Origin of the sequence: Rhizobium leguminosarum, assembly GCF_019798305.1 — a bacterium.
Classification (GTDB): Bacteria; Pseudomonadota; Alphaproteobacteria; order Rhizobiales; family Rhizobiaceae; genus Rhizobium; species Rhizobium leguminosarum_U.
Window position 1 is genome coordinate 646,531 of the sequence record NZ_JAAXDD010000001.1, and the last position, 56,602, is coordinate 703,132.

Genomic DNA, 56,602 nt, shown 5'->3' on the forward strand with positions numbered 1-56,602 from the left:
CTTTTGCAGGCTCCCGGCTTGGGCCAAAGCGGTAGACCAGTGTAACGGCCACCGCAACCACGAGCAGAAGCAGCGGCCACCTAAGAAGAAGAGCCATGTGCTCCTTGAATTGATCGAGCCAAAGATAGGAGAGCACGACTGGCATCACGCCAACGAGGGCCACCATGACGACCGCAAAAGCCATTGAACATAGGGTGAAGCAGAGACCCGTCAGATTCAGTCGCACGAGGCTTCGTTTCTCCTTTTCCTCATAGGCCACGTTCATGGCGTCGAATATCGCCAGCGTTCCATTATGCGTGCTCCATAGCGCGATCGCGAGGCCTACGAAAAAGGCGATGCCGAGTGTGCTGTCGCGCCGTTCGACGAGCGCCTTGATCTGATCGGCAAGAAGATCGAATGCGCCAGGTGGCATGAGGACGGCTAGTTCGCGAAGGTGTTCGGATATGGTAGCGGGATCGGCAACCAGCCCATAGAGAGAGACCAGGGCCGCGAGGGCAGGAAATATCGCCAGCAAGAGATAGAAGGTCACGCCCGCCGCGATGAGAGTGACCCTGTCATCTAGAATTTCATGGAAAACGCGCCAGAATACGTCGCGAAGGCCGCTGAAAGGGATCGCCTCGGGCGTGCTGGCGCTGCGGCCATGATCGTCAACTGCGTGGCCAGGTTCCGCAGACGGGGCGGCCGACCTGCGCTCGATTGCCTGCATGTAAACAAGCGCGCCGACCGCTGCGGCCATCATTGCAGCGGCGGCGGAGAATCTCTTACGTTGAAGCACATCGCGCATGTGGATGGTCTCCGATCTAGTGCGGAGATAACGCGGCGTGCCGCTAAAGGATGCAGGCCGTTGCTCTGCTGCGGACATTTAATGCAGGACCGAGATCGTCCGTTTTCCTAATCGGGTGAGGAAGCAGGGATTGAAACAATTGAGCCGCGCCGCCACTGCGCTCAGTATCCCGTAAGCAAGGCCAATGGAGTAGTTTCAGAAATGATAATCCATTGATATTCCCACACATATCACCCTCTGCGGAAGCAAACGCGGGCTTTAGTTCCCTTACTGCCTTGCTGCTGTTCGACAAAATCTGCCAGTTTTTGGCGCCGCGAGACGGTAGATCGGTGGGTAGCCATTATTCCGAAGCGCCGCTTGGATCTGAAATTCCACCGCTGCCATCTGATGCCCGGCGCTTGTCGCCGACGGGCTCCTGGAGGCGACGCGCTACGCAACAGGCCTGACAAAACAATAGCGCCGGCGACAATGGCCTGCAATAGCCGTTTACGTTATCAATCGGCAAATGCCGAGGTCCGACCTGGCGAGCCAATTGCATTCGCCCGGCACGCCTCATGACCAAGCGTCGCCGAGACCGAGACACTGCCTGCCCGCGGACGCGAACTCGCTGGCCTCTGTGGTTGCTTGATGGCGTTCTGGCAATCGGCAGAAGGCGCGTCGCGATCGACCAGGTCGCCACGCGAAAGCAGCTGCGCGGCAAGCAGGCGGCGACAGGATGCGCGCTGCTCCAGATGTCGGCTAGCTCGCAGCCTAACGCTATTTGCCATAGGCGGCCCTCCCCGACCATCACTGGAGGCGCTGCTCTGGCCATTCATGCTGGGCATCTCTGGCTCATTGTTGATAGGAGCAGGATCATCTCCTGGCATAACGGCCGGGATTAATAAGCTCTTCCACATCTCCAGAGAGCGAGGAAATGCGCGTCATCAAATAGCGTGCATCGATCACGGGCGCTGCCCCATCTGACATGACGTCGCGGCCCTGGCGCCGCGGTCAGCTATCCCAGAGCAAACCGAGCGTGAAGCTGGCGTTCCCACGTACGCTCGGTTTGCTGCCGCAAGCAAAATCGACGACAGCCGCTGGTGTGTCACGTGCGCTGCCGGACGGTCGATACCAGCGGCGCCCGAAAGCCTAAGCTATGAGCCGCGGACCCTGTAGGGTCGAAAGCAGCCCCTCCCCCGCCGCGCACCCCTTCAGCTCGATCGCATGAAGAACCAAATGCGCTGCAGCGTTCTGTCGGCCGGCTATCGCCACAGAAGCCGCGCTCAGTGAAGGATGGCAACTGACCCTACGGCCTTTCCCAGGCGAATCCGCAAACCGCAGCTGCGCGCCGAATGTTGCCTGATCGTGCCGTTGTCCGCGGACAACCGGATGATCAACGCGGTAGCAGTCAAGTCGTTTGCACATGAACCGACCTCCGCAGGAATTGGTTCGCGCGCCGCGAAAAGACCCGGATATCGCTCGCTGATGGATGTCATGGACTTGCGGTATTGCTGCCGCCTCGATGGCTCTGCCTGGTATCGTAGAGCAGGCCCCTTGCCAAACAGACATGGATGTCGGCTCCAAGGGTTCCGAAGTGCCTCATCGGGTCTGTCGACAGGTCGGCATGCCTAACCTGAACCCCGGGGAGCAGAATGCATTCGAAGAAGCTGTGGGGTTGTGCGCCTTCGCTCATCGAAAGGGATGGGCAGCAATGTATGGCGGGACGGCCGCGACGCCGTCATCCTCGCCGATCTCCCGTCTCCTGGACCAGGCGCAATCGGGGTCGTCCGTTGCTCGACGGAAGACTGCCTGGCCAGCGGTAGCGCTTCGGCGGCTAGCTCAGATCGGGTGACTTCGTTGACGCGTTTAATTCAGTTAGTCAGGCGGAGGCGGCCAGCCCGGCCTTCGTGGTCTTCCCGCGAGCGCTTTCAGATGAAGCTGGGGAGAGTAGCGCGTGACGGCGAACCCAACATCCTATCTGCTCGGGTCGATCGGGCCGTCCGACCGATTGGTCCTCCTTCGCGAACTTTGCATACCAAATGCCGAGGTCTCGAATGATGCAGCGAATGGCTGGAAGCCGGCGGCAGCGTCTGCATGTGGAGGGGCGGATGGCCGGATGTTGTCGCCGTCGTTGGTGGTCGGCGGCAGAGCGGCCAGCTTGGTGATCGCCTTGTTCGGCATTCAGTCAATTCGGCCATCAATCAGGTGGAGATGAGCGAAGCCGCGCCCTCGGGCGAAGGGTTGGGCATGGAAGATCCGGGGCGGATCGTTGTCGATCATTGAGGCAATCTTCATTCGCGCGTCCGGCTCTCGGCGCATCAGCGGTGCGACCCCCTACCCTCATCAATCGCTTTGTGGTGGGCGGATCGATTCGCTAAAAGCTGGAGAGATCCCTCCGCTGGAATCGCTGTTCGGCAAGTTGTCCGCGGACAACCCTAGGCCTGACACCGGTCGCGTGCGAACGAAGGCTGCGTATCTGACTCTTCGTCTGCGACATCCGCGGCAACGACCAGGCTTGAATTTGCCGCATTGCGGCATTACCTCGTGACGGACCGAAGCGCTTTCCCCTCCTAGCCGCTTCGGTCCGACGGACAGCACTTCTCCTCCCAGGCTGTCGGTCACTATCGAAGCCCGGCGCATCTCTCCCGCGCCGGGCTTTTGTCGTCTCGGCGACCCACTGTCGCCGCCGGGCAGGGAACGTCTCCTAGTCCTCCATTCTTATCGCTCTGGTCCTCAAGCGAGGTGTGTCGGCAATTTGGGACGCCGGCGGCGGCGATCAATTGCGTGCGTCGCCACGCTGTGTCGCTGCTGTCGTGCTGCCGCCAGTAGAGGAGCCGCGAGCCGAAAACGTCGCCGATCGAGGGTCGTCGCTTGCAGGTCTTCACCGCCAGTCTGAGTGCAGCCGTCCAGGAGGGGACGTCGAAGGCCGGAGTGGGATCCCGCCGGCAAGTTCGGATCGACCAGCAGGTCACCCGACGGCGCGGCCTGTCCGGCTCATGCGGCTCACTGATGTCGATAAACCATTGGTGCGTAATCCTGCCTCCACCACAGCCGGCATGGCCGCCGCTCGGATCCTCGGCGGGCTTGTCCAACTTCAATGATGATGGGCAGCAAATTTCAACAGCAGGCTTTTCGGTGCCGGACAGGCGAGGGCGCGCCGGCGGTGAGCCTGCACTAAGCTTTGAGATAGCTAGATCTGATGTCGGCGCCCTGGGCGTGTTTCCCCCATGCCGCGCTGCGGATGTTTGAGTGTGGCGACGTCATCGTCGGTCACAAATGCGGCGAACTGATCGCGCCGGTCGATAGGAGGATTGCGTCGAGGACGTCGAGCACTTCGGTGCCGCGGCGCGCTATATTGTTCGCTGAGATGAGGCGGCCGACTTTCGCGGAACCGGCGCGGATGTTTCAGACGTCATAGCAAAGCGCCCATTGGTCGCCGATGCCAGCAGCGCCCTATCCGCGACTCTGTCTTCCAGAGGAGGCTTTTGACGAACTCGATGCCGCCGCGCATGAAGGCGGCGGTCAGCGCCTCGATCTCGTTGCCGTCGATTGTCAATCCACCATTGGCGCAGACGAAATAGGCTGTGCCGATCCAACGCGCCGCAAATCCACACTCGCCGCGCTCAATACGAAGTGCAGCACCATGGGATGCGTGACGGCCGCCTTTCGGCGGTCGGTCCTGGCGCGGTACGCCGAGTGGCAGCACGAGGCGCCCTCCAGGCCGAAGCCTTTCGATCCAGGATTCCGCGGGCCGCGCGACGGCGAAATTTACATAGATCGCATCCATCTCTTGCTGCGGCCCATTGACTGCCGTCGGCGTTAATAACGCTGACATTGGCCCGATCAGCAAGCGCTGCTTGAGCGTGGGCAGCCAGATCGGGATCCATCTCGACGGCATAGACGTGACCGGAAGCGCCGACAAGCTCCGAAAGAATAGCGCTGTAATAACCGGTGCCGGCACCGATATGGGCGATGCGATCGCCGATTTGTACATCCAGTTCTGCCAGAAGTCGGGCATGCAGCGAGGGACTGCCATTGTTGACACCCTTGTCGGGCTGCAGGGCGAATAACACGTCCTGATAGGCCAGAACCAAGTCGGAGGAGGGGAGGGGGCGATATCCCCCGCCCAGGTTGGCGATCTGCCATGGCGGCGCTCCGAGGAATTTTTCGCGCGGGACGGTGGCAAAGGCAGCTTCGATCCGCGGGTTCGTCGTTGCGGCGGGTGCCACCACCTGATGGGCGTAAGCGCGGCGGATCACCGTCAGTTCGTCGGTCGTGAACATCGCAGTCGGCATCGGCAAATCTCCGGACGTGGCTTTTAAATGTTCCTTTTAGACGTCCTTGCGGCCCCAAATCCATCTCTACCCCAAATGCTTGATTCATAGAGCAGAGAACTTGTGACGGAAGTTAAAGGCCAAATATCTTCCATTGGTGAAAAATACGTTGTCACTTCATAAGGTTAGTACCCCGCTGGCTGCGCACATCAAAGCCCTAGCCTGCAGAGAGGCAGTATCCGCCCCCTCACAAATAGGCGACGCTGGGCAAGGCTGAACCGGTCCAGTCCCTTAGATGCCAAGCACTCCGACACCGCCATCGAACACGTTTCAGGAGCCGGGTATCGTGTGGTATCTGGCGTCCACTCTGAAACGCTTCTTGATCCTGTCGACGGGCGTCCCGTCCTGAAGCGGAACCTGGACCAGCCGGTCATAGGTCTCGAAGCCCATCTTCGCGTAATAGCCAAGGCCGCTGACATTGTCGGCCCGAATGGTCGCATTGATGAATTCGAGCCCGAGCTCTCGCGCTGCGGCTCGGGTTGCGGGGAAGAGAGCGCTGCCGACGCCTGGGGTTCTTGGGGTCAAGCGGGCAAAGGTCGCGATGTCGGCGACGCCTTTCGGCGGCTCGCCGTATAAGCTCAGGGATTGGAAGCCGACAAGTGACTGATCGTGCTCTGCAACATGGCAGGTCAGAGGAAACTCGCCGTCGATGAACCAGTCCGCGAACTCGGCAGCCGAAAGTGGCGTCTCGAGCGCGGTCGTTCCGCCGGCAAGGATGATTTCGTTCAAAAGACTGCTCAGCTCCTCCGCGTCGGCGGAGACGGCTCTTCGAATGTGCATGTCTTGGTTACCTCGTCTTGGACGAACAGCCTATCGGCGAGATCAGAGATTGCAAGTCGCCAATTCGCTGCGAAGACGAGGAATCATCAAGCACGCCCGATGCCGTCAAATTCCGGTTTCGTGTTCGACGGACTTGCTCCGGGCCCTTCATCTTCAGGCGCTCAAACGCTGCTGCGTCTGCCGGTCGAAAAAGTGAACCTTGGCCGTTTCGAAAGAAAGCTTCACCGGCTGTTCCGGCACCAGCTCGACACGTTCGCGAACGACCCATGTCAGTTCCTTGCCTTCGAGTTCCACGGCGACATGGGTTTCCGATCCGGTGGGTTCGACCACCTTGACCACGGCATCCACACCGTTTTCGCCACCGAAGGTGATGTCTTCGGGACGAATACCCAACGTCAACGGTCTGTTGGCGGCATTGGCTGGAGCCCGCGAAAGCGCTACGCGTGACCCACCCGGCAGCGACAATACCGGGTTGCCTGCGCCCTCAAGAGTTCCCTCGAGAAAGTTCATTGCGGGGGAGCCGAGGAAGCCGGCGACAAAGATATTGCGCGGTCGGTCGTAGAGCTCGAGTGGGCTGCCGATCTGTTCGACGCGACCGCCGTGGAGCACGACGATCTTGTCAGCCATGGTCATGGCCTCGATCTGGTCATGAGTGACGTAAACGATCGTGGTCTTCAGGCGCTGGTGCATCGCCTTGATTTCCGCTCTCATCTTCACGCGCAGTTTCGCATCCAGATTGGAGAGCGGCTCGTCGAAGAGAAAGACTTTCGGATCGCGAACGATGGCCCGGCCCATGGCGACGCGCTGTCGCTGTCCGCCCGACAGCTGCGCCGGCTTTCGATCGAGAAGCGGCTGCAATCCGAGAATTGCTGCAGCCTCACCGACCTTCTGTTCGATTTCCGGCCGCTTGGCCCCGGCGAGCTCGAGCGCAAATCCCATGTTCTGGGAAACCGTCATCTGCGGGTATAATGCATAGTTCTGGAAGACCATCGCGATATCGCGATCCTTCGGCTGCAGATTGTTCACGACCCGGCCGTCAATGCTGATTTGACCGGCGGTGATATCCTCGAGCCCGGCAATCATGCGCAGCAATGTCGACTTGCCGCAGCCGGAGGGGCCGACGAGAATGGTAAACTCACCGTCGGCGATCTCGACGTCGACACCATGAATGATGTCGACCGGGCCGAAGGATTTCTTGACGTTTCTGATGCTCAAGCCAGACATTTCGTACCCCTTGTCATCTTCTAGCGCTTCCTGCGCACGCGCAGCGCCTGGTACGGCTTGCGCGGAATTTTCACGCCGAAGGCCGCGTCCGGCTTGCCGCCGCGCACGACCGAGCCATGGCGCGTCGGATGCGGAACGGGAGCCGCCACCTTCTCCGCCGGCGTGATCGTCATCTCCCAGGTGTCAATGAGATCGACATCATAGTCGTCGCCGTCGACCGGCAGGCCCGTGGACCAGATCACCGGCTGATGCTCGCCAAAATAGATCAAGCGGAAATCGCCATCGCCGTCGCGGGCGCCCGACACGCGGGACCAAGGCCATTCACCGATGATGCCCAGTGGCTCGAGGCCGTGCTTGACATCGGCTTCCAGGAGGTCGCGGAGGAAGGCGATGCGCTTCCACGCTTCGCCGCGCAGTTCCCCGCCCTTGGCCCACCAGATCAGGTCCTCGGGGTGGGAATAGGTTTCGCCGTGGCCGGCATAGCCGCCGCGCGCCATCGTGATCCAGAAGCGATGCACGAGCTCCTGCGCATTGAGATTGCCCCATGATTGCAGGATGTCGCCCTCATATTCCGGCTCGTCGTTGACGACAGGCTTGCCGTAGGCATCGCGCCATTCCTGGGTCCGCTTGACGTCAGGGTTCTGAATGCAGGTGTGGGTCACCCATGGCTTGCGGTGATCGAAATTCGCCGTCACGTCGCCATTATGGATGGAGCGCAGGTGCTGGTAGGGGTCGTTCTCTTCCAGGATGTGGAAGTAGCGATCCCACTGCTCCATCGGCTTTGTATCGATGAGGAAATCATATTCATTGGCAAGCGACCACCAGACGTTCCGGTAGGCGGCGAGACGAGCGGCCAGATATTCGACATAGCGAAAATCCTGTTCGGCCGACATGTCGGCATAGCCCCACCGGTCATAGGGGTGGAAGATGATGATATCGGCTTCGATCCCCAGCTGGCAGAGCGCTGCGACCTGCTTTTCGAAGTGCTGGAACGAGGCGGGGTTCGGACGATCGAAGTCTTCCTTTCCGTCCGCTCCGCGTTGGAAGCAGGCGTGCAGCGGCTCGTTGACGTTATAGGGATAGTCCTTCGGAAACACGCCCATCCGCATCTTGTTGAAGCGGGCTTTCTTGAGGGTTTCGAGGGTCTGCTTCTGCATGTCGAGCGGCTGGTGCGTCCAAGCGTAGCAGGTCGTTCCGAAGGACAGGAACGGGGTGCCGTCGGCATAGGCGAAGTGGAATTTGTTGCGCACGCGCACCGGGCCGTGATTGCCGGCCGAAGGCTCGGTCGCGGTCAATGCGCCGGTCTTGCCGTTGAGTGCAGCAGTCGTGGAATGGGTCAGAAACGACCACTCGCCTTCGATGTCCGGCATGAAGCGGATACGGTAGGTCCCGTTGCCGTCATAGAAGCCCGGCACGCGAACTTCGCGGCTCTTGTGGGTGAACACGGCATCGAATGCCACGTCGAGATAGGGATTTCCGCCGGAGGGTCCATCAAAGGAGGCCTCGAACACGCCCCATTTTTCGACTGTTGCATCAGACATAGAATATTCTCCTCGTGAATGCTTTTGTGGTCGCTAGCCTTTGACGGCGCCGGAGGTCAGGCCAGAGACGAAGTAGCGCTGGAAGATGAGATAGACGATCGTCGCCGGCAGGACGGTCATCACGATGGCCGCATTGAGCTGGCCGTAATTGCTCGAGAACTGCCCCTGAAACGACATCAGGCCGAGCGGCAAGGTCCACATGTGCTGATCCTGGAGCAGCACCAGCGCCATGGCGAATTCGTTCCAGGTGGAGACGAAGTCGAGGATGAGCAGTGCGGCGAGCACGGGCAGGCACACCGGCAGAAAGATCCGTCTGAAGATGATGAAGTGGCTTGCACCGTCGATGAGTGCTGCTTCCGACAGCTCCTTGGGAATGCTCTTGAAGAAGCCGTGCAGGATAAAAACCTGATAGGGAACGCCGAAGGCGATGTAGGGAAGGATGACGCCCGGGTAGGTGTCGATCAGGCCGAGGGAATTCACCAGGGTAAAGAGCGGCGCAAGCATCACCTGGAAGGGGATCATCGTGCCGAACACGACAAGCAGCAGCAAGGCCTTGGTGATCTTCAGCTTGATCTTGGCCAGGGCATAGGCGGCCATCGCCGAAAGGAACAGCCCGAGCGGCACCTTGATGACGGTGATGATGACGCTGTTGAAGAAGGAGTTTGCGAAGTTGCCGCGGCTCCATGCGGCGCTGTAGTTTTCGAAAGCGAGCTCGGTTGGCGGCACGAAGGCGCCCGTACCCGTCACCGCCGCCGGTGTTTTCAAGGAGGTGAAGACGATGAAGACGAATGGCGCGACCCAGACGAGCGCCACGATAACAAGCGTGATCCAGAGACCGATGAGAATGGGATCCCGCTTCATCGACGTTGGTTCGACCTGCAGATGCACTGCGGTCTGGTCGGTCGGTACTGCTGTCACGATTCAACCTCCTCGTGCTTCTGGGTCCATTTGAGATAGGGAATGACGACGGCCATGGTGATCAGCAGCAGCACGACCGAAATCGCCGCACCTCGTCCGAAATCGAAGATCTGCATCGCCTGTGTGAACGCCCAGAGCGCCAGCATCTGGGTGGACTGCGCCGGCCCGCCGCCGGTCAGGCCGTAGACGATGTCGAAAGCCTTCAGGGAGGAGATGACGGAAAGAACGAGAACGATCGTGATGGTCGGGCGCAAGGCCGGCAATGTCACGTGCTTGAACACCTTCCAGCGGCCGGCGCCATCGATGCGCGCTGCCTCGACGAGCGTCTGAGAGACATTCTGCAGGCCCGCGAGAAACAGGACCATCGAGAAGCCGACCGTCTGCCAGAGATAGGCGACGAAAATGGAATAGAGGGCGATATCCCTGTTGCCCAGCCAGTCATTGATCCAGCTCTGCATGCCCCACGAGGTGAGCAGCTGGCTGAAAAGGCCGAAGAACGGATCGTACATCCACTTCCACATGGTGGCCACAGCGATCGGCGCGATGATAACAGGCAGATAGAAGATGGCCCTGAGGCCATTGCGGCCGAATATCTTCTGATTGAGGCTGAGCGCCAGCAGCAGTCCGACCATCGGCGGAAAGATCAGGCTCATCACGGTCCAGATCACGGTGTTGCGGAAGGCAACCCAGAAAACCGGATCTCTCGTGAAAATCGCCTGGTAGTTTGCAAGCCCTACAAATTGCCGCTGCGGATCCAGCCCGTTCCATTTCTGGAAGCTCAGGATGACGACATTGAGCATCGGATAGAGGGCGAAGACGGCATAGATTGCCAGGGCTGGCACGAGCAGGATGAGCGCTTGTACGCGCGGATCATGTGTCGATTGTCGAAGTGACATGCTTTCCTCCTGGCAGTGAAGCGGCTGCCAGCTGATGAAAGAATGTGCCGATCGATCGACAACTGGGTCGATCGACTGGCACCTCGGGAGGAATCAGGTTCGGCTTGCGATAAAGCTCTGCAGTTGCTTGGCCGCCTCGGCCGGCTCGGTGTTGCCGGAAGCAACATCGTTGATGACCCGGAAGTACTCCGTCGTGACATCGAGCGGGAACGCCTGGTCGCCGTTCATGTAGACCTTGCCGTATTTCTGGAAGATCCCCAGCCATTCCGCCTCGAGCGGCTTCTGGTTGGCATACTGCACGTTCTTGTTGACGGAGGTCGAGCTCAACTGGCCGAGCAGGTCCTGCTGGACCTTCGTCGAGAGGAAGTAGTCAAGGAATTTCGCCGCTATGTCAGGGCTCTTGCTCTTGGTGCTGATGTAGTTGTACTCGGCGAAACCGTAGAGACGATCGGTGTTGGTCGGGAAGGGGAAAATGCCGTAGTCGTCGAGATTGGCACCGGAGCCGTTAAGCTGGCTGACCAGCCAGTCGCCTTCGAGCATCATTGCCGCACGGCCCGCGGTGAAGAGGCTGTAGGACTGTTTATTGTCGATGCCCATGAATGGCTGCAGCGTATAGTCCTTCGTCCATTTCGCAAATTCTGCGAATGAGTCCGCCGCGCAAGATTCCTTGGTCCAGTCCAGCGTCATCGCCTTCAGCGCGTCGTGCTTTTCAGCACCGCACTTCGTTTCAAGGATAACGTCCATGAGGCGCATGACGTGCCAGTTGACCGTGCCGCCGAAGGTGAAGGCGGGAATGCCTGCAGCCTTCAGCTTATCGGCCGCGGCAAGGAATTCGTCGTAGGTCTTCGGCTCTTCCTTGATGCCGGCCTGTTCGAAAAGCTTCTTGTTGTAATAGACGGCCTCGCCCTTGAAGGTGAAGGGGACGCCGTGCTTGCCACCGGGATAGAGGTCCGCGAAAGCCGCTGCCGAGGGCAACAATTCGTCGCTCCACTTATACTCGGCATAGTACTTGTCGAGCGGCAGGGACAGTCCGGCCTTCACATACTCGCCGCCGAGGCCGAGGCCCGCCCAGCTGAAATAAATGTCAGGTCCCTTGTCGGAGCCCGCAGCGACGCGCAGGGCGGTCTTGTGCTCGTCGACGGCGCGCTGGACGATCTCGACATGCGTCCCGGGGTTTGCAGCTTCGAAGTCTGTCGCCACCTTCTTCAGGGCCGTATTGGCGGCATTGTTGTCGAAGTTGAGGGTCCAGAGCGTGATGTCTTCAGCAAAAACCGGCGTGGCCGAAAGCGACGCCACGGCGATCGCAATGATGCTCGCACTCTTCAATTTCGCAGAAAGGGTCAGCATTACCGTCCTCCTCTTGTAAAGCCGGCCCCTTGTTGCAGATAGTCATCGACATGTCAACTGGTATGATGAGCTAACCATTGCCGCGCCGCGCAAATTTTGCCATTGCGGCGATGATGATGACGGCCGAGGCCGCACCGGGATCGATGTGCCCGATCACGCGGTCCCCCAATCGCGAAGCCCGTCCCTTGGCCGCCGTCATGTTGCTGGTCGCTTCACAGCCTGCCCGCGCTGCCCGCTCGGCTGCCTCGAAACATTGGGGCAGGGTCTTTCCCGACTGCCAGGCATCGAGTGCCGCGTCAGCCGCGGGCTTCCAGGCGTCAACCATCGTCTTTTCACCGGGTTCGGCCTTTCCGCGTTCCTGGATTCCCTGCGCCATCGCGGCGAAGACACGCAGGAAGTCGTCGTCGCTCAATGTCTGCTTGTCTTTGGCGGCCGCTCCGGCACGGATGAAGGCCGTGGCATATAGCGGGCCGGACGAAGCGCCGACCGCATTCAGGAAAGCCTTTGCAGCGACATTGAATGCGGTTGTCGGGGCAATCCCGGCGTCAAGCTCGCCGACCGCCTTCGCCGCGGCCTGGCAGCCCGCATCCATGGCAAGGCCGTGATCGCCATCGCCAATGGCACCGTCCAGTTCGCAAAGACGATCTCGTTCCGCCGTAATATCCTCGGCAATCCCGGCAAACAGTTGCTGCAGGTCTTCGGTCGTAAACGTCATCGATTATCTCGCAAACATTGCGCAATCACAGGGGTGGTCGATCAATCGCTGAAGCTCGTCGTCGAGATGCATGATCGTGATCGACGCGCCGGCCATTTCGAGCGAGGTGCAATAATTCCCAACGAGCGACGTATGGGGGATAAGACCTGCGTCGTCGAGCCGGGACTTGACGCGCCGCATCATGATGTAGAGTTCCATCATCGGGGTCGAGCCCAGCGAATTGACGAGTACGGCGACGCGATCGCCCCGGTCGGCATTCATTTCGCGAAGAATGCTATCCATGAGTTCGTCGGTCACCGCGTCGGCCGGTTTCAGCGGCTCACGCGCCACGCCGGGCTCGCCATGAATGCCCATGCCGATCTCCATCTCGTCGTCGCCGATCAGGAAGTTCGGTTTCAAAGTCTGAGGCAGCGAACAGGGCGAGAGCGCCACTCCCATCGTATAGGTCCGCGCGTTGGCATGGCGGGCAGCGCGCTCGACTTCATCGAAAGAGTAGAGAAGATCGCATGCCGCGCCGGCGGCCTTGAAGATGAAGACGTTTCCCGCAACGCCTCGTCGCCTGTCCCGCTGATCAGCAGGGGCGGACGCCACGTCGTCGGTGGTGAGGACGGTGCGCACCTCGATCTCGTCAAGCGCGAGCATTTCGGCAGCCATGTCGAAGTTCATCACGTCGCCGGCATAATTGCCATACATGAACAGGACACCGGCACCGCCGTCGACCGCCATGGCGCAGGCGATGATCGGGTCGGGCGGCGGCGACGCGAAGACGTTGCCGATTGCGGCCGCGTCCGCCAGCCCCTTGCCGACAAACCCCAGAAATGTCGGTTCGTGCCCCGATCCGCCGCCGATGACCAAGCCGACCTTGCCCTTGCGGGGCCCGTTTCTGGCAATGATCGCGCGGGGCATGTTCTCCACGGCGTACAGATGGCGCGGATGCGCGGCCAGAACGCCTTGCAGCATCTCATCGACGGCATCTGCGCCGGCATTGATAAGCTTCTTCGTCTTCATGCTGATCCTCCCAGTGCGAGCTCCACCTGCATAAATGCGGTTGCACCGCCGAAGGTCAATCCGCCAGCGAGAGGGCTGCGGTCGCAAACGGCGCGAGCAGCAACTCTTTGCCCGCATCTGCTGGCCGGCATTCGCCGAAATCGACCTTTCGTTCTTCGCCCGTCAGATTGACGACGTGAAGCCTAGCGCCGGCGGCATCTCGTGCAGTGAAAGCCAGGACCTCGGAGGGAGAGGAGGAGACGCATTCCTGCCAGGATGCGCCAGCCAATCGGGACAATGTCCGCACGGTGTTGAACAACGGGCGCCGCCCGCCTTGCTCGGTCGGTTCGGCTGAACCGGCGATCAAACCGAATGGGCCTGATAAGGCCGAGAGCGTCAGGCATTCCAGACCGGCATCCAGCACCCGTATCGCATAACCGAACCCGAAGGCCTCCGCGAAGCGTCCATTGTGGCGTGGGTCGCGATTGGCCATGGGGATGCGTGCGCCCGCCGGATTGTCCATCGTGCGGCTGCCATAGGGGTTCTGCCGCATCGGGATCGTCGACGGGCCGATCCGGTAGGGCTTGTCGCCGTAGATCGCACGCACCGACCGCGTGATGAAGGGTAGCGCTTCCAATGTCTGCATGACGCTGAGATCGTCGGCCGCATGCACGATCGGATTGGTGCAGTGGCTGACGAAGTCGAGCTGTCCATCGGGCACGCGCTTCCGGTTAAGCTCGGTGAAATAGCTCAGCATGCCGCCGCCGATGCAAATACCGGGAAAGGCGGCGTGGGCTGCAGCATAGACCTCATCCAGGGGTGGGCAATCCGGCCATTTGCTGCCGGGCGGCGTCGACTGCCGGTCGACGGAAGGCGAGATCATGATCGCATCCGGCTTGAATTCCGCCAGCTGCATCTGGCGGGCAATCTCAGCCGCCTCGCTTGAGGGGAACGACCTGCAGGGAAGGGCGATCTCCAACATCGAGCGGGCGCGATGGATCGCGGCGATCGCAGCAAACCGCCTGAGCGCTTCGACGCCGTGCCCGGCATCGGGGTCGAAATGGAAGAGGAGTTCCTGGGGAGCGATCTCCGACAGGACGGACTTTGCCGAGAGGGTCGCATCGGCCTCCTCGGGCGTAACGATCACGCCGATATCCGGCATGGTGCCGGTGCGCGCGCCGAGTTCGAGTTTAATGACGCCGCCTGACGCCGCAGCTGGAGAAGGTCGTGTCGAACCGCTGATATCCTTGATAACAAGAGATGTTTTCTGCCGGACCGGCCGATCAGCGGGAATTTGGTACGGCCAGGGAAGAGCGAGCGGTCTGACATAAGTCTTGTAGGATGCGTCCGACCAGTTCCTTTGATCTTCCATTTCAAAGGTGTCGCCCTCCATCCGGCATTCCGCCCGAACGTCAGGCATGACCTCGTGGGTGATGGCGCGCATGTCCTTGAACGGCTGCCAGGGCTCAACGAAATCAGGAAACCGTGTCGCCACGATCTGCCCGTCGACATGCTCGACCGTCGCCGGTGAACCCGCCACGCCGACGATCGGATGCAGGATGCAGAAACCGCAACGGTTGGTCTCGAAGCCGGTGGGGGCGATGGCTTTGGCCTCGAAGTCAACCCGGTCCGGACTTCCGACGATGCGAACATCGATGATGAGCTTCGTATCATCCGGTCCCTCGCAGCGGGCGAGATAGGTGACCTCGAAACGATCGTCATTCTGCTCGATTCGGAGATCGGCGATCTCGGGGCTATGCGTCCCCCAGTCCCGGTCGCGAACGAGATAGGAAATCGCCCGCAGCACCTCGGTCCCACCGTAGCGGATCGTGCGGAGGTTGCCGTTGGCGAGATCGGCTTCCAATTTTCCGGCTCTCAGCCGAACCGGCGGCGGATCGACGAGACGGGTGCCGTAGAGTTGGAACGCATCGATCGTCATCGCAGCATCGCTCCGACATCGATCGTCTGTCCCCTGGCCGCACTGTCATAGGCGGCCTCGACGAGCGCAAACGTTTTCAGATTGTCGGCCCCTGACGTCGAGTGTTCCGCGCCACGCGCCAGCTGATCGACCCAATGCTGCTGGATTGCGTAGACGCTCTCCTGGATGTTGTGCCAGGGCCGCGAGGCCCATGACAGCAGCTTCGGAGATACGTCGATGGTGGTGGTGCCCTTGGCGTTGGTGACTTCGAGGCCGTAACCCTGGGTCAGGCGGATCGTGCCCTCCGAACCGTCGAGCTCGATCAAGGTCTCGGGAAACGGCTCCTTCGAGAGCTTGGTGGCATAGCTGACGTCGACCACCGACGTGGCGCCGTTTTCGTGATCGAGCAGAATGGTCGCGACATCCTCGCCCTTGATGGCGGGATTGACCCGCTTGGTGCGGGCCGTGACCGATCGAACGTCGCCAAGGATATAGCGAGCGATATCGAGCGTATGGATGCCGAGGTCTTCGATGATGAACCGTTCGCCTTCGGCCAGATAGGGCTGGCCGGAGAAGACGTCATAGCCCGAGCGGAAGGAGAAGCGGCCCCAGAATGGCGTGCCGATGGCATCCGTCTCCACTGCCTTGCGCACCGCCTGGATCGGCGTCTGCCAGCGAAAATTCTCGTGTACCATCAGGGGTATGCCGGCATTGCGGCACGCCTCGACCATCGCCTTCGCGTCCGACAAGGTCTTGGCGAACGGCTTCTGGCAGATGGCCGGCACCTTGTTCCGGGCCGCCATTTCGACGAGAAGGCGATGGCTTTGGACCGTTGTGGCAATGTCGACGAAATCAAAACCGCCATCGGCAAACAAAGCCTCGGCATCGCCATAGCGACGATCGATGCCGAACTGGTCGCCGACGATTTTCAGCCGCTCTGGGTCGCGATCGCAGATCGCGACGATGCCGGCACCTCGAACGTCGTTCCAGGCGTGCATCTGGTTGACCGCAAAGAAGCCGCAACCGATCAAAGCCCCTTTCAATTCCGTCATCTCAACCTGCCTTTGCCATCTGCATGAGGGTGACGCGCTGCTGCAGGCGGCGCTGCGCCTGGTCGACCACGACGGCGATGATGATGACGAGACCCTTGATGACCATCTGCCAGAAGGAGGAGACGCCCATCATCACCAGTCCGTCGGAGAGGATGCCGATGACGAAGGCGCCGATGATCGTGCCGCCGATCGTGCCGCGGCCGCCCGACATCGAGGTGCCGCCGAGCACGGCTGCCGCAATCGCATTGAGTTCGAAGCTTTCGCCGGTTGCCGGATGGGCTGCCATCAGTTCCGACGAGATGACAACGCCGACGATTGCCGCGCAAAGTCCGGAGAACATGTAGACGAAGATCTTCACGACATCGACCCGGATACCGGACATGCGCGCGGCCCGCTCATTGCCGCCGACGGCGAAGATGTGACGGCCAATCGGCGTCGAACGGGCGACATAGGCGGCCAGCAGCGCAAGCACGATCAAAATCCAGATCGACACCGGCAGGCCGAGAATGCGTCCCGCGCCGAAGAAATCGAAGCCGGTCGTCGCATATTCAGGCCGGCCGACAAGGTTCGGAAAGGTCTGGCCGTCCGATGACAGCAGGGCCAGACCGCGGGCGATATAGAGCGTGCCGAGTGTGGCGATGAAGGGCGCGACGTTGAGCTTGGTGATCAGCAGGCCGTTGATCAGACCGATGAGCAGGCCGATCGACAAGGTGATCAGCACGATCTCGAATAGGTTGAAAAAGATGGTGTAGCCGATCGGCAATTCGACGCCGTAAAGGATCAGACCGCCGGCGACCATGCCGCAAAGCCCGACGATCGATCCGACCGAGAGATCAATGCCGCCGGTGATGATGACGAAGGTCATGCCCATCGCCAGGAAGGCGTTCAGCGCCACATGCTTCGACATCAGGATCATGTTCGCCGTCGAGGTGAAGTTCGGCGCGAAGATCGCAAAGAAAATAATGACGGCGAATAACGCGATGAACGTCCTGAGCTTCATCAGCGTCAGAAGCGCCGAGCCGTTGGTGCCTTTCGGCGCGAGAGTGGTTGATGTAGCCGCCATCATGACGCGAGTTTCCCTTGATGTCCGTGTCCCTTGGCCGAAGCCGCGATGATGGCTTCTTCCGTGGCCTCGTTCCGGTCGAATACCGCGACCAGCTGGCCGTTGCTCAAGACCGCGATGCGATCGGAAAGCGCCATGACCTCTTCGAGGTCGGAAGTTGAAAACAGAATGGCGAGCCCATTTGCCGCCAGCCGCCGCATGGTTCGGAACACATCGGCCTTGGCGCCGACATCGATGCCGCGGCTCGGCTCGTCCATCAGAAGCACCTTCGGATTGGTCATCAACGCCTTACCGATGACGACCTTCTGCTGATTGCCGCCGGACATCGAGGTTACTTCGAAATCCGGGTTCGGCGCCTTGATCGAAAGATCGCGGATTGCATCGCGAATGGCATTCTTCTCCGCACTCCTGTCGATATGAAAGAGCCGGGTGAAGCGGCCAAGGCTCGCCAAAGTCAGATTGGAGGCGATCGAGAGCACCTGGACCAGGCCTTCCCGCTGCCGGTCTTCAGGAATGAGCGCAAGGCCGCGGCGGATGCGCCGCGTGGTGTCGCGGGCGTGAACCTGCTTGCCGTCGATGAAGATCTTGCCGGTCGAGTGCGTGTGCCGACCGATCACGCATTCGAAGAATTCGCTGCGCCCAGCACCCATCAGGCCGTAGATGCCGAGGATTTCGCCCGCCTTGACCGACAGAGAGACATCGTTGACCGAAAGACCGCCTGTCGGCCGCGGCAGGCTGATATTTTCGGCGCGAAACATCTCGGCTCCGACGACGTGGTCCACGGATTTTGCAAAATCCTTGGCGTCCGAGCCGATCATGGAGCGCACGATCCAGCGCGTGTCGATGTCGCGGACCATTGCTTCACCGGTGACCTGACCGTCACGAAGCACGGTGATGTAGTCGCCGATCCGCATCAGCTCTTCGAGCCGGTGCGAGATATAGACGATTGCCACACCCTGGGCCTTCAGTTCCCCAATCACCTTGAACAGGATTTCGACTTCGGCCGCCGAAAGAGCCGACGTCGGCTCGTCCATGATCAGGATCCGGGCATTCAACGACATCGCCTTGGCGATCTCGACGAGCTGCTGCTGGCCGATCGGCAAATCCTCGACCATCGTATCCGCCTCGATCCCGGCATCCAGACGCTTTAGAAACGCATTGGCCTTTTGCACCTGCGCCTTATGGTCGATGCCGAAAAGGCCGCGGGTGATTTCGCGTCTGGCAAAGATGTTCTCGGCGACCGACATGTTGGCGAACAGATTGAGCTCCTGGAAGATCATGCCGATGCCATTCGCCTGCGCGTGCGCCGGGCTGTCGAAGGAGACGGGCTTGCCGTCCAGAATGATGCGGCCGAGCGTCGGACGCTCGACGCCGGCGATGATCTTCATCAGCGTCGACTTGCCTGCACCGTTTTCGCCGACAAGGACGTTCACTGCGCCGCGCCGCAGCTCAAGATTGGCGCGCTTGACAGCGACGATACCCGAATAGACCTTCGACACGTCGTCGAGGCGCAGGATGATGTCGTCCTTTAGTGCCTCTGCCGCCCTCATGGCCCCACCTTCAGTTCCGAAGGCGTTATGAGCGGCAGCTCGCCGCTCTTCGGCAGCGGAAAGGCGCCGATTGCGGTTACCGTCTTGCCGACCAGACCTTCGCGCGGGATGGCGGAGAGAAAAGCCGTATTGGCCTTCTCGTTGAACGCTTTGCCGAATTGCGCCCACTCGATCTGATTCTTGAACTCGTTGAAGTTGACGAACTCCAGCGTGTCGCGCAGCGCCGTGCCGCGCAGCGCCGGCCCGATCTGCACCTTGGCATCAGCCTTTCCGTCGCCATCGGCGTCGACATCGAGCGTTGCCGCGCGCGACGCCGTATCGGCTGCGATAACCTTGCCGGTGACCTTCACCGCATAGGTCCAGGGCGAGCTGCTCTGCTTGTGGGGATTGCCGTATTTCTCGCCTGCAGCGTCGGGACTGGAGGCGGAAAGTTGCATGACGTCCCTGAGGTCGCCGGCGCGCTTCTCGAAATAGGGCACTGCCTCGGACTGCCAGATTGCCTCGACCTTTGCATTCGGGTCGAAGGCGGTCTTGGCCGCCGCCGCAGCCTTTTCCTCAGCCGTCGGCGTCTTGATGATCTTGCAACCGGGCAAGGCTGCCGCCACGACGGCAGCGAGCAGGGCGCCCTTCATTCTCAACATGCTTTAAACCTCGACGTCTTGCGAAATGCATTGCGGAAGGCGCAGCGCTGCGCCCTCCGCAATTCGCGGCCGATCACTTCGTCAGGGCGAAGGTTTCGAGCTTGCCGGCATTGTCGGCATTGATGAGAACGCAATCCATCAACTGCTTCTCCTCCTTTGGCGTCGTCTTGTTCTTGATGTAGGCGTCTGCCTGTTCCACCGCCAACTGAGCCTGCGCATAGGCGGGCTGCAGGACCGTTGCCTTGATGCCGCCCGACTTGATGGAGTCGCGCACGTCGTTGGAGCCGTCGAAGCCGACGACGATCACGTCCTTGCGGCCGGCCGCCTGCAGCGCCGCGATGGCGCCCATGGCCATGGTGTCGTTGCCTGAAATGACGCCCTTGATATCGGGATTTGCCTGGAGGATGGTTTCCATCTTCGAATAGGCTTCCGTCTGGCTCCAGTTGGCCGACTGCTTGGCGACGGACTTCAGGTCCGGGTAGTCGTCGATGACGTCATGATAGCCTTGCGAGCGGATGCCGGCATTGGTGTCGGACTCCTTGCCCACCAGCTCGACGTAATTGCCCTTCTCGCCCATCAGCTTGACGAATTCCTGCGCCCCGAGTTGAGCGCCCTGGTAGTTGTTCGAGACGATCTGAGCGATGGCAACGCCTGTCGCGTTGATTTCGCGGTCGATCAGGAATGAGGGAATGCCTGCATCCTTCGCCTTCTTGACGGCCGCGACGGAGGCGTCGGCCCCGGCATTGTCGAGGATGATCGCCTTGGCGCCGCGCCCGATCGCCGTATCGATCATTTCGGACTGCTTGTTCGCGTCGTCGTCATGCGTCATGAGCAACGTTTCGTAGCCGAGCTCCTTCGCCTTGGCTTCGGCGCCGACGGCTTCGGCTTTGAAGAAGGGATTGTCATGCGCCGGCGTGATGATGGCGATGAGATCGGCCGAAAAGGCCGGAAGAGCCGTTCCGAGCGCCAATGCGCCGGCAAAAGCTGCAAGTGTCAGTCTGCGCGTCAGTTTCATATTTTCCTCCCTGTTGTGAATGAAGCCCCGTCTCCCCGGGGCGGCTAGACCCCGTCTCCCCGGGGCAGTTGAGGGGGAGGGCTTGCCTCCCCAAGCCGGTTCAGGTGATGCGCCGGATGCTTTCGGCGATCTCCTGCGGTTCGAATACCTTTTTCCAGTCGTCGCGCATCAGCGCCGGGATGCCGAACTCGATCGCCTTGTTGCAGGCATCCGAAAACACGCCGTCGACTTCCTTGAAGATGACCGCGCCGAGCACGTTCATATGGCCGAGCAGGAAGTCGCGGGCGGCCTGTTCAGGGACGCCGCGTGCCACGCATTCGTCCATGGCCTGCCGCATGACGACGAGCAGTGAGGCACAAACGGTTTCCGACAAACCCGGCTCGAGCAAGGCAAGCTGGTCGACCGTGACCCGGTGCGAGCGCATGACCGGGGCCCAGATCAGCTTGGCGATTTCCTCGCCGAGCGCGTAGGCGCTTTCCGGACCTTGCATCAGTGCCGAGACGATATGCTGCTTGGCGAAGAGGCCGCCGAAGTGGTCCTTTTTTGCCTGCATGTCCGTCTCGTCGTTGAAGATCGGCGGATGGCAGGGATGGGTGACGAAGTAGGTGAGATCATCGCGCTTCGGCAGGTGGCCGGCAAAGGGAGCCGCAGCGTCCAGCGCGATCACCATCGTACCTGATGCAAGCTTGTCGACGATGCCTGCCGCGACTTTGCCGATCGCCGTGTCCGGCACGGCCAGGATCACCACGTCGGCGCCGTCGAGCCCGACATCGACGGTTACGCAATCGACACCGAGATCATCCTTCAAACGAGCCTTGCCTGCGTCGCTCACCTCGACATGGCGGACCTCGAAACGCGAGCCTTTGAGATTTTTGGCGAGCCGGTATCCCATTTTCCCGCCTGCGCCGAAGAGGGCAATCTTAGTCATGTTTCCTCACCTTTTCCGTTTCTGGATAGGATCATATACTGGTATGATGAGTCAATCACCATATCACTTAATTCATATGATCCACACGTTTTTCTGCCCCAAGCCGGGAAACCATCAGTGCTTCCTTCCATCGCGGATCTGCGTGAAATAGCCGTCGGTCCCGACTTGACCGCCTTTGAGGGCGATCTGCAGGCCGTTGGTCGGCTGGTAGTTGCCATGCGCAAGGCAAAGCGGAGAACCCGGCGTCTGCGGCAGCGGCAGCAGCGTCGTCAGCGCGTCGATCTTCAACCGCCTGAGGGCGTGACTCGATGTGTCGCCGCCGGCGACGACGGCCCGTGAAAGCCCTTCGTTCTCGATCAAGCGCAGCAAGATCGTACCGAGCGCGCTGCCGAGCCGGTGACGAGCCCCCGGAAGCCTGTCGATGTCGGCGCCGCGGTCTGCGGATGGTCCAAGCGCGGTATAAAGGATGACGCTCTTGCCTTGCCTGAGCTGCTGGGTTCCAGCCTCCACCGCAGCATTTACCGCGTCTTCGCCATGCTCCGAGACCAGTGCAAGCGGATCGAGCGCGATACTCTCGAAGCCATTGTCGACAGCCGTTCGGATCTGGCGCTCGGTCGTCGGCGATACGCTGCCCGACACGACGGCGAGGCGGTCGACCGGGCCGATATCAGGAAACTCGGCGCTGCTCGCACCAATGAAGCCGCTCCGCCGCCATGCGCTGAGCAGGGCATATTCGACCCCCGAGGAGCCGGCGACAAAACGTCCGGAACGGCCGGTGACACGAAGCAACTGCCGACCCGCGGCCTCCTGCGTCGCCTCGGAGTCGACATCGATGAGCAGTATCCCTTCTGAAACCGACGCCAGCTCGTCGACACGCGCATCGGCGTCCGTCGCGGTGATGGCGACGAGATCGGCCACCAGGACGGGGAGGTCGGTCTGCTTCGACAGGTGGACCGCAAGGTCCGCCTCGTCCATCGGGGTCACCGGATGGCGGCTCATGACGGGATGGCGGTCGATGCGAAAGATGCGGCCCTGGTAGACGGCAAAGAGGTTGCCGAATGCCGTGTAGCGCTTCAGTTGCGGCGCGCCGACGATGACGGGTACGACGGATTGCCCGAAGACCGATCGGCCGATTTCGATCGCCTTGCCGATATTGCCGATTTCGGGGCTGGAATCGAAGGTCGAGCAGACCTTGTAGTGGCAGATGTCGGCGCCGAGCGAGTTCAGCCACTCGAAAGCGCGCGCAAGATGCTCTTGCATCCAGGCGGGCGTCTCGCTGCGGCTTGTCCCGGCAATGCCGATTGCGCGGCAATCTCCAAAACGCGCGAGCAGTTCCGGCGTCGGAACGTCGAGGAAGAGCACGGTCGACACACCGTTCGAGGCCAGGGCCTCCATCACATCGGTGGAGCCGGTGAAGTCATCCCCGTAATAGCTGACGAGAGGTCCATCCATCGTGGTCACGCGCCCTTGCCGTCGCTGAATTTTGCAATCGAAGCGGCGAGCTCCGGATGATCTTTCGCGTAGGTCTCCAAGGGGATGTCCGCGACCGCGGCCTGCCAGGCCTGCTGCACGGCCCGAACGCCGGCCGCCGGGCCATGGGGGTGGCTGACGATCCCCCCGCCGCAGAGATAGAGAAGATCGACGGTCCGGCCGGTTCGCTGATAGGTCTCAGGCGCCTGTCCTCCCCACTGACCCGAGCCGGCGACCGGAAGCGGGCAATCGGAGGCGTCGAAGAGCGGCGTGCTGACGGCCTTGAAGGACGAGACAAAACTGTCGTCCGGCTCCCAATACTTGACCCTGATGCCGTTGATCTGAAACTGATCGACCCCGAGCAGCCGCCAGAATTGCTGGTATACCTTGAAATCCATGCCGGCGCCCGGGTCACGCGTCAGCACATCCCAACCATTTCGATGCGCGTGCAGCACCAGATTGGAGCGCTTGCGCAGAAAGCTCATGCCGCCGAAGCCAACTGAGTTGATGTTGACGACGGCGCAGTTGCCGCCGGCCTTGGCGACGATGTCGTGGTTGCGCATCATCTCGTCGGGATCGGCATGCGAGATGCCGAAGGCATACATGACCTTCTTACCGGTCTTCTGCTCGTGATCGAGAATGCGCGGCATGATCGCCGCAACGCGGTCCTTGAGTGGGGAATAGGCCGGGCTCATCAGTTTTTCGTCATCCTTGATGAAGTCGACGCCGGATGAGATCAGCTTGCCGACGAGTTCCGCCGTTTCGTGCGGTCTGAGGCCAAGTGCCGGCTTGACGATCGTTCCGATGATGGGCCGGCCTTCGACGCCGGTGAGGCGGCGGCTTCCGGGGATGCCGAACTGCGGTCCGGGATGCGCGCTTTTGAAGGCTTCGGGCAGCGTCATACCGACAACGCGGATGCCGCTCATGCCCTTGATGGAGTAGACGCCGCCGATCGCAATGGTCATCAATGCCGAAAGGTCGGTGCCGATCGCGTCCAACGGAAAGGCGATGTCGACATCGGCACGATTGAGCAGTGTGCCGGGGGGGACCTCGGGCCAGGTTGGATGGCGCGCATCTTCGAGTGAGCGGATCGCCAGCACGCGGGCGGCGACACGCGATTTCAGCTCTTCGGTTTCGCCGGGGACGGGCACGAAGGTGCCGGTCGACTGGTCGCTTGCGATCTTTTCCGCCATTGCCTCGACGCTGCCGGGCGTTTCGATACGGTAGGTCAGGGTAATCATCATGAAACTGACGGTTGCTCCTCTCGTCACACAGATTGCCATGGCGTCAACTCGTGAACTGGTATAATGAGTATTCCAAGTGATGAAAAGTAGAATCTTCGGATCCGCAAATTTTCGCCGACAGCTTTGTTCTCGACCCGGAAACTGTTAGGAGGAAGCATTTGAGCCAGCGAGATGTTATGACCCAGCCCCTCGAACAAATCGTCCGCCGGAAACTCTCTGACGAAGTGTTTGATCGACTTGAGCGAATGATTACCTCGGGCGAGCTTCAGCCCGGCGACGAAATGCCTTCCGAGCGGGTGCTGATGGAACGCTTCGGCGTCGGCCGGCCGGCGATCAGGGAGGCCATGCAGTCCCTTGCCAATAAAGGCCTTGTCAGCATTTCGCATGGCGAGCGGGCGAAGGTCCTCAGGCTGACGGCAAAATCGATATTCCGCCAGGTCGATCTCACTGCCAAGATCATGTTGTCGCAATCGTCGGACTCGCTGGAATATCTGAAGAGCGCGCGAATCTTCTTCGAGCGGGGGATGGCGCGCGAGGCCGCGCAGCGTGCCTCTGCAAGCGATATCGCCGATCTCAGGAACATCATCGAACGCCAGCGAATGTCGCTTGGCCGGGCCGAAGAGTTCATCGACGCGGACATGGAATTCCACACCCGCATCGCGCAGATATCGGGCAACCCGATCTACGTAGCCGTCAGCGAAGCAATGCTTGCCTGGCTAAAGGAATATCATACCGAGATGCTGATCTGGACCGGCAAGGAAAAATTCACGCTCGCCGAACACGACGAAATCGTCGACCGCCTTGAATCAAACGACGTGGATGGCTCGGAAACGGCACTCCTCAAGCATCTTGAGCGGTCGCGGGCGCTTTACGCGAAATAATAGCCTATCCCTTACGCGCAATAGCTGTCCATTTTTGCTGCTGAAACAGCAACTTTTGACTGCGCGCTTGCCGTGGGCGCGGTAGCGCATTTTGTCGGCTGCAGCGGAACAATGATCTAAGAACGAGGTTCTGACTGGGTTAAGCATGCAAGGATCCCAAGGAGGACATCACAATGCGTATGAAACTCGTAGCAGCGTCACTATTGGCTATCGGCATGGCCACATCCGCCTTCGCCCAATCGAATCCGGCGCCGGCCGGCGCCACCATCGATAAGAACCAAGCCGACCAGGGTGGCGGCGCAGCCAGCGACACGAAGACCAAGAAGCCGATGGCAACGGATACCACCACAACGGGTTCCACGACCAGCGGCACAATGAAAATGGACAAGACCAAGTGCCCCAATCCGGTCGACAACTCTGCCAAGCTTCAAACACAGGGCGGTACGAGCAACGCCACCCCGATGGATGAAGCCTGCGCGGCTCACAACAATTGATCAGCTTCTTCACGAAAACGCCACCTCGTGACCTGACCCCCGAAAGTTGGCAATCCAACCTCGGGGGTTTTGCGTGAGCCCGTCGGGCAGACAGCTGCCGGCACGATGGCTTCAGGCCGCTAGCCTTCCTTTTGCGATGGCGTGATTCACCAACGTGAAATGTGCCCGAACGGGTCAAACGACGTGTTTGTCCGATATCGTACGGCAACGATTAGAACGTCCAGAACTTTTCCTTCTCATCCCGGGAGAGAAAAATGGCGTCAGTATCTTCCATACACTCTGCGTCGCACGACACGTCCGCAATCGAGCTAGAAATCGTTGCACTGACGCCGGCATTGCGCATCTTTGCCAGAAGGTTCCTGCGTAGCAACGACGATATCGACGATCTTGTGCAGGAAACCTTGTTGAAGGCATTGAATTCGCTTCATCTCTACCGTCGCGGCACCTCCCTGAAATCCTGGCTTTTCACCATCCTTCGAAACACGTTCTGCACCAATTATCGCAAACAGAAACGCGAACCGACGGGAATGGACGTGATGGTGGAACGGATCGCGATCGCGCCGACCCAGGAATGGGCGCTGCGGGAACACGAACTGCAGCAGGCACTCACACTTCTTTCAGACGACAGGCGCCGCGCCCTGACACTGGTGGCTGCCGGTACCAGCTACGAGGACGCCGCCAGAATATGTGGGTGCCGGATCGGCACGTTGAAAAGCCGCGTCAGCCGCGCCCGCGAGTCCCTGCACTTGATGCTCGGAAACCATCTTCGCGACTGATCATGCGCCTGTTCTTTTGATCGTGCTCTTCTCGGAGACGATCAGAAACTCCGGCTAGAACAGGATGTCGTCCGAAAACCGCTCACTTTTCGGCATCATGCTCTAAACTCTCCTTTTCCAGTTTATGCGACGGATTGACGTACAACCCACGCGATGTTACCTATACCTTAATTGGTCAGGCCAGTTGACCAGCTGCGCGCTTGAGGAGAAGCCGCCGAGGGAGGCCACGATGTTTTCGCCTGTTGAATCACGGCGCCTGTATCGACAGGTCGCGGATCAGATTCGCCTGATGATTGCGAGCGGCGAGCTTGCCATCGGCCAGCGGCTGCCGGCCGAGCGCGACCTGGCGGAGCAACTGTCGGTTTCACGCCCGACCGTCCGCGAGGCGCTGATCGTCCTGGAGGTCGAAGGTCTTGTCAACATCCGCATGGGATCCGGCATCTATGTGGTGCGCCAGCATGCTGCGGCCGTCACTGGGGCGGAGCGCGAGCCGGTGGAGGGCCCCTTCGAGCTGTTGCAGGCGCGGGCCCTCATCGAATGCGCCATCGCCGAAGAAGCTGCAAGTCGGGCCAAACCGGACGATATTGCTCTGCTCGATGAAGCTCTGATGCGCATGAGTGGCGTGGTCAACGATGCAATCGCGGTGCTCGATGCCGATCGCGCCTTCCACACCGGCATTGCCGCCATCATTGGGAACGCGACATTGATCCGCGTAACGGGCGAGATGTTCGACATGCGCATGACCCCTTATTTCGCAAGGCTCGCCAGCCACTTCGAAGGGCCCACGACATGGCGCAGCGCCCTGGACGAGCATCGGGCCATTCGCGACGCGATCGCCGCCGGCGATGCCGCTGGCGCCAAGGCGGCCATGCGCACCCATCTCACCATGTCGCAGAAGAGGTTTTCGGAGAGCTTCGGGGAGGAGTTCTCTGGGGAAGAGGAGCGCGGACGCAACAAGCGGCCGCCGAAAGGAACTGCCAAGACTTAACCCAAGCTCGGGAGGAGAGAGCAATGAAAAGCAGACTAGCAACGATACTTTGCACTGCAGCCGCGATCATGGCGAGCAGCGCCATCGCCCATGCCCAGACAGTGCTGAAATGGGCGCATGTCTATGAAACATCAGAGCCCTTCCACACGGATTCCGTCTGGGCCGCAGAAGAGATCAACAAGCGCACCGACGGGCGCTACAAGATCGAGGTCTATCCGGCCTCGCAGCTCGGCAAGGAAGCCGACATCAACCAAGGCCTCAAGCTCGGGACGGTCGACATCATCATCTCGGGATCGAGCTTTGCGGCACGCGACTACAAGCCGATCGGCGTAACTTACTTTCCCTATATCTTCCGCGGTCCCGATCACCTGATCGCGTACACCAAGAGCGATGTCTTCAAGCGTCTTGCCAAAGGCTATGAAGACAAGACCGGCAACCACATCGCTGCCGTCAGCTATTACGGCACGCGCCATACGACTTCAAACAAGCCGATTGCCAAATGCGCCGATATGCAGGGCCTGAAGATCCGGGTGCCTGACGTTCCGGCCTATCTCGCCATGCCGCGCGCCTGCGGTGCCAACACCACGCCGATCGCCTTTGCCGAAGTCTATCTCGCTTTGCAGAACGGCACGGTCGAGGCGCAGGAAAACCCGCTGACGACAATCGAGGCGAAGAAGTTCTACGAAGTCCAGAAGAACATCATCCTCACCGGCCACATCGTCGATCACCTCAACACCGTGATCTCGAAGACGCGGTGGGCGAGCCTTTCCGATGAGGACAAGAAGATATTCGGCGAGGTCATGCAGGAGGCAGCCGAGCGCACGAGCAAGACGATCGCCGGCAAGGAAAACAGCCTCATCGCGACCTTCAAGGAAAAGGGCCTGAATGTCACTGGAGTCGACAAAGCCGATTTCGAAAAGACCGTGATGGAAAAGGTCAAGTTCGAGGATTTCGGCTACGAGAAGGCCGATTGGGAAGCAATTCGCGCGATCCAGTGAAGCCCGTAAGCCACCTTTTCGTGATGCCGCTCACCCTAACCCTCTCGCCGTTTAGACGGGGAGAGGGGACGTGCCAAATGCAGCGTTGAGGGTTGAAGAAACCGGCGCGCCATGCCCCTTCTCCCCGCTGGCGGGGAGAAGGTTGCGGCAGCCGGATGAGGGCAGGAATCGGCGCTCACTGAGCCGAGGATCACGCCGAGCAAAGGACAATGTTTGTCGACAACTGAAGGGCGCGCCGCCACGCGCGCTCCTTCTTCCCCAACCGGAACAGGCCGATCATGTCGCAAGAAATTCATACGCAAATCACGGCCGAAGAAATCGGTCACGAGTTCGAAGGGCAGGCGCCGACCGCAAACGTCTCGGATTACGCCGTCGAGGACTGGATCACGCTGCTGGTCTTCTGGCTGATGGCCGGCTGCGTCTTCCTGCAGTTCTTTACGCGCTATGTGCTGAACGACAGCTACGCATGGACCGAGGAGATCGCGATCAATTGCCTAATCGGCGTCGTCTTTCTCGGTTCCGTCATGTGCGTACGCACGTCGCGGCATATCCAGGTGGATGTGTTCTATCACTATATGCCGGCAGGTCTGGCGCGCGTGCTCGCCACTTTGGTCGATATCGTCCGCATCGGCTTCTTCGCCTATGGCTGCCACCTGATGTGGCGTTACGTCGACATCGTCGCGGACGAACAGATGGTCACCGTCGACCTGCCGCGCAACATCGTCTTCTACAGCGTTCTCGCCGCCTTCGTGCTGATGCTGATCCGTGCGGTCATCGTCTTCATCGCCAACATGCGCCGCGGCTACTCCGTTCTGGAGCGCCCCGAAGAATTCCAGACCGTCGAGGGTTGATCAGATGCTGCTGCTTCTTGGTTCGTTCCTGGTGCTGATGCTGATCGGGGTGCCCGTCGCCATTTCGATGGCGGTCGCATCGGTGCTTTACATCGTCCTTTATGGCATTGCCCCAGATATCATCGTCGCCCAGCGCATGATCGCCGGCGTCGAAAGCTTCCCGCTGCTCGCCGTGCCCTTCTTCATCCTCGCAGGCAACCTGATGAACTCGGCCGGCGTCACCGGCCGCATCTATTCCTTTGCTGTTGCTCTCGTCGGCTGGATGAAGGGCGGTCTGGCGCAGGTCAATATCATCGGTTCCGTGATCTTCTCCGGCATGTCCGGCACCGCGCTTGCCGATGCGGCCGGTATCGGCACGATCGAGATCAAGGCGATGAAGGATCACGGTTATCCGGTCGAGGCCGCGGTCGGCGTGACAGCGGCGTCGGCAACGCTCGGGCCGATCTTCCCGCCGTCGCTGCCTTTCGTGATCTACGGCATGATGGCCAACGTCTCGATCGGCGCTCTTTTCATGGCTGGCATCCTGCCCGGCATCGTCATGACACTGCTGATGATGATCACCGTCGCCGCCTTCGCCTATCGGAAGCGCTGGGGCTCGGACGCGCCGTTCGATGTGAGGCAGTTGCTGTCGGCAGGAATGGAAATCGTCGTCGTGCTGGCAGTCCCGCTGGCCATCTATCTGCTGATGCAGGCGGGCGTATCGATGAATGTTGCAGCGGGCATTGCCCTTGCCCTGCTTCTTGCGCTCGACTGGTATTTCCGCTTCTCCGCCGTCATGGCGCTGATGACGCCCGTCATCCTGATCGGCGGCATGACGATGGGCTGGTTCACGCCGACGGAGGCCGCCGTCGCAGCTGTCCTCTGGTCTCTGTTCCTCGGTCTGGTGCGCTACCGCACGATGACGCCCTCGACGCTCGCCAAGGCAAGCTTCGATACGATCGAGACGACGGCATCCGTTCTCTTCATCGTCACCGCGGCATCGGTCTTTGCCTGGCTGCTAACGGTGAGCCAGGCGGCACAGCTGCTGTCCGATGCGATCCTCTCCATCACCGACAATAAATGGGTTTTCCTGATCCTGGTGAACCTGCTGATGCTCTTCGTCGGCTGCTTCCTGGATACGATCGCGGCCATCACCATCCTCGTGCCGATCCTTCTGCCGATCGTCCTGAAATTCGGGATCGATCCCGTCCAGTTCGGTCTCATCATGACGCTGAACCTGATGATCGGCCTGTTGCACCCGCCGCTCGGCATGGTGCTTTTCGTGCTGTCGAGGGTTGCGAAACTCTCTGTCGAACGCACGACCATGGCGATCCTGCCCTGGCTGGTGCCGCTCTTCCTGGCGTTGATCCTGATCACCTTCGTGCCCGCCGTATCGCTGTGGCTGCCGCAGCAACTCGGGCTGCTGAGATAGGAGCGGAAGATGCGGACACGTGTGGCACGGCTTTACGAAAAGGGCGATCTCAGGATCGAGACCGAAACGGTTGCGGCCCCTGGTCCCGACGAGGTGCTTCTCAAAATGGCCGCGGCAGGGATTTGCGGCTCCGACCTGCATTATTATCAGGATGGCGGCTTCGGGCCGGTCAGGGTTCGCGAGCCGATCATACCCGGCCACGAGGCATCGGGAACCGTGAGCCAGGCGGGCGAGCGGGTCGACCTGAAGGCCGGGACGCTGGTGGCGGTCAATCCCAGCCAACCCTGCGGGCATTGCGAATATTGTCAGAAAAACATGCCGATCCATTGCCTGGAAATGCGCTTCATGGGCAGCGCGATGCGCCTGCCGCACGAGCAGGGCATGTTCCGGGAATGGCTGGTGGTGCCGGCCAAACAGTGCTTTGCGGTCGGAGTTGCGACAACTGCCGCGGAAGCAGCCTGCAGCGAGCCGCTCTCCGTCTGCCTGCACGCGGCATCGCGCGCTGGAGATATCACAGGCAAACGCGTGCTGATCACCGGCGCCGGCCCGATCGGGGCCTTGATGGTTGCCGCCGCCTCCTATCATGGCGCCAGCGAGATCGTGGTGACCGATCTCGCGGATGCGGCGCTGGAACGGGCAAAAGCGATGGGCGCCAGCCGCACGATCAATGTTTCCACGAATGCCCAGGCACTTGCGGAATTCGAGGCGGGAAAGGGCTATTTCGATCTCGTCTTCGAATGCTCGGCCGCCGCCCCGGCCATCCGCGGCGCGATTGCCGCCATCAGGCCGCGTGGAACCATCGTGCAGGTCGGCGTCACGGGAGACGTGCCGATTCCTCTCAACGCCATCGTCGGCAAGGAGCTTCAACTCCACGGAACGCAGCGCTTCCATGAGGAGTTCGGCACTGCCGTCGCGCTGATCTCCAGCCGCAAGATCGATGTGCGGCCAATCATCAGCCACAGCCTGCCGCTCGAAGAAGCCACCGCGGCCTTCACTCTCGCTGGGGGCCGTGCGGCCGCCTGCAAGGTGCAACTGACGTTTTAGAGCGCAGCACGAAGCCGGTCCGTCGGCGGAGCGGAGCAGAAGATCGGCTCTTATTGGCAGGCGGTTGGGCGGCTTGGTGATCGCGGTTCAGCGCCTGCCCTTCGTGCGCGTCGCCAGAACATTGCGGATCGAGAAGCTCGAATGAATCCTGAGGACACCGGGCAAGGTCGACAGTATGTCCTTGTGGATCCGCTCGAACTCGCCGGCATTGGCGACCTCCACACGCAGCAGGTAGTCCGAACCGCCCGTCATCAGAAAACATTCCCGGATCTCGGGATGCCGGCGGACCGCCGCCTCGAGCCGGTCGAGATAGTCCTCCGTTTGTCGTTCGAGGGTGATGTTGATGATCACGGCGATCATCTCATCCGCATTGCCGGTGTCTACCAACACCGTATAGCCGCGGATCACGCCTGATTTTTCCATGATCTTGATGCGCCTGAGACAGGCCGATGGAGAGAGACCGATCTCTGCGGCGAGCTTGGCATTGCTCATGCGAGCATCGAGGCGCAGCAGTCTCAGGATATTGCGATCGATCGCGTCGAGAGCGGGCATGAGAGATCGTTCCAATTTCTTATCGATTATGCGGATAACACGCACGTTGCGCAATAATCAACTACTGTATGATCGGCAATTTCGCTCGTTATTTCATAAACTCCTTGAAATCAAAAAGGGGTGGTCATGGATAGCGATATTTTGGTTTCCCGCACACGCACCGCGACGACCGCGCAGGGAGCCACGGGCTATCTGACGATCGATCTTGCCGCCCTCGGCCGCAACTATCGCAAGCTCATCTCAATGCTGGCACCGGCCCGCGCCGGGGCCGTCGTCAAGGCCGATGCCTATGGCCTTGGCGCCGAGCGGGTCGCGAGAACGCTTTACGGTGAAGGTTGCGGGCATTTCTTCGTCGCCCAGTTCGTCGAGGCCTTGAGGCTCCGGCCGACCCTTGCGCATGACGCCCAGATTTTTGTGCTGAACGGCTTACAGCCGGGCAATGAACTCGCCTGCGCTGAGATGGGCATCGTTCCGGTTCTCAATTCACTGGCGCAGTGGCAGCAATGGTCGGCGGCTGCGCGCATTCTGAAGCGCTGCCTGCCGGCCGTCCTGCAATTCGACACCGGCATGTCGCGGCTCGGTTTTCCAAAAGAAGAGCGAGCACAGTTGGCGGCGGCTCTTCGCGACGGCAGCAATGTCGAAATCCTGTTCATCATGAGCCATCTGGCTTCGGCCGATGACATGGACAGCGAGCAGAACGGCGAACAGTTTGCCGAGATGTCCCGCATCGCCGACGAATTTCCCGGCTTCGACATTTCCTTCGCCAATTCCGGCGGCGCTTTCTTGGGCGAAGCCTACCACGGCGTGCTCGCCCGCCCGGGCATCGCGCTTTATGGCGGCGCTCCGAATGCCGGCGAGAAGAACCCGATGGAGCCGGTCGTCAGCCTTGATGTCGCAGTCGTGCAGACGCGCACCGTGCCGGCGGGGACGAAAGTCGGTTATGGCGGCGCGCATGTCACGCAACGGGAAACACGTCTCGCCACCATTGCCGCAGGCTATGCCGACGGCCTGCCGCGGAGCCTCAGCGACCGCGGCGCCGTCTATTTCAAGGGCATCCGTCTGCCGATTGTCGGCCGCGTCTCGATGGACAGCGCGACCGTCGACATCTCAGCACTGCCCGAAGGGGCCCTGACCTTCGGCAATCTCGTAGAAGTGCTTGGCCGGCATCAGACGCTCGAAGACATTGCGCGCGACGCCAGCACCATTTCCTACGAAATCCTAACCGGCCTGGGCGATCGTTACGACAGGCAATATCGCTAAGAGCCTGCGGCTCCATGATTGGGAACATCATGAAAGTAATCGTTCTAGGAGCCGGCATCGTCGGCGTCACATCCGCTTATCAGCTGGCCAAGGCCGGCCATGAGGTTACGGTCATCGACCGGCAGCCGGGTCCGGCGCTGGAGACCAGCTTTGCCAATGCCGGCGAAGTCTCCTTCGGCTATTGCTCACCATGGGCCGCGCCCGGCATCCCTATGAAGGCCATGAAATGGCTGTTCATGAAGCACGCGCCGCTCATCCTGCGCCCGAAACTCGACATGGCCATGCTCTCCTGGATGGCGAGGATGCTGTCGAACTGCACGTCCGAGCGCTACGCGATCAACAAGAGCCGCATGCTGCGCCTTGCCGATTACAGCCGCATCGCGCTGGCCGATCTTCGCACCGAAACCGGTATTGCCTATGACGAACGCATGCAGGGAACCCTGCAACTGTTCCGCACTGAGCAGCAGCTCAATGCCTCGGCAAAGGATGTCAAGGCGCTTGCTGCCGACGGCATTCCCTATGAGGTGCTGGACCGGGACGGCTGCATCCACTTCGAACCGGCGCTCAGGCATGTGCGCGACAAGATTGTCGGCGGTCTGTTGACGCCGAAGGACGAGACCGGCGATTGCTTCAAGTTCACCAATGCGCTGGCGGCCAAAGCCGAGGCGCTCGGCGTCCGTTTCGCTTACGGGACAACGATCAAGGCGCTGGATGTCGAGGCCGGCCGCGTGCGTGGGATCATCACCGATCGTGAGCGAATGAGCGGCGAGGCGGTGGTGGTCGCGCTCGGCAGCTATTCGCCGCTGCTGCTCAAGCCGCTTGCCATCCGGCTGCCGGTCTATCCCGTCAAGGGCTATTCGCTCACCATCCCGATCACCGATGCGTCACGTGCGCCGGAATCGACCGTCATGGACGAGACCTACAAGATCGCGATCACCCGGCTCGGCGATCGCATTCGTGTCGGCGGCATGGCTGAAATATCGGGCTATACGAATGATCTTGGCCTCGCCCGCCGCAGCACGCTGGAACATTCGGTCACCGATCTCTTCCCCGGCGGCGATATTTCCAAGGCCTCCTTCTGGTCCGGCCTGCGTCCGATGACGCCCGATGGCACGCCGGTCATCGGCGCGACCAAGATTGCCGGCCTTTATCTCAATACCGGTCACGGCACGCTCGGCTGGACCATGAGCACCGGTTCGGCGCGCCTCATCGGCGATCTCGTCAGCGGGGGACGGCCGGAAATCGATGCGAAGGACCTCGCAATCAGCCGCTACGGCTGAAAGCAGCCTGGCAACGCAAACAAGACGAGCATGATTGCGCAAGTTCGCTATCACGTGTACATCGGAGGTCCCGAATGTCGGTAAATTCTCGTATCCGGAACAACGGCGGCCTCACCCGACAGCTGGCGGAGCAGCGCATGTCAATTCGGGAGACGGCACACAGCGGAACAGACCCGGACGAGCTCTCGGAAATATTGTCGACGCCGAACTCTCCGATCAAGGTTGCCGCCGAAGGCAATATGCCGATTGCATACCGCTGCAATTTTGTCTCCGTCGGTGAAGAGGTAACCGTAGCCGACTGCACCTACGAAGGCACAATCCTGATCAGGCGGGAGGCGCCCAGCGACAGGATGATCGTTTTTCTGCCGGTGGAAGGAACCGCATCTTTCGAAGCCATGCGGGAGCAAATCTATTCAGTTCCAGCCCGAGGTACCATTCTGGAGGCAGGTCGCGCCGCCGGTGCCCGCCTGTTTGGGCCGCGCCGTCATTTCGGCCTGTTCGTCGATCAGGCGAAGATCGTCAGTCACCTCACGCATATGTTCGAAAGAACGATCAGCGGCGACATCGATTTTCATCCGCACATCGATCTGACGAGCGGCCCGGGGCTTGTATTGCAGCAAATTGTTTCGAGCCTGCATCGTGGTCTCAGCGGCAACGGACCGTTGCAACGGGCGCCGCTCGCCGCCAGCTTACTCTGCGACGCGGCGATCTATCTGCTTCTAGAATCCTGCCCCAATCGTTATTCCAACGAGCTTGCGCTTCCTGCTCCTGGGCCGGCTCCGCGCCATGTGAAATGGGCCATCGACTTCATGCAGGAACACATCGCCGAGCCGATTTCGCTCAAGGATATCGCGATAGCGGCCAAAGTCAGCGTCCGGACCTTGCAACAGGGTTTCCGGCAGTTCAGGGAGACGACTCCGATGTCCTATCTGCAGGACCTTCGGATGGCCGCCGCCCATCGCGATTTGCTCGAATCCGACGAGAGGCAGGCCATCGCCGACGTCGCGCTGAGATGGGGCTTTACGCATCGGGGGCGATTTGCGGCCGAATACAGGAAGCGTTTCGGCCTACTGCCGTCACAGACCTTGAAGCGCTGAACTCCGTCTCGCTGCGCCGGGTGGTTCCATCGGGCAATGGACCAGACATCCGATCGCCGACGGAAGCTGCACTCGGATCTATACTGCGCGCTTCAAAGCATCGCCGAGGATCGAAACGATCGTGTCGATCTGGGCTTTCTCGATAATAAGCGGCGGGGAGAGGGCGATTATGTCGCCGGTCACCCGGATCAGCAAGCCCTTGTTGAAGCAGTCAACGAAGATTTCGTAGGCGCGGCTTCCCGGCGCCCCGTCACGAGGAGCCAGTTCGACTGCGCCGACCAGTCCGAGATTGCGGATGTCGACGACATGAGGCAGGCCTTTCAGTGAATGGAGCGCCTCCTGCCAGTCCTCGGCCAAACCGGCTGCGCGGGTCAGCAGGCCTTCCTCCTCGTAGATCTCCAGAGTAGCGAGCCCGGCGGCGCAGGCGACCGGATGGCCGGAATAGGTGTAGCCATGGAAGAGTTCGATCGCGTTTTCCGGTCCGATCATCAGGCCGTCATAGACCTTGCGGTTGGCAAAGACCGCGCCCATCGGGATCGTACCGTTGGTAATGCCTTTTGCCGTGGTGACCAGGTCGGGCACGACGCCAAAATAGTCGGTCGCAAAAGGAGTACCCAGACGCCCGAAGCCGGTGATGACCTCGTCGAAGATCAGTAGGATGCCGTGCTTGTCGGCGGTTGCGCGCAGCTTCTCCAGATAGCCTTTCGCCGGCAAAACCACGCCCGCCGATCCCGACATCGGCTCGACGATAACCGCGGCGATTGTTTCGGCGCCGTGCAGTTGCACCAGGCGCTCGAAGTCGTCAGCCAGTTCGACGCCGTGTTGGGGAAGGCCCTTTGAAAACGCATTGCGCTCGACGTCGAGCGTGTGACGCATGTGGTCGGCCGGTATCTGCGGGAAGACCCGCCTGTTGTTGACGAGACCGCCGACGGAAATGCCGCCGAACCCGACGCCATGATATCCCTTCTCGCGCCCGATGATCCGCGTGCGGGTGCCTTGGCCGATCGCCCGCTGATAGGCGATGGCGATCTTGAGCGCCGTATCGACCGATTCCGAGCCCGAGCCGGTGAAGAAGATTCTGTCGAGCTTGGCGTCAGGACCGCCCGGCGCGATCGCAGCCAATTTCGAGGCGAAGTCGAAGGCAATCGGATGCCCCATCTGAAAGGTCGGCGCATAGTCCAGCGTTGCAAGCTGTCGCTCGACGGCTTGGGCAATCTTCTTGCGGCCGTGGCCGGCGTTGCAGCACCAGAGCCCGGCCGTGCCGTCAAGCACCTGATTTCCATCAATGTCGGTGTAGTACATTCCCTCCGCGGCTGCCAGAAGGCGCGGCGTCGCCTTGAACTGCCGGTTAGCGGTGAACGGCATCCAGAAATTTTCGAGTACGGGCGCGTTCGTTTTGCTGAGCTGGTCCATCCTGGCCTCCTTTGGGGTGGCGCCGAGAATGACAATTTCTCCTTTTCAAACAAGTCCTTTTCTTAGTCGGTGCAAGTTATTGAAATTCAACAATGGAAAGGTATATTTTTGGGTATTCTGGACAACGCAAACGAACAGTATCATGTCAGTCGATATCGGCAGCCGCCTTCGCCATCTCCGCATCGCCCACAAGCTTTCGCAGCGTGAGCTCGCCAAGCGCACCGGCGTGCCCAATTCGACGATCTCGCTGATCGAATCGAACGCCTCCAACCCGTCCGTCGGGGCCTTGAAACGAATCCTGGACGGCATCCCCATCGGTCTGGCGGAATTCTTCGCCTTCGAGCCCGAGCGTCCACGGAAGGCCTTCTATGCGGCCGAGGAGCTGGTGGAGATCGGCAAGGGCGCCATCTCCTACAGGCAGGTTGGGGAAAACCTGTTCGGGCGCAGCCTGCAAATTCTCAAGGAATGTTATCAGCCGGGCGCCGACACCGGAAAGGTTCCGCTTGTTCACGAGGGGGAGGAGGGCGGTATCGTGCTCTCGGGACGGCTCGAGGTGACGGTCGATGACGAGCGGCGTATCCTTGGAGCGGGCGACGCCTACTATTTCGAAAGCAGACGCCCGCACCGCTTCCGCTGCGTCGGACCGGTGCCCTGCGAGGTCATCAGCGCCTGCACGCCGCCGACGTTCTAAAGCGCGTCGCGATCTTTCAGATTCGCTCCTCGCGCTTTAGGTCTTTGTTTACGCATGTCGTTATCGCAAAACCGCTGCACACTTTTGCGCCGACATGCTTTAGTTCCTGCCCTCGATGCGGGCAAGCACGCCATCGAGTGCGGCGGTCAGCGCGACAAGGCCGCCCTTCTTCTCGAAGTCTGAGAAAACCTGCTCGTTCAGTCCGTCCCTGGTCGCAAATTCCCGGCTCAGCGCGCTGAACGGTTCGTTGCCGGGGCTGTTTGCTTTTTGCGCGAGGCTTGCAAAGAGCGGGGCAATGTAGGCCTGTCCCTTCGCCTTTTCGAGACCCCTTCTTTCCAGCCAAACGGCAACCTGCTCCATGATGCCGAAATAGGTCGACATCATTGCGCTTGCAGCGGCGAGAAGATCATACTCCTTCCTCGACTGGCATTGGACAGCCGTTCCGAGCACATCGAAAAGCGCTGCGACGGCGGTATCGGGCGGATAGATGGCTGTGACGCCTTGCCGGCCTGCGACGAAGGGCAGGGGAATCGCCTGCACCAGATGCACATCGGCGCCGATCCATTCGGAGAGGGCCCGGCGCTCCGTCGCCGCGACGAGGCTGACGACCATTTGGCCATCCCTGAACGATAGCGCGCGCACGACCTCCTCAGCGACCTGCGGCCGTATTGCCAGGAACACCATGTCGCTGCGCTCGACGACGTCCTGGTTGTCCTTGGCAATGGTGACGGCGGCGAATTCGTCGGCCAGCGTCGCGGCGATGTGAGCGCTTCGTGGAGATACGTGAATCTCGGAGGCATAGGCCGGCTCGGTGAGCAGCCCGCGAACCATCGCTTCGGTAATCGCGCCGGTGCCGACGAATCCAATACTGTCGATTTTCATTTGATCACTCCACGGCCAGCAGCGGGCCCGACGCGACATCCCTGTACCGAACCACATCGCCTTCGACATGACAAAGGTGGCGGCTGCGCCTTCACCCAGGACCTGCGACCGACTATGCACCCGGCAAGCGCCGGGTCAATGCCGTTTGCCTCAAAGCCGGTGTACGCGCTTCGGCGGCCGGACGATTGCAGATCTCGACAAACGAGCGGAAGCCGGATTGGAAACGGGCTGGCTGAATTCGGTGGCGGATGCCGGACAGTTGGCGACGATCGATCCGTAGAGGACTATCGCGATAGTCGCGGCTGCGCCGGCTCAAGCCCGTCGCGACACACCTTGAGCTCAGTTGTAAGTGATCGTGTCGCCGACCCTCGGGCGATTGAAGTAATGGCGATCGAAGCTGTAGCCATTCTGCCCGGTGAAGTTTGAAAAGAACGCCGAGACCGGCGTTGTCAATGTGTACTGCACCCGGGTCAGCACGACCTGTACGCCGTCATCCTGGATCTCCGAAGGCACCTCGATTGCGCTCGCCGAGCCGGAGTTCAGTGCGGAGGTGTTGAGTGCTGCAGACCAATTGACCGTCGCACTGCCGCTCATGGCGATATCGTCCACCGCGACGGTGATCGTCAGCCCTGTCGTGTCATAGGGCTGCAGGATGAAGCTGGCGCCGGAGAGGAGCTTGGCGACATCGGACTTCGTCCAGGAGCCCTGCTGTGAAATCATGTCGCCAGTGGAAGAGGCGATCTCATCTATCTTTCGGCTGACTGTGAGCGCATGGCCGAGATCGACGGTGCCGAACAGGAGCATCACCAGGATCGGCAACACAAGCGCGAATTCCACGCCCGAAGCCGCCGACCGGTCGCGCATGAGATGACGGGCGCGGGATCGGGTAAAGCGGAAAAAGGACTGGCTCCGCCTCATCATGTCAGAAGGGCTCGTTGCGGAACAGAACGGAAGATCCGAGCAGGTAGCGGCCATCGGAAAGCTGGGCGCTCGACAGGCTGAAGAAATTGACGACGGCCGTCCATGGCAGGAACGTCTGAACCAGGATGTAGTCGCTGCCCTTGCCGATATCATAGGTCTCGGTGACCGTGAGATTGCCGCTGTCGTCAATGGGATCGCCGCTGGCGGCCGACGAGAGGTCGGAGAGCACGTTCACGTTGACCAGGAGATCGCTGGAACAGCTGAACGACAGAAGCATGTCGTTGCAGATTCTGGCCTTGAAATCGGCCAGCGTGATCTTGGAGGATGCAACCTCGCCGGTGCGGATCATCCGGGAGATCTTGTGCACCGAAGCGTCCAGCGCCGAGTTGACGAAGAACATCAGCGACACTTCGATAATGCCGAAGATCATGATGAAGAGCGGCAAAGCCAGGATCGCAAATTCGATCGCAGCGACCCCTTTGCGATCGCCAAGCAGACGGTGCAACGATGCGAAGCGTTTCCCTCGCCTCATTGGGTCAGCCTGACGGATGCGAGATATTGGGTGAAAAGCGCCGACAGGCCTGCGGTGATCTCGGCTGACGACGATGCCGATATGAACAGGCTCTTGGACGATGCGCAGTCGGAAAGCGCATAGGGGATATAATCCCGTCTCGTGATGCTAGTCGACACGCCACTTTGCATGGTGGCACCATAGGTGCCTTTCCAGTTGGCGCTGGCCATGGTCGACCCGACGGTTGCGTTGTAGCCCCAATCCGACGTAAGCGGCAGGTATTCGGTATAGAGGACCGCCATGGTGGCGGACTGGTCTTTGAGGTAGGCGCACCAAGCTGGATTGAGAGGCGCCACCTTGTTCCAGTATGCCCCGGAAATTGCCTTGTTGTTCGACCATGTGACCTTGTCCGTCACCCATTCGCGCTGCGACTGGACGCCATCCGTCAGCAGGAGAACCAGCTTGAGTGGCGAGTTCGAGGAGGTTCCGTCGCCGCCGGTGCCGACTTTCTGCTTGAGCGTCGCAAGCGACACGTCAAAATAGGTGGCTGCCTTCGAGGTCGCGCTGGTGAGGCCGTAGCTTGCGTCCGCGAGGCGATTGCGTGCCGTGTCGGTGCTGAGCGTCGGGGTCAGAACTTCCGTGAGGGTATCGCCAAGGCTATATAATCCGACCTTGATGCGTTGGTGATTGCTGTCGGACGTATCGATCAAGGCGAGCACGTCCTTGACGGCGTCGCCGGCGACATCGGCGCGCAGCTTTATGTTCTTGGCCTTGCTGTATTGGTAATTGTTGGCGTATTTCGTCGTGCCGATGGTGTGCGCATCGCCCGTGTGGCAGGCGAACTGGCATCCGATGCCGGAATACATGGCCGACTGGCCGGCCGTTGTTGCCGCCAGAAGCATCGACGGGGAAGCGTCGATGACGATATAGACATTGAGATAGGAGGTGGCTGGCCCCTTGACGGCGCTTGCCACGCTGACGGGAACGGTGTCGATGTTGGCGATCTTCATCAGCGTCGTCGGAACCGTGCCGCTCGCCGTCGCCGTGATCTTATGGTTTGACGTGTCAATGTTGATGTCGCCAAGCGTATAGCTGTTTTCCACCTGCGCGTGGAACCAGTCGGAGACCTTTTGCTTGAGAGCGACGGCGTCATCGGTATCGATCTCTTTGACCGCGGCGATCAGGGCCGTGTCGAGGTCGCTCTGCATTCTCTGGCGAACATTGTAGGTTCGGATGTAGTCAAAGCTCGCGCCGACTGCGACGATCATCGGCACCAGGGTGAGGGCAACGACGATCGCGACATTGCCGCCCCTGTCCCTTCCGAGACCGCGAAGAGCTTTGAAGATCCGAGCAAGTGAATACGAAAGACCCGAGCGCAAGAAACCACCGTCACATAAGTCATACTAATGTGCAAGAAGTATCCGAATTGCTTAAGTCTCTGTTAATTTTTGCATTTTCCGGTAGAATGCGGACTGTCGAGCATTGTTTCGTGCGCATATTGTATATGTCTGCGAATTATGGATAGTCGCGGAATGACATAGTGTCTCGCTCATGAAGCGGGGACATACGTGAGTGAAACCGAAGCGGCAACACGCCCGCGCCCATGCGCGACCTCTCCGGCGGTTTCTTTCGAAAGGCTGAGCTATCTAAGGAGATCAGTGTGCTGGCAGCAGGTTTTCTCTTTCTACCGCTCTCGCGCGAAAGACAGGCCGACGAGGCCGGCGATCGAGACGCTTGAGGACAGGGCATTTCTCCCGCCGATACTGCGAGTCATCATCGTGTGTCGTCGTGAAGGGCGGCAATGACGCGATCGGCCATGTAGGCGCAACGGGCGCCATCAAACGGGAACAGCGCCGAGAAAGCTCCGGAGAGCTTCTTTTGGATCGACCGGCGCATCATCTTGCGCGCCCGGTGCAGTCGGGTCTTGGCCGTTTCGGGTCTTATGCCGAGATAAGATGCGGCCTCCTCCGTGCTCATGCCTTCGACATCCCGCAGCACGAAGACGGCGCGAAAATCATCGGGGAGCTCGTCGACCGCGTTTTCGAGGAGACGCCGCGCCTCGCTTCTGGACAGCTCGGTTTCCGGGTCGGTTGCAGACAGAGAGGACGGAAACTGTAACACTTCGCCACTCGGCGCCGTCGTCTGCATGTCGATTTCCTCGAGCCCGGTGGTGTTCTTTCGGGCCCGCACACGGCCGAGCGCCTCGTTGAGCGTAATGCGGGTCAGCCACGTCGAGAGTTGCGCCTCGCCGCGGAAGGCCGCGAGATTGGTGAAAGCCTTGGTGTAGGCCGCCTGGACGACGTCTTCAGCCTCCCAATCGTTGCGGATGACGGCGCGCGCGGTGCGGAACAGGCGCTGATTGTGCCGCTGCACGATAGTTCGGATGGCGGACTCGTCGCCCATTTTCGCCAGCGGCACCAGATCGGCGTCGGACAGTGTCGACGTCTGCTGCCGATGTTGCCCCGCCGGAACTGGAATGGCTGCCATGGAAATTCTCCGCCTGCTTACCCGTTCGATTGAAGCCCGGCCTACGGCCGAACCTCCAATTTGCCCGTCATCGCGGGATGAAAACGACAATAGAAATCGATGGCTCCCGCTTCGCCGATCGTCATTCGGCCTTCCGATTTCGGTGGCAGATCGATATCGAAGCTCTTGTCACGAGCGGTTGCCGTGTGCCTGAATATATCATCGTTTCTCCACACGATCACGTCGCCGACATGCAGCTCGGCAGGCGGCGAGCCGAATTTCATGCCCGCGATGGTGATCTGATACTCCGTCGCCGAGGCAACCCCGTTGCCCGCCCAAAGCAGCGCAGACAGCAGCGGGAGCGATTTCATGAGCGAGCCCATCCCTCCTGCCTATTTGATCATCGAAGCCAGATGCTCGGCATGCACCTGATGTTCCTTGAACAGGGTCAGGCCCGTTTCCAGCAGCGATTTGAGCTCTTTATTCTGCGCCGAAGGGATCAAGGTGTTGGCAAGCGCTTCGTTGACCGACTTGTGATATGCAACTTCGTTTTCGACATAAGCATTGTCGAATGCTGCGCCGTTGAGTGTCTCCAGCGTCTTCAGTTCCTTATTCGCCTGTGTCGACAGGGACTGGCTGACCGGGTTGTCTTCGGGTGTCACTTTCAGCTTCTTGACAAGGGCTAGCGCCTGGTCGTTGACGGCCTTGTGGTCGCGCTCCATGGTTTTGGCGAAAGCGATGACTTCCGCATTCTTGCTTTTCTTCAGCGCCTGCTCTGCTGCCGTGACATCGATCTGCCCTGCCGTATAGGCGATGTGGGCGATCTGAGGATCGGTCGGCTTGGCGTCGGCGGCGATCGAAGCCGTGCCGAGCGATGCCGCCATCAGGGTGGCGCCGAGAATTCGTTTCAACATGATCTGTCTCCCTTGTGTCGTGACCGAATGCCTTCCGGCGGCAGCGGTGGTGCGCCTTCGGAAGCCAACATTGGATGCAGGTCTGTCGAAAAGGTTCCCGGAAATTTCGGGCACGGAAAGGGCGCTTGTCATCAATGTCGGTCGCCGACGCGTCAGTCTTTGCCGAGAAAGCGCTGAAGCACGATGGCGTGGTTGTGATGCAGATCTTTCGCCCCGTAGAGTGCACGGTCGGGCCATTGATGTGGCAGATGCCGGATCCGATCCGCGCCGCAACCGCCATTGCCCGTTGGACATTCCGGCTGAAGACGGCCGACGACAGGCCGTATTCGGTGTCGTTGGCGATGCGGATGGCTTCTTCCTAAGAGTTACGCTTTACATGTGCCTCAGGCAGTGGTCATGCTCTACTCGTTCTTCGTGGACCACTGCGTCTCCTCGATGACCGGTGCAGTGAAGGAGTGAAGTCTACCGCGGCCACGCCGTTGCTTCCTGCAGCGGAGCTTTCCCATCATGTATCGACACCTCGTCTTGCCGAGATCGAATAATTGTAAATTGCCGCGTAGCTCGTCGATACGAGCAGCGGAAATGCGATGGTCTTGAGTATTTCCGGCGTACCGGTCGCCGCATGGATTGCCACGAGAATGCTGGCTGAGCCGATACAGGCAATGAGTGGCGGCGCCCAAAATCGCACAGATCCGACGAAGCGCCTTGAAAGCCAGTCGATGATGGATTTCAGGAAAAGCGTCAGGCAGGCGGATATCGTACCCTGCACAAGGCCGGCATAGAGCGGCAATGGCATGGCGTACGCGCGATTGACGAAAACCGCCCAGCTGCCCATCGCCAAAAAGGCGAAGAGAACATGTACGACGCCGCTGCGGAGTAGCCGGTGCAGTGCATTCGGCATCACAGCGACCACCCGTGGCGCATAAGAGGGTGCAACAGGGTCAGAGCCTGTTCTTCATCGCGGCGCGCAATATGTCGTTGATCCGATCCTGCCAGCCGGGGCCATCTTCCTGGAAATAGGCAAGCACATCACTGTCGATCTTGAGCGAAACAAGCTCCTTTGTATTCGGCAGCGTCGGCCGCTCAACGGTTGGCTCCGGCTTCTTCTTCGCGGGTTTGAACAATGCCTCGGCAGCATCCATTGGATTGACAGGTCTGCGGGGCGAGTTTGCCATCGTTATGACTTTCTGTTGCCTGTCGGATCGACATATGAGCGGCATACGGGATCTCGGCTGCTTCGTCGACTATTTAGCTTGTTTACAGGGGCGATTCAGATTTTAGGCCGACTCGGCTTAAATCATCCTGTTCTAGGCCATATCGAAGACAGCCGCGTTGTCCTGAACCTCGCGTAGCCCCTTGTAGGACGCATGGCGGAGATTGCCGTCATCGGTCCAGCCGCGAAACTCGATCTCGGCGATCAGCGTCGGTTGCACGAGGACGAGACGCTTGCCCTTCAGGGGAACGGCAGGCCGGCTCGTTTTCAACCGGTCCAGCGTCTTTTTCAGGTAATCAGCATCCCGGGCACTGAAACCGGTTCCGACGGAGCCAACGTAAATCCAGTCGAGACCTCGTCTGCCGGCGAGCAGCAGGCTGCCGATGCCGCCGCGGGCGGATGCTGACTGCTCATAACCGACGATCATGAAGCTCTCGCTCTGGACGCACTTGATCTTCAGCCAATCGCCCGTGCGGCCACTGCGGTAGGGCCGGCCGCGATGTTTGGCGATAATGCCTTCCAGATGACGATGACAGGCGTGCTCGAGGAGGTCTTCGGCTGGCAGGTCTATTTCTTCGGAAATGCGGATCGTCTGATCGTCGCCGTCCGGTATCAGGTCTTCAAGCAGGTGCCGGCGCACGTCAAGCTCGGTGCCGGTCAGATCGTGTCCATCAAGATAGAGAAGGTCGAAGGCGACGAGGATCGACTCGGTCGATACTCGCTTGCCGCCCCGGCCGCCGAGCGAACGCTGCAGGGCGCCAAAATCCGAGCGGCCGTGCTCATCGAGTACAACGGCCTCGCCATCGAGAATGGCGGTCGTGACCCCAAGCCGTTTCACTGCCGCAGCGATGGTGGGGAAGCGATGGGTCCAGTCATGGCCGCCGCGGGTGATGACCCGCACTCCCTTCCGCGCAATATGGATTGCCAATCGATAACCATCCAACTTCACCTCATAGAGCCAGTCCGGTCCCACGGGCACCGTGGGCTTCAGCAACGCGAGGCAGGGCTCGACGCGCGACGGCATTGGATCGAAGGGCAGATTTGGCTGGTCCGGATCGCGTTTGCGGATCGGACGAGACTGCAGCGTTGCGCGGGAATCGTCGAGCAAGGGCAGAATGGGGCGGCGCGGGTGCGTCATAATTGGGTTTAACGCCTCCCCGGGCGGTTTTCGGCTTCGACCGACTTGCGCAGGGCATCCATGATGTTGATGACATTGCTCGGTGCCGGCTGTTGCTTTTCCCCAGCCTTGGGCTTTGCCCTGCTCGGCTTTTTCATCTGCTTCTTCTTCGCGTCGATGATGTCGAGGAGCTTGTCCTGAACGGGGTCGGAGACCATTTTCGGGCTCCAGTGCTGCGTCTGCTTTTTGATGAGCTGCTGGACGAGCGGCATCATCTCGCTGTCTGCAGCCTCGTCATCGACTCTCTCGAAATAGGTGTCGGCGTCGCGCACCTCATCACCATAACGCAGCGTCCAGAGCACGATGCCCTTGCCGCGTGGCTCCAGCATGACGGCGCGTTCCCGCCTTGAGATTACAAGTCTTGATATGCCGACCATATTCTCGGCGGCCATGGCGTCGCGGATGACCGAAAATGCCTCCTGGCCGACCGGATCGTCCGGAGAAAGATAGTAGGGCGTATCGAGCCAGATCCAGTCGACGCCGTCCCGCGGTGCGAAAACTTCGATGTCGATTGTCTTGGTACTGTCGAGTGCAACGTTTTCGAGTTCCTCGTCTTCCAGGATGACATACTCGTTCTCGCCGCGCTGATAACCCTTGACCTCGTCCTCGTCCTTCACCTCCTTGCCGGTGACGGAATCGACATAATGGCTGACGACGCGGTTCTGCGTCTCTCGGTTCAAGGTGTGGAAGCGGACCTTTTCATTTTCCGACGTCGCCGGCATCATCTGAACGGGACAGGTGACGAGCGACAGCTTGAGGTAGCCTTTCCAGTGGGGACGAAGGGCCATGGAATCCTCCAATCAGCTGGCGCGGCGGTGTTGAGCGGCGCCAGAGCCACGCGATTTCGCCGACGTCGCACGCGCTGCCTTCTGGCGCCCCTTTCCGGCATCGGCGTTAACCGCTGAGCGCTTGGTCTTGGCGGACGCGGACATTCCGGCACTTTCACGCAGCGCCTGAAGGAGGTCGCCGGGCTTGGATGCCGGGGGCGTCTTCTTCTTCGGCAGCGTCCGGCCCTCAATCTTAGCCTTCACAAGCTCTGCCACCGCCGCCTCATAGCGGTCGTCGAACTGCTTGGGATCAAATTGGCCTTTTTTCGTGTTGATGATGTGTTTGGCGAGCTCCAGCATCTCACCCTCGATCTTGAGGTCCGGCATTTCCTCGAAAGCCTTTTGCGACGAACGGACCTCATAGTCATAGTTCAAGGTGGAACCGACCAGGCCGTTGCCGTGCGGCCGAATGAGAACGGTGCGCAGGCGCCGGAACAAGACCGTGCGAGCAATTGCCGCAACCCTGGCCTTTTTCATGCCGTCGCGCAGCAGCTTGTAGGCGTCGCCGCCTATCTTGTCAGGGGCAAGGTAGTAGGGCTTGTCGAAATAGACATCATCGACTTCCTCGCAGGGAATGAACGCTTCGACCGTAAGTGTCTTATCGCTGTTTGGAATGGCTGCCGCGACTTCGTCGGGTTCGAGGACGACATATCGCCCATCCTCGATCTCAAAGCCTTTGACCTGATCCTCGCGCTCGACGGGATCGCCGGTTTGGCTGTCGACGAACTCGCGCCGAACACGATTGCCGGTTTTTCGGTTCAGAGTGTTGAAGGCGATCCGCTCGGAGGAGGATGCCGCGGTGTAGAGCGCGACAGGAAACGCGACTTCTCCAAACTTGATGTAGCCTTTCCAATTCGCCCGCGGGGCAACCATCTGCGCGACTCCCTCACACAACCAACGCGATTCAACTGAATCACCTGGCAAATTGTTCCGAGTCGAAACGAATCTAAATTCAACGACTTAACGCGCAGAGATCTCCCGTATTCCGAGTCTGGAGATGTCATTGTTTCGATGACTCTTTTTGTTGCAACCTGCATTTGAACGAGGCGGCAACCACCACGATATATCCGACGTCACCGCCAGCATTCTTCAGCGGGCGCTGTACTTCGCGTCGAGATCATCCATGGCCTTGACGTTACCGGCAGAGCGGCCGTTCTCGTCGAAGGTCTGGGCAAGAAACGCGTCAGCGATCGACTTTGCAAGCTCGGTTCCGATGACGCGGGCTCCCATGGTGATGATCTGCGCATTGTTGGAAAGTGCTGCACGCTCGGCAGAATAGGTGTCGTGCGTCAGGGCGGCGCGGATGCCCGGAACCTTGTTGGCCGAGATGCAGACGCCGATGCCGGTGCCGCAAACGAGGATCGCCTTGTCGTAGGTGCCGTCGATGACGCCTGAGGCAACGCGGTCCGAGAGGTTGGCGTAGAAAGGATCGGCACCGGCGCTCGTGCGCGAGACTTCGTAGACGTCGAAGCGCTCTTTCAGATGGTCAGCCAGAATCTTGGCGAGGCCTTCGCCGGCGCTGTCTCCTGCAATGGCAAGTTTCATTGTCTTTCTCCTCAGAGTTTGGCGGCGCATTTGGCCAGGATGTCGAGGTAACCTTCGACATTCCAGGCCGAACGGCCGATGAAGAGCCCGTCGATATGCGGGCTCGAAATCAGTTCTTCGCAGTTCTGCGGGTTGACCGACCCACCATAAAGGCAGGGGATCTTCCGGCCCAGCACCGTTTCGGCAACGGCGATGATTTCAGACTGGCGGGCATCGGCATAATCCGCAGTCGCCGGAATGCCTTTCTCGCCGATCGCCCAGACCGGCTCGTAGGCGAGCAGGATTTCGGCGCTTTTCTGGGCGCCCGAAAGTTTCGAAAGCGCGCCGCGCACCTGGGTCGCGAGGATGTCGGCAGCCTTTCCGCTTTCGCGGTCGGAAAGCGTCTCGCCAATGCAGATCAGCGGAACGAGACCGTGGCGAACGGCCGCTTCAGTCTTCAGACCCACAGTCTCGTCGGTCTCACCAAAATGTTCGCGCCGTTCCGAATGACCGAGCTCGACGAGATCGAGATTGCAGTCCTTCAGCATTACCGGCGAGACTTCGCCGGTCCAGGCACCCTGGTCGGCCCAATGCATGTTCTGGGCGCCGACCTTCACCGAGGTTTTGGCAAGCATCGCCTTGACCTCGCGCACGGCAGTGAAAGACGGAATGACGAAGCGCTGGATACGCGGGTCGCGCGCGGCGTCGGCAGCTTCGAGACCGCGGGCGAAGTGTTCGGCTTCAGCAAGCGTCTTGTTCATCTTCCAGCTGGTGCCAATCCAGAAGCGCGGCTTTTCGGTCATGTCGGATCCTGCGTTGATGCGATGGTGAGCGTAATGCCCGCTTGCTCGAATTCTTCCAGGACAGCAGCATCTGGTGCGCTGTCGGTGATAATCGCGTCGAAGTCGGCCAGATCCGCCATGACATGCAGGGCGGTGTGGCCGATGCGCTGATGGTTGACCAGAAGGCAGGTCCTGGTCGACGACGCGATCATCGCCCGTTTGGCGCGCACGACGTTATCGTCCATGTGATAGGCGCGCGCGCCGCTGACGGCGGGCGTTGAAATGAAGGCGATGTCGGCCCTCAGCCGCGACAGTGCCTCCTCGGTGACGACGCCGAGATAGGCGTTGAATTTCGCCGAATAGATACCGCCAAGCGCGATCAGCGCGATGCCGGCTTCGCCTTTCAACCGCTCCATGATCGCCGCGTTGTTGGTGATCAAGGTCAGCGGCCGCTTCTGCAGCAGCATTTCGCCGAGCACGGCCGCCATCGAGCCGTCATTTACCATCACCGTCATCCCCGGTTCGACCAGTTCCAGCGCGGTCTGAGCCATAGCCAGCTTGGCTTCGTTGCCCTGGCGTTCGCGAATGCGGAAGTCGCTTTCGAACTGCGTTCCGGCGTCAATGGTCGCGCCGCCGCGAACCTTGCGCAGGACGCCGGCCTGCTCGAGATCGTCGAGATCGCGATGGATCGTCATCTTTGACACAGTGAAGCGATCGGCAAGGTCGTCGAGATCGACGGTCTTGTTTTCGACGAGCAGGTTGACGATCAACTGCTGCCGCTCTTCCCGCCTCATCCCGGTCTCCACCCTCGCTTAATGTTAAGATAACGTAGTTTGCGTGATAATCAACATTTATTCTGTGATTTTGCGATCAAAATATTGTTGTGTTTCCGTAGCTACTTCAGCAGCGCCTGCGCGGTTCGCTCGTCGGTGATCAGCCCGAAAAGGCGGCGGCTATTCAGAATTGCCCGGATGGCCGACACTTTCGACTGTCCGCCCGCCAGCGCCACGAGCCGCTCTTTCTTGGTTTTGGGGAAAGACGCGGAGAGCGTGCGCGCCGTCAGCGCGGTGTCGAGGATATGGCCGTCGGCGTCGAAAAAATGTCCGAGGATTTCGCCGACGCCGCCGGCAGTGGCAATGTCGTCGATTTCACCGGGTTCGACCATCCCGGACAAAACCAGCTGCGCCTCGGCATCGACAGTGCCCAGGCCGACGAGCTTCAGGTCGGCATTATTGGCAAGGTCGAAGACCTCCTTGACGGCCCGCTGCGCCTTCAGCACTTCGCGGTCCTCGCCGGTATTGGCGAAAAAGGGAACCGGCATGACATAGGCATGGGCGCCGGTCTTTTCGGCGATGCGATGCATCACGTCATAGGGATTGGCGCCGTAATTTCGTGTCAGCCCGCCAAGCAATGAGACGAAACGCAAGTTCTTCGCGCTCACCCTCGGCATATATTGGACGGCGGCGGAAAGCGTGCGGCCATGACCAAGGCCGATGACCGTATTGTCGCCGCGCTCGATCTCGCGCTTGAGATAGCCGGCGCCGGCATGGCCGAGTGCGCGCAGCGGCAAGCCTTCCTCGCCGAGATCGGGTGCGACCTCGCAATATTGAAGCCCGAACCGTTCCGATAGCCGCATCTCCAGCTCGACACACTCGACGATATCCCCGTCGATGGTGACTTTGACGACGCCATCGGCGACCGCTCTGGCGATGAGGCGATGGGCCTTTACCGACGGCACGCCGAGGCGGCGAGCAACATCGGACTGCGTCAGACCACCGGCATAGTGAAGCCAGGCAGCACGCACGGCAAGCGTATCATCGGCGTCCGTCATCACGGCTCCTTTTCGAAGGTCATGCGGCGATTCCGCCGTATCGCAGTGCTGCCTTTTAAAGATCTCCGCCTCAGATGTTCAAGTCAGCGACGCCGGTGTCGATATGCGGCGCCCAGAAGGCGACGCTTTCGGCAATCTGCGGGATGACCTGGCGATCGTTCGGCTCGCGTTCCTTGAAGGAAAGTTCCAGGCAGATTTCATTGTCCTTCGCCCCACCTTCGGCCAGCGCCTGGAGCAGAGCTGCCGGCTGTATGCGGCCCTTGGCGTTGAATTCGGCGATAAAGGGCCGGTGCCCGCCCTTGTCCATCAAGCTCTGTTTAATGTGGATGATCGGAGATACCGGCGGGACGGCGCGTGCCCAGGCATAGGGGTCGTAGTCGTCGGGATTGGCGGAGGTGATGTCGCCATGATCGATATCCGCCATCATCCACATCGGGATAGCCATCCCGGCGCCTGTTAGACGCTCCTGCAGCGACAGGCAAGCGCCGATCGTCTCGCCGAACTCGCGGCCGATGCTCATCGGCTCCCAGAACAAGTAGGAGAGGCCTGCGGCGCGCGCATGATCGGCGACATCGGCCCAACAATCGATGGCGATCTTGATCAGTTCCTCGCGTCTGGCCGGATCGTCGAAGTCCTTATAGGTGAAGATCGCAAATTGCGTGCCGACCGAATGGCCGCCGAGATCGGCGGTGATGTCGGCAAAGGTCTTGAACCAGTCGACGTAGTAGCGGCGCACATCGGCATCCGGATGTCCGAAATGGTTGAGGCGCCCATAGGGGCCCGTCATGCCCGAGGTGACCCGCACGCCGGTGCGATTCAGTGCAGCGCTCATCGTGCGCGTCAGGCGGCTGATCACGGGCGCCTGCCAGCTCGGATTGATGAACTCGTGGGTCAGTTGAAGGTCGCGGATCCGCAGGTCACGCGCAACCGTATCGATCAGATCGTCTGGGTCGGCGAAGCGGTTCACCAGCGGATTGGTATTGAGCGAAAGGGTCAGCGGCATGGCGGCATCCTTCAGGCGGCGGCAAGGCGGGTTGAAGCAAACCACTCGCCAAAGGCCGCGCGCTCCGCTTCGTTCAGATGGAGGTAGTGTTTGGTGCGGCGATAGAGGATGTCGTCCGCCGTTTCGGCCCATTCCGTGGCGACGAGATAGCGGGCCTCGGCCTCATAGAGCTGTCCGCCGAAATGCCGTCCGAGCCCTTCTATGCCCGTCGCACCGGCAACCACATTCCTGGCGCGGGCGCCATAGAGACGGCCGTAGTGATGCACGAGCTTGCGCGGCATCCAGGGATAAATATCGCGCAGGCTGTTGGCGAAGCTCTCGTAATCGGCATTCGGAATCTCGCCGCCCGGCAGCGGCGCTTTCTCAGTCCAGTCGCCTCCCATATTCGGGAAAATATGCTTGAGACGCTGCATGCCGCGTTCGGCAAGCTCGCGGAATGTGGTGATCTTGCCGCCGAAGACGTTGAGCAGCGGAGCGCCGCCTGTCTCGTCGAGATCGAAGACATAGTCGCGGGTAACGGCGGACGGGTTGCCCTTGCCATCGTCAAACAGCGGGCGCACGCCGGAGAAGCTGTGCAGCACGTCGTGGCGACGCAGCTTTTCCTTGAAGTAGCGATTGACCGCCTTGAGCAGATACTCGATCTCCGTCTCGTCGGCGGCGACATCCTCGGCCCGGCCTTCGTAGGCGATGTCGGTCGTCCCGATCAGCGCCTTGTCGCCCTCGTAGGGATTGATGAAAATGACGCGTTTGTCGTGGTTCTGCACCAGATAGGCATTGGCGCCTGCCCAGAACTTCGGCACGATGATGTGGCTGCCCTTGACGAGGCGGACATTGCGGCCGGAGTTCGAACCGGCGACGCGATTGATGATGTCCATCACCCAGGGGCCGGCGCAGTTCACCAGACATTTGGCACGGAAGGTTCGCATCTCGCCCGTGGCGTTGCTTTTCGTGACCACGGTCCAACCGCCATTCTCGCGACGGGCCGACACGGCCGGCGAGCGGGTGAGAACCAGAGCGCCGTTTTCCGCTGCGCTGACCGCGTTCAAGGTCACGAGGCGGGCGTCGTCGACCCAGCAATCGGAATATTCAAAGCCGCGTGTGTATTGATCGAGGATCGGCGTGCCTTCCGGGTCGCGGAGCAGGTTGAGCGTGCGGGTCCCGGGCAGCTTCTTGCGGCCGCCGAGATGATCATAGAGGAAGAGGCCGAGCCGCACGAGCCATGCGGGGCGATCCTCCGGGCTGTGCGGCAGGACGAAGCGCATCGGCCAGATGATATGCGGCGCGGCGTTGAGCAGCACTTCACGCTCGATCAGCGCCTCACGCACCAGGCGGAATTCGTAATATTCGAGGTAACGCAGGCCGCCATGCACCAGCTTGCCCGAGCGCGACGAGGTTCCCTGGGCTAGATCGTCCTTTTCGCACAGCACGACCTTCAGGCCGCGGCCGGCAGCATCGCGTGCTATCCCCGCGCCGTTGATGCCTCCGCCGATGATGAAGAGATCCAGGAGTTCGGGTTCGGTCATGTCATGCTCCTTCGATGCCTGCTGCATCAGAATTGCGCGCCCACCGGCGACGTCGTTGCGGCTGCGGCAAGCTTGTCCCAGGCGGGCGCCATTGCCTGGCGCACATCGGTATAGGCAGAAAAGAGCCGGTCGAACCGGTGGGCCTCGCTGGCATCCGGTGTCTCCGGATCGCCAAGCAGCGGCGTCACCCAGTCGGCAATGCAATCGTCCATGCTGGAATAGACGCCGACAGCCACCGCGGCCATCATCGCCACGCCGGCCGCCCCCGTCTCCTCGCGGCGCGACTGGCGGATCGGTGCGTTAACGGCGGCCGAGAGTGAACGGCGAAGGGCGACGGAGCGTGTTGCCCCGCCTGTGACCCGCAGTTCTTCGGGCATCGCACCCATCGCCGCGTAGCAGTCGCGAGTGGCAAGACCCAACCCTTCGACCACGCTGCGCAGCAGGTCAGGGAAGCCGTGGCGCATCGAAAGCCCAGTGAAGCCCGCGCGCGCATTGGCGTTGACGAAAGGCCCACGTTCGCCCGCCTCGGAAATGTAGGGGTGGTAAAGTACCGACCCCGGTCGGCTTTCTGCAAACCAGCCGTCAATGCGTGCAATGAGGTCTGCATGCAAAGCAGGCTTGCCTGCCTCGGCCATCAGATAGGCGGCGACATCGAGGATCCAGTCGATGTTGATCGTGGCGCCCATATTGGTCTGGACCTGAGTGACGATGCCGGGGATAGGCAGGGCGATCACATAGCCGGTGCCCTCGCGATTGAGCTGAACGTCGGCAACGGACTTGGCGCGCAAATGCACGCCGGTGGAGCCGATCGTCGAGCAGGCAGCGTTGCGAGCGCCGCTGCGCACACCTGCACCAAGCGCCGTCATCACCATGTCGACATAGCCGAGGCAGACCGGCGTTCCGGCAAGAAGCCCGCAGGCCTTCGCCGCCTCCGATGTCAGCGGGTGACTGATCTCGCTGCCGTCGATGATTTCGGGCAGGAGCCCGCGCCTGTGGTCAAGGCCGAGCGCGTCGATGACGACGGCATCATACTGGCGCGTCCTGAAATTGCCAAAGGTGAAACTTGCCTCCGATGGATCGGTTGCCCGCACGCCTGTTAGGTTGAGATAGAGCCAGTCCTTGCAGTGCAGTGCCGTCTCCGCCCGATCGAGAAGATCCGGCGTGAAGCGGTCCATATGGGCGAGTTGCGCACCCTGCTGGCAAGTGTTGAGGCCGGTGCCGGTCGCCTCGAAGCGGGCACGATTCTGCGTTCCGCCGGCGAGTGCCGTAACCGTCGTTGCGGCGCGCGCGTCGAGCCATAGCCAGGCATCGGCAACCGGCCTATTGGCGCGGCCGACGAGCCAGGTGCCGTCGCCCTGTCCGGTGACGGCGATGGCTGCGGTGCGTGACGCAAGATCGGGGACTTTTTCGCCGAGACCAAGCAACGCGCTGGCGCAATCGAGCCAGGTCTGATCCAGCGACTGCGTTGCCGACCCATCGTCTCCGGTGGCGTATCGGTTGCGAACGGAGGCCGTGGCGATCTGGCGGCCGGACAGATCGAAGGCGACGGCCTTGATGACCGAGGTGCCGGCATCTATGCCAATGATGATCTTCTGGGTCGATGTCATCGCAGGCCTATCTCGCCACCACCGCAAGCGCCGCGGCGGGCAATACGCGCATCAAATTCATCTGAAGTCCTCCCGATCCCTAAACTCTCTGGGATGATGCATCCGGCTGCCAACGTCGGCTCGTCCATGGGCAACGGCAAGCGCGCCGCTTTTGACAAATCCCAGACGGCGCGCAGCTGAAACCTCCCTGAGCTCGCTCGAAAAGATAACATAAAGATACCACAATGCCAGTAAGATTTTTCTAGCGATGTAATTTTTTTCATCTAAAATAGAAGAGCAAGGAGTTTGCTTGCGCGCCGTCGCGCCAGCGGGGGGCGGCATCAAAAGCGGCAGTGCACGCAATGTTTCATCTGTCGTATATTGCATTAAAAACATATGGATGGCGCCACTTTGCGGCTGAGTGACAAATGTCAAAATGTCTGCATTTTCCGTCGCTTTTTGCTGCGCTGCAGCGTGATGACCAAGATGTGAGGTCATGCGTTCCAGTCGAGTTGCCGCGAAAGTGCCGTTGACAGCTGATAAAATATATAACATCATTTACGGCATAACTAACATACTTCTATCACGGAATGCGCTTCCTGATGGAGAATTTGCAGGCCCAGGCGGTTGGAGGAGACAGCCGCCGGTCTTGTTGAGGAGGCTTCCAATGCGAATATTCGTCCAGAGTTGCGCTCTTGCGGGTGGCCCGCCGGTTTCTGATCCGGTGCGGCGCAATGCTCCAGGCCGCCTGCGATCATCATCTCGCTAGCCCTCTCCATCTTGCCATTCCAAGCCAAAGGCCGTCCGGACATGAGTACCTCACCCGATCATGCAGCATCAAAGCCGAGCAGCGGCAATCGCGGGCTCCTTGTCAGCGCGGCGTTGGCGGTCATCGTCGTTGCAGCGATCGCCTTCGACACGACGGTGGTCAAGATCGGCTCCGAAAACGATGTGCGCCAGCAGGCATTCTCTCCGGAAACCTTCGGCGCCGAGCAATTCCCGAAGATCAAAGCAAATGTCGAGGAGCGGGCGATTGCAGCCGCCGATCTCGCGGCCGCCATTGCCGCCGACAAGAAGGCGGCGGCCGAGAAATACGGCACTGCGACGAGCACCGGACCGGTCATTCCCGTCACGCTGACCGGCGTTTTCGGCGCCCGCAAGTCGAACACCAACGAAATGAAGATCGATGGGTTGCCTCCCGAGACGGTGGTCCGTGTCCAGACCGGCCCTGCGGTCAACGGCACGGACCTCCGCGATGCAACCGGCACCATCGAATTCGGCCAGTTTACCAACCAGATCCAGTATCAGGATGCCGGCTCG

Annotated in this window: 53 protein-coding genes and 2 pseudogenes (2 of these 55 running past the window's edge); 13 read left to right on the top strand and 42 right to left on the bottom strand. The window is 60.5% G+C overall.

What is annotated here, in order from left to right; genetic code table 11:
* From HFO99_RS02975 to oiaX, 19 genes and pseudogenes are all read right to left on the bottom strand, one after another.
* A protein-coding gene (locus tag HFO99_RS02975; protein WP_222359139.1) for a YihY/virulence factor BrkB family protein crosses the window boundary here: on the bottom strand, positions 1-784 show its 5' portion. Its footprint begins 296 nt before the window's first position; 784 of the gene's 1,080 nt are visible here — the first part of the coding sequence; the start codon lies at positions 782-784; its stop codon lies off the left edge, out of view.
* Between the two features lie 3,384 nt (positions 785-4,168).
* Positions 4,169-5,058: pseudogene (locus HFO99_RS02980) on the bottom strand (protein-L-isoaspartate O-methyltransferase family protein).
* Between the two features lie 309 nt (positions 5,059-5,367).
* Positions 5,368-5,877, bottom strand: a complete 510-nt coding sequence (locus tag HFO99_RS02985; protein ID WP_222359141.1) for a GNAT family N-acetyltransferase — start codon at positions 5,875-5,877, stop codon at positions 5,368-5,370.
* 153 nt (positions 5,878-6,030) lie between these two features.
* Positions 6,031-7,101, bottom strand: a complete 1,071-nt coding sequence (locus HFO99_RS02990) for an ABC transporter ATP-binding protein (protein ID WP_222359143.1) — start codon at positions 7,099-7,101, stop codon at positions 6,031-6,033.
* Positions 7,102-7,121: 20 nt separating this feature from the next.
* A complete protein-coding gene (locus HFO99_RS02995; protein WP_222359145.1) occupies positions 7,122-8,642 on the bottom strand; it encodes a DUF5060 domain-containing protein in 1,521 nt (506 codons plus the stop codon).
* A 33-nt stretch (positions 8,643-8,675) separates the two neighbouring features.
* Positions 8,676-9,560 carry a carbohydrate ABC transporter permease gene (locus HFO99_RS03000; protein WP_222359147.1) on the bottom strand — a complete coding sequence of 295 codons (885 nt, stop codon included), beginning with the start codon at positions 9,558-9,560 and terminating at the stop codon, positions 8,676-8,678.
* The gene (locus tag HFO99_RS03005; RefSeq protein ID WP_222359149.1) at positions 9,557-10,456 is read right to left on the bottom strand and encodes a carbohydrate ABC transporter permease; all 900 of its coding nucleotides are present in this window, start codon (positions 10,454-10,456) and stop codon (positions 9,557-9,559) included. Before HFO99_RS03005 ends, HFO99_RS03000 begins: the two co-directional genes overlap by 4 nt.
* A 93-nt stretch (positions 10,457-10,549) precedes the next feature.
* The gene (locus HFO99_RS03010) at positions 10,550-11,803 is read right to left on the bottom strand and encodes an ABC transporter substrate-binding protein (RefSeq protein ID WP_222359151.1); all 1,254 of its coding nucleotides are present in this window, start codon (positions 11,801-11,803) and stop codon (positions 10,550-10,552) included.
* Positions 11,804-11,873: 70 nt separating this feature from the next.
* Positions 11,874-12,518, bottom strand: a complete 645-nt coding sequence (dhaL, locus tag HFO99_RS03015) for a dihydroxyacetone kinase subunit DhaL (protein ID WP_222359153.1) — start codon at positions 12,516-12,518, stop codon at positions 11,874-11,876.
* Positions 12,519-12,521: 3 nt separating this feature from the next.
* Complete coding sequence (locus HFO99_RS03020) at positions 12,522-13,526, bottom strand: dihydroxyacetone kinase subunit DhaK (RefSeq protein WP_222359155.1); 1,005 nt, start codon at positions 13,524-13,526, stop codon at positions 12,522-12,524.
* A gap of 55 nt (positions 13,527-13,581) precedes the next feature.
* Complete coding sequence (locus HFO99_RS03025) at positions 13,582-15,444, bottom strand: hypothetical protein (RefSeq protein ID WP_222359157.1); 1,863 nt, start codon at positions 15,442-15,444, stop codon at positions 13,582-13,584.
* Positions 15,441-16,475, bottom strand: coding sequence for a Gfo/Idh/MocA family protein (locus HFO99_RS03030; RefSeq protein WP_222359159.1), 1,035 nt, complete (start codon positions 16,473-16,475; stop codon positions 15,441-15,443). The genes HFO99_RS03025 and HFO99_RS03030 overlap by 4 nt, the downstream gene beginning before the upstream one ends.
* 1 nt (position 16,476) lies before the next feature.
* Positions 16,477-17,541 carry an ABC transporter permease gene (locus HFO99_RS03035; protein ID WP_222300258.1) on the bottom strand — a complete coding sequence of 355 codons (1,065 nt, stop codon included), beginning with the start codon at positions 17,539-17,541 and terminating at the stop codon, positions 16,477-16,479.
* A complete protein-coding gene (locus HFO99_RS03040) occupies positions 17,538-19,088 on the bottom strand; it encodes a sugar ABC transporter ATP-binding protein (RefSeq protein WP_222359161.1) in 1,551 nt (516 codons plus the stop codon). The genes HFO99_RS03035 and HFO99_RS03040 overlap by 4 nt, the downstream gene beginning before the upstream one ends.
* On the bottom strand, positions 19,085-19,729 hold the full coding sequence (locus tag HFO99_RS03045; protein WP_222359163.1) for a DUF2291 family protein: 645 nt from the start codon (positions 19,727-19,729) through the stop codon (positions 19,085-19,087). The genes HFO99_RS03040 and HFO99_RS03045 overlap by 4 nt, the downstream gene beginning before the upstream one ends.
* Before the next feature lie 73 nt (positions 19,730-19,802).
* A complete protein-coding gene (locus HFO99_RS03050; protein WP_222359165.1) occupies positions 19,803-20,744 on the bottom strand; it encodes a D-ribose ABC transporter substrate-binding protein in 942 nt (313 codons plus the stop codon).
* Between the two features lie 100 nt (positions 20,745-20,844).
* Positions 20,845-21,672, bottom strand: a complete 828-nt coding sequence (locus HFO99_RS03055) for a phosphogluconate dehydrogenase C-terminal domain-containing protein (protein ID WP_222359167.1) — start codon at positions 21,670-21,672, stop codon at positions 20,845-20,847.
* 114 nt (positions 21,673-21,786) lie between these two features.
* Positions 21,787-23,124: a four-carbon acid sugar kinase family protein gene (locus HFO99_RS03060; RefSeq protein ID WP_222359259.1), complete on the bottom strand. Its 1,338-nt coding sequence runs from the start codon at positions 23,122-23,124 to the stop codon at positions 21,787-21,789.
* 5 nt (positions 23,125-23,129) lie between these two features.
* The gene (oiaX, locus tag HFO99_RS03065; RefSeq protein WP_222359169.1) at positions 23,130-24,386 is read right to left on the bottom strand and encodes a 3-oxo-isoapionate-4-phosphate decarboxylase OiaX; all 1,257 of its coding nucleotides are present in this window, start codon (positions 24,384-24,386) and stop codon (positions 23,130-23,132) included.
* A 176-nt stretch (positions 24,387-24,562) separates the two neighbouring features.
* On the opposite strand from oiaX, the gene HFO99_RS03070 reads away from it, so the two are divergent.
* From HFO99_RS03070 to HFO99_RS03105, 8 genes are all read left to right on the top strand, one after another.
* Entirely contained in the window at positions 24,563-25,267 is a 705-nt protein-coding gene (locus tag HFO99_RS03070; RefSeq protein ID WP_222359172.1) for a transcriptional regulator NanR, read from the top strand.
* A gap of 173 nt (positions 25,268-25,440) precedes the next feature.
* Positions 25,441-25,761, top strand: coding sequence for a hypothetical protein (locus tag HFO99_RS03075; RefSeq protein ID WP_222332027.1), 321 nt, complete (start codon positions 25,441-25,443; stop codon positions 25,759-25,761).
* A gap of 254 nt (positions 25,762-26,015) precedes the next feature.
* On the top strand, positions 26,016-26,537 hold the full coding sequence (locus HFO99_RS03080; protein ID WP_222300247.1) for a sigma-70 family RNA polymerase sigma factor: 522 nt from the start codon (positions 26,016-26,018) through the stop codon (positions 26,535-26,537).
* A 229-nt stretch (positions 26,538-26,766) separates the two neighbouring features.
* A complete protein-coding gene (locus HFO99_RS03085) occupies positions 26,767-27,525 on the top strand; it encodes a FadR/GntR family transcriptional regulator (RefSeq protein ID WP_222332026.1) in 759 nt (252 codons plus the stop codon).
* Positions 27,526-27,548: 23 nt separating this feature from the next.
* A complete protein-coding gene (locus HFO99_RS03090) occupies positions 27,549-28,523 on the top strand; it encodes a sialic acid TRAP transporter substrate-binding protein SiaP (RefSeq protein WP_222359173.1) in 975 nt (324 codons plus the stop codon).
* A 278-nt stretch (positions 28,524-28,801) separates the two neighbouring features.
* Positions 28,802-29,374: a TRAP transporter small permease gene (locus HFO99_RS03095; protein ID WP_222332025.1), complete on the top strand. Its 573-nt coding sequence runs from the start codon at positions 28,802-28,804 to the stop codon at positions 29,372-29,374.
* A 4-nt stretch (positions 29,375-29,378) separates the two neighbouring features.
* Positions 29,379-30,785, top strand: a complete 1,407-nt coding sequence (locus HFO99_RS03100) for a TRAP transporter large permease (RefSeq protein WP_222332024.1) — start codon at positions 29,379-29,381, stop codon at positions 30,783-30,785.
* A gap of 9 nt (positions 30,786-30,794) precedes the next feature.
* The gene (locus HFO99_RS03105; protein WP_222359175.1) at positions 30,795-31,829 is read left to right on the top strand and encodes an L-idonate 5-dehydrogenase; all 1,035 of its coding nucleotides are present in this window, start codon (positions 30,795-30,797) and stop codon (positions 31,827-31,829) included.
* 87 nt (positions 31,830-31,916) lie between these two features.
* Here HFO99_RS03105 and HFO99_RS03110 read toward each other — a convergent pair whose 3' ends face one another.
* Positions 31,917-32,381 (bottom strand): Lrp/AsnC family transcriptional regulator, encoded by a 465-nt coding sequence (locus tag HFO99_RS03110; protein ID WP_222359177.1) that lies wholly within the window; start codon positions 32,379-32,381, stop codon positions 31,917-31,919.
* Positions 32,382-32,507: 126 nt separating this feature from the next.
* On the opposite strand from HFO99_RS03110, the gene alr reads away from it, so the two are divergent.
* The 3 genes from alr to HFO99_RS03125 all read left to right on the top strand — a co-directional run bounded on the left by alr (position 32,508) and on the right by HFO99_RS03125 (position 36,018).
* Positions 32,508-33,641 (top strand): alanine racemase, encoded by a 1,134-nt coding sequence (alr, locus tag HFO99_RS03115; RefSeq protein ID WP_222359179.1) that lies wholly within the window; start codon positions 32,508-32,510, stop codon positions 33,639-33,641.
* Positions 33,642-33,670: 29 nt separating this feature from the next.
* Positions 33,671-34,921, top strand: coding sequence for a D-amino acid dehydrogenase (locus HFO99_RS03120; protein ID WP_222359181.1), 1,251 nt, complete (start codon positions 33,671-33,673; stop codon positions 34,919-34,921).
* Between the two features lie 74 nt (positions 34,922-34,995).
* The gene (locus HFO99_RS03125; protein WP_222359183.1) at positions 34,996-36,018 is read left to right on the top strand and encodes a helix-turn-helix transcriptional regulator; all 1,023 of its coding nucleotides are present in this window, start codon (positions 34,996-34,998) and stop codon (positions 36,016-36,018) included.
* Between the two features lie 78 nt (positions 36,019-36,096).
* Here the strand turns inward: HFO99_RS03125 and HFO99_RS03130 are convergent, their stop codons facing one another.
* Complete coding sequence (locus HFO99_RS03130; protein WP_222359185.1) at positions 36,097-37,431, bottom strand: aspartate aminotransferase family protein; 1,335 nt, start codon at positions 37,429-37,431, stop codon at positions 36,097-36,099.
* A gap of 142 nt (positions 37,432-37,573) precedes the next feature.
* Here HFO99_RS03130 and HFO99_RS03135 point away from each other — a divergent pair, with 142 nt between their 5' ends.
* Complete coding sequence (locus HFO99_RS03135; RefSeq protein ID WP_003550363.1) at positions 37,574-38,122, top strand: cupin domain-containing protein; 549 nt, start codon at positions 37,574-37,576, stop codon at positions 38,120-38,122.
* 99 nt (positions 38,123-38,221) lie between these two features.
* Here the strand turns inward: HFO99_RS03135 and HFO99_RS03140 are convergent, their stop codons facing one another.
* The 21 genes and pseudogenes from HFO99_RS03140 to HFO99_RS03240 all read right to left on the bottom strand — a co-directional run bounded on the left by HFO99_RS03140 (position 38,222) and on the right by HFO99_RS03240 (position 55,780).
* Positions 38,222-39,004: a pyrroline-5-carboxylate reductase gene (locus HFO99_RS03140; protein ID WP_222359187.1), complete on the bottom strand. Its 783-nt coding sequence runs from the start codon at positions 39,002-39,004 to the stop codon at positions 38,222-38,224.
* A gap of 339 nt (positions 39,005-39,343) precedes the next feature.
* The gene (locus tag HFO99_RS03145) at positions 39,344-39,925 is read right to left on the bottom strand and encodes a TadE/TadG family type IV pilus assembly protein (protein ID WP_222300222.1); all 582 of its coding nucleotides are present in this window, start codon (positions 39,923-39,925) and stop codon (positions 39,344-39,346) included.
* A 1-nt stretch (position 39,926) separates the two neighbouring features.
* Complete coding sequence (locus tag HFO99_RS03150; protein WP_222300220.1) at positions 39,927-40,457, bottom strand: TadE/TadG family type IV pilus assembly protein; 531 nt, start codon at positions 40,455-40,457, stop codon at positions 39,927-39,929.
* A complete protein-coding gene (locus HFO99_RS03155) occupies positions 40,454-41,815 on the bottom strand; it encodes a TadE/TadG family type IV pilus assembly protein (RefSeq protein ID WP_222359189.1) in 1,362 nt (453 codons plus the stop codon). Before HFO99_RS03155 ends, HFO99_RS03150 begins: the two co-directional genes overlap by 4 nt.
* Positions 41,816-42,209: 394 nt before the next feature.
* A complete protein-coding gene (locus HFO99_RS03160) occupies positions 42,210-42,923 on the bottom strand; it encodes an RNA polymerase sigma factor (protein ID WP_222332012.1) in 714 nt (237 codons plus the stop codon).
* A gap of 41 nt (positions 42,924-42,964) precedes the next feature.
* On the bottom strand, positions 42,965-43,285 hold the full coding sequence (locus HFO99_RS03165) for a cupredoxin family copper-binding protein (protein WP_222359192.1): 321 nt from the start codon (positions 43,283-43,285) through the stop codon (positions 42,965-42,967).
* A 9-nt stretch (positions 43,286-43,294) separates the two neighbouring features.
* A complete protein-coding gene (locus HFO99_RS03170) occupies positions 43,295-43,816 on the bottom strand; it encodes a DUF4142 domain-containing protein (RefSeq protein WP_222332010.1) in 522 nt (173 codons plus the stop codon).
* A gap of 220 nt (positions 43,817-44,036) precedes the next feature.
* Positions 44,037-44,174 (bottom strand): annotated as a pseudogene (locus HFO99_RS03175) (aldehyde dehydrogenase family protein); the annotation flags it as partial.
* A 147-nt stretch (positions 44,175-44,321) separates the two neighbouring features.
* Positions 44,322-44,717 (bottom strand): hypothetical protein, encoded by a 396-nt coding sequence (locus tag HFO99_RS03180; protein WP_222359195.1) that lies wholly within the window; start codon positions 44,715-44,717, stop codon positions 44,322-44,324.
* 40 nt (positions 44,718-44,757) lie between these two features.
* Positions 44,758-44,991 (bottom strand): BrnA antitoxin family protein, encoded by a 234-nt coding sequence (locus tag HFO99_RS03185; RefSeq protein ID WP_222332008.1) that lies wholly within the window; start codon positions 44,989-44,991, stop codon positions 44,758-44,760.
* Between the two features lie 132 nt (positions 44,992-45,123).
* Entirely contained in the window at positions 45,124-46,167 is a 1,044-nt protein-coding gene (gene ligD / locus HFO99_RS03190) for a non-homologous end-joining DNA ligase (RefSeq protein ID WP_222359197.1), read from the bottom strand.
* Between the two features lie 8 nt (positions 46,168-46,175).
* Entirely contained in the window at positions 46,176-46,994 is an 819-nt protein-coding gene (locus HFO99_RS03195; RefSeq protein WP_222247984.1) for a Ku protein, read from the bottom strand.
* 12 nt (positions 46,995-47,006) lie between these two features.
* A complete protein-coding gene (locus HFO99_RS03200) occupies positions 47,007-47,906 on the bottom strand; it encodes a Ku protein (RefSeq protein ID WP_222247982.1) in 900 nt (299 codons plus the stop codon).
* A 216-nt stretch (positions 47,907-48,122) separates the two neighbouring features.
* The gene (locus HFO99_RS03205) at positions 48,123-48,578 is read right to left on the bottom strand and encodes an RpiB/LacA/LacB family sugar-phosphate isomerase (protein ID WP_017996196.1); all 456 of its coding nucleotides are present in this window, start codon (positions 48,576-48,578) and stop codon (positions 48,123-48,125) included.
* Positions 48,579-48,589: 11 nt separating this feature from the next.
* Positions 48,590-49,360 (bottom strand): triose-phosphate isomerase, encoded by a 771-nt coding sequence (locus tag HFO99_RS03210; protein WP_017996197.1) that lies wholly within the window; start codon positions 49,358-49,360, stop codon positions 48,590-48,592.
* Positions 49,357-50,133: a DeoR/GlpR family DNA-binding transcription regulator gene (locus HFO99_RS03215; RefSeq protein ID WP_128406706.1), complete on the bottom strand. Its 777-nt coding sequence runs from the start codon at positions 50,131-50,133 to the stop codon at positions 49,357-49,359. The genes HFO99_RS03210 and HFO99_RS03215 overlap by 4 nt, the downstream gene beginning before the upstream one ends.
* A gap of 101 nt (positions 50,134-50,234) precedes the next feature.
* Positions 50,235-51,170 carry a sugar-binding transcriptional regulator gene (locus tag HFO99_RS03220; RefSeq protein ID WP_222359199.1) on the bottom strand — a complete coding sequence of 312 codons (936 nt, stop codon included), beginning with the start codon at positions 51,168-51,170 and terminating at the stop codon, positions 50,235-50,237.
* Between the two features lie 70 nt (positions 51,171-51,240).
* The gene (locus HFO99_RS03225; RefSeq protein WP_128438836.1) at positions 51,241-52,173 is read right to left on the bottom strand and encodes a sugar phosphate isomerase/epimerase family protein; all 933 of its coding nucleotides are present in this window, start codon (positions 52,171-52,173) and stop codon (positions 51,241-51,243) included.
* An 11-nt stretch (positions 52,174-52,184) separates the two neighbouring features.
* On the bottom strand, positions 52,185-53,696 hold the full coding sequence (locus tag HFO99_RS03230; protein ID WP_128449364.1) for a glycerol-3-phosphate dehydrogenase: 1,512 nt from the start codon (positions 53,694-53,696) through the stop codon (positions 52,185-52,187).
* A gap of 26 nt (positions 53,697-53,722) precedes the next feature.
* Positions 53,723-55,303 carry an FGGY-family carbohydrate kinase gene (locus HFO99_RS03235; protein ID WP_261322958.1) on the bottom strand — a complete coding sequence of 527 codons (1,581 nt, stop codon included), beginning with the start codon at positions 55,301-55,303 and terminating at the stop codon, positions 53,723-53,725.
* 57 nt (positions 55,304-55,360) lie between these two features.
* On the bottom strand, positions 55,361-55,780 hold the full coding sequence (locus HFO99_RS03240; RefSeq protein ID WP_222359204.1) for a hypothetical protein: 420 nt from the start codon (positions 55,778-55,780) through the stop codon (positions 55,361-55,363).
* A gap of 312 nt (positions 55,781-56,092) precedes the next feature.
* On the opposite strand from HFO99_RS03240, the gene HFO99_RS03245 reads away from it, so the two are divergent.
* On the top strand, positions 56,093-56,602 hold the 5' portion of the coding sequence (locus tag HFO99_RS03245) for a DUF2291 domain-containing protein (RefSeq protein WP_012755628.1). 147 nt of this gene lie beyond the right edge of the window; only the first 510 of its 657 coding nucleotides appear in the window; the start codon lies at positions 56,093-56,095; the stop codon falls past the right edge of the window.

What these genes read in the sequence shown, in the direction of transcription:
- HFO99_RS03240 (WP_222359204.1), bottom strand. Translation starts at nt 55,780, where the DNA reads ATGACCTCACATCTTGGTCATCACGCTGCAGCGCAGCAAAAAGCGACG.
- HFO99_RS03105 (WP_222359175.1), top strand. Translation starts at nt 30,795, where the DNA reads ATGCGGACACGTGTGGCACGGCTTTACGAAAAGGGCGATCTCAGGATC.
- HFO99_RS03070 (WP_222359172.1), top strand. Translation starts at nt 24,563, where the DNA reads ATGACCCAGCCCCTCGAACAAATCGTCCGCCGGAAACTCTCTGACGAA.
- oiaX (WP_222359169.1), bottom strand. Translation starts at nt 24,386, where the DNA reads ATGATGATTACCCTGACCTACCGTATCGAAACGCCCGGCAGCGTCGAG.
- ligD (WP_222359197.1), bottom strand. Translation starts at nt 46,167, where the DNA reads ATGACGCACCCGCGCCGCCCCATTCTGCCCTTGCTCGACGATTCCCGC.
- HFO99_RS03075 (WP_222332027.1), top strand. Translation starts at nt 25,441, where the DNA reads ATGCGTATGAAACTCGTAGCAGCGTCACTATTGGCTATCGGCATGGCC.
- HFO99_RS03010 (WP_222359151.1), bottom strand. Translation starts at nt 11,803, where the DNA reads ATGCTGACCCTTTCTGCGAAATTGAAGAGTGCGAGCATCATTGCGATC.
- HFO99_RS03120 (WP_222359181.1), top strand. Translation starts at nt 33,671, where the DNA reads ATGAAAGTAATCGTTCTAGGAGCCGGCATCGTCGGCGTCACATCCGCT.
- HFO99_RS03205 (WP_017996196.1), bottom strand. Translation starts at nt 48,578, where the DNA reads ATGAAACTTGCCATTGCAGGAGACAGCGCCGGCGAAGGCCTCGCCAAG.
- HFO99_RS03040 (WP_222359161.1), bottom strand. Translation starts at nt 19,088, where the DNA reads ATGAGGGCGGCAGAGGCACTAAAGGACGACATCATCCTGCGCCTCGAC.
- HFO99_RS03080 (WP_222300247.1), top strand. Translation starts at nt 26,016, where the DNA reads ATGGCGTCAGTATCTTCCATACACTCTGCGTCGCACGACACGTCCGCA.
- HFO99_RS03225 (WP_128438836.1), bottom strand. Translation starts at nt 52,173, where the DNA reads ATGCCGCTGACCCTTTCGCTCAATACCAATCCGCTGGTGAACCGCTTC.
- HFO99_RS03030 (WP_222359159.1), bottom strand. Translation starts at nt 16,475, where the DNA reads ATGACGGAATTGAAAGGGGCTTTGATCGGTTGCGGCTTCTTTGCGGTC.
- HFO99_RS03145 (WP_222300222.1), bottom strand. Translation starts at nt 39,925, where the DNA reads ATGATGAGGCGGAGCCAGTCCTTTTTCCGCTTTACCCGATCCCGCGCC.
- dhaL (WP_222359153.1), bottom strand. Translation starts at nt 12,518, where the DNA reads ATGACGTTTACGACCGAAGACCTGCAGCAACTGTTTGCCGGGATTGCC.
- HFO99_RS03090 (WP_222359173.1), top strand. Translation starts at nt 27,549, where the DNA reads ATGAAAAGCAGACTAGCAACGATACTTTGCACTGCAGCCGCGATCATG.
- HFO99_RS03150 (WP_222300220.1), bottom strand. Translation starts at nt 40,457, where the DNA reads ATGAGGCGAGGGAAACGCTTCGCATCGTTGCACCGTCTGCTTGGCGAT.
- HFO99_RS03230 (WP_128449364.1), bottom strand. Translation starts at nt 53,696, where the DNA reads ATGACCGAACCCGAACTCCTGGATCTCTTCATCATCGGCGGAGGCATC.
- HFO99_RS03050 (WP_222359165.1), bottom strand. Translation starts at nt 20,744, where the DNA reads ATGAAACTGACGCGCAGACTGACACTTGCAGCTTTTGCCGGCGCATTG.
- alr (WP_222359179.1), top strand. Translation starts at nt 32,508, where the DNA reads ATGGATAGCGATATTTTGGTTTCCCGCACACGCACCGCGACGACCGCG.
- HFO99_RS03215 (WP_128406706.1), bottom strand. Translation starts at nt 50,133, where the DNA reads ATGAGGCGGGAAGAGCGGCAGCAGTTGATCGTCAACCTGCTCGTCGAA.
- HFO99_RS03170 (WP_222332010.1), bottom strand. Translation starts at nt 43,816, where the DNA reads ATGTTGAAACGAATTCTCGGCGCCACCCTGATGGCGGCATCGCTCGGC.
- HFO99_RS03235 (WP_261322958.1), bottom strand. Translation starts at nt 55,303, where the DNA reads ATGACATCGACCCAGAAGATCATCATTGGCATAGATGCCGGCACCTCG.
- HFO99_RS03185 (WP_222332008.1), bottom strand. Translation starts at nt 44,991, where the DNA reads ATGGCAAACTCGCCCCGCAGACCTGTCAATCCAATGGATGCTGCCGAG.
- HFO99_RS03035 (WP_222300258.1), bottom strand. Translation starts at nt 17,541, where the DNA reads ATGATGGCGGCTACATCAACCACTCTCGCGCCGAAAGGCACCAACGGC.
- HFO99_RS03095 (WP_222332025.1), top strand. Translation starts at nt 28,802, where the DNA reads ATGTCGCAAGAAATTCATACGCAAATCACGGCCGAAGAAATCGGTCAC.
- HFO99_RS03125 (WP_222359183.1), top strand. Translation starts at nt 34,996, where the DNA reads ATGTCGGTAAATTCTCGTATCCGGAACAACGGCGGCCTCACCCGACAG.
- HFO99_RS02990 (WP_222359143.1), bottom strand. Translation starts at nt 7,101, where the DNA reads ATGTCTGGCTTGAGCATCAGAAACGTCAAGAAATCCTTCGGCCCGGTC.
- HFO99_RS03160 (WP_222332012.1), bottom strand. Translation starts at nt 42,923, where the DNA reads ATGGCAGCCATTCCAGTTCCGGCGGGGCAACATCGGCAGCAGACGTCG.
- HFO99_RS03005 (WP_222359149.1), bottom strand. Translation starts at nt 10,456, where the DNA reads ATGTCACTTCGACAATCGACACATGATCCGCGCGTACAAGCGCTCATC.
- HFO99_RS03200 (WP_222247982.1), bottom strand. Translation starts at nt 47,906, where the DNA reads ATGGTTGCCCCGCGGGCGAATTGGAAAGGCTACATCAAGTTTGGAGAA.
- HFO99_RS03020 (WP_222359155.1), bottom strand. Translation starts at nt 13,526, where the DNA reads ATGAAGACGAAGAAGCTTATCAATGCCGGCGCAGATGCCGTCGATGAG.
- HFO99_RS03045 (WP_222359163.1), bottom strand. Translation starts at nt 19,729, where the DNA reads ATGTTGAGAATGAAGGGCGCCCTGCTCGCTGCCGTCGTGGCGGCAGCC.
- HFO99_RS02995 (WP_222359145.1), bottom strand. Translation starts at nt 8,642, where the DNA reads ATGTCTGATGCAACAGTCGAAAAATGGGGCGTGTTCGAGGCCTCCTTT.
- HFO99_RS03195 (WP_222247984.1), bottom strand. Translation starts at nt 46,994, where the DNA reads ATGGCCCTTCGTCCCCACTGGAAAGGCTACCTCAAGCTGTCGCTCGTC.
- HFO99_RS02985 (WP_222359141.1), bottom strand. Translation starts at nt 5,877, where the DNA reads ATGCACATTCGAAGAGCCGTCTCCGCCGACGCGGAGGAGCTGAGCAGT.
- HFO99_RS03180 (WP_222359195.1), bottom strand. Translation starts at nt 44,717, where the DNA reads ATGCCGAATGCACTGCACCGGCTACTCCGCAGCGGCGTCGTACATGTT.
- HFO99_RS03060 (WP_222359259.1), bottom strand. Translation starts at nt 23,124, where the DNA reads ATGGATGGACCTCTCGTCAGCTATTACGGGGATGACTTCACCGGCTCC.
- HFO99_RS03130 (WP_222359185.1), bottom strand. Translation starts at nt 37,431, where the DNA reads ATGGACCAGCTCAGCAAAACGAACGCGCCCGTACTCGAAAATTTCTGG.
- HFO99_RS03140 (WP_222359187.1), bottom strand. Translation starts at nt 39,004, where the DNA reads ATGAAAATCGACAGTATTGGATTCGTCGGCACCGGCGCGATTACCGAA.
- HFO99_RS03055 (WP_222359167.1), bottom strand. Translation starts at nt 21,672, where the DNA reads ATGACTAAGATTGCCCTCTTCGGCGCAGGCGGGAAAATGGGATACCGG.
- HFO99_RS03085 (WP_222332026.1), top strand. Translation starts at nt 26,767, where the DNA reads ATGTTTTCGCCTGTTGAATCACGGCGCCTGTATCGACAGGTCGCGGAT.
- HFO99_RS03135 (WP_003550363.1), top strand. Translation starts at nt 37,574, where the DNA reads ATGTCAGTCGATATCGGCAGCCGCCTTCGCCATCTCCGCATCGCCCAC.
- HFO99_RS03110 (WP_222359177.1), bottom strand. Translation starts at nt 32,381, where the DNA reads ATGCCCGCTCTCGACGCGATCGATCGCAATATCCTGAGACTGCTGCGC.
- HFO99_RS03165 (WP_222359192.1), bottom strand. Translation starts at nt 43,285, where the DNA reads ATGGGCTCGCTCATGAAATCGCTCCCGCTGCTGTCTGCGCTGCTTTGG.
- HFO99_RS03025 (WP_222359157.1), bottom strand. Translation starts at nt 15,444, where the DNA reads ATGACGATCGATGCGTTCCAACTCTACGGCACCCGTCTCGTCGATCCG.
- HFO99_RS03220 (WP_222359199.1), bottom strand. Translation starts at nt 51,170, where the DNA reads ATGACGGACGCCGATGATACGCTTGCCGTGCGTGCTGCCTGGCTTCAC.
- HFO99_RS03210 (WP_017996197.1), bottom strand. Translation starts at nt 49,360, where the DNA reads ATGACCGAAAAGCCGCGCTTCTGGATTGGCACCAGCTGGAAGATGAAC.
- HFO99_RS03100 (WP_222332024.1), top strand. Translation starts at nt 29,379, where the DNA reads ATGCTGCTGCTTCTTGGTTCGTTCCTGGTGCTGATGCTGATCGGGGTG.